The organism is Bacillus sp. 7705b (assembly GCF_002289525.1).
Lineage (GTDB): Bacteria > Bacillota > Bacilli > Bacillales > Bacillaceae > Bacillus > Bacillus halotolerans.
On sequence record NZ_NSDH01000002.1, the window covers coordinates 1 to 56,934 of the forward strand.

The 56,934-nt window shown below is 42.1% G+C and carries 60 protein-coding genes and 5 pseudogenes; 37 read left to right on the forward strand and 28 right to left on the reverse strand.

Annotated elements, in window-relative coordinates; translation table 11 throughout:
* On the forward strand, positions 1-829 hold an 829-nt coding region (gene noc / locus CJU60_RS00075; protein WP_141243749.1), incomplete at its 5' end, for a nucleoid occlusion protein.
* A gap of 44 nt (positions 830-873) precedes the next feature.
* Here the strand turns inward: noc and CJU60_RS00080 are convergent.
* The gene (locus tag CJU60_RS00080) at positions 874-1,314 is read right to left on the reverse strand and encodes a PH domain-containing protein (protein WP_095712545.1); all 441 of its coding nucleotides are present in this window, start codon (positions 1,312-1,314) and stop codon (positions 874-876) included.
* A 249-nt stretch (positions 1,315-1,563) separates the two neighbouring features.
* Between CJU60_RS00080 and soj the strand changes: the two genes are divergently transcribed.
* Positions 1,564-2,325: a sporulation initiation inhibitor protein Soj gene (gene soj / locus CJU60_RS00085; protein WP_010332665.1), complete on the forward strand. Its 762-nt coding sequence runs from the start codon at positions 1,564-1,566 to the stop codon at positions 2,323-2,325.
* A complete protein-coding gene (gene spo0J, locus CJU60_RS00090) occupies positions 2,318-3,166 on the forward strand; it encodes a stage 0 sporulation protein Spo0J (protein WP_024123572.1) in 849 nt (282 codons plus the stop codon). Before soj ends, spo0J begins: the two co-directional genes overlap by 8 nt.
* Positions 3,167-3,204: 38 nt before the next feature.
* Here the strand turns inward: spo0J and yyaC are convergent, their stop codons facing one another.
* Positions 3,205-3,822, reverse strand: coding sequence for a spore protease YyaC (gene yyaC / locus CJU60_RS00095; RefSeq protein WP_024123571.1), 618 nt, complete (start codon positions 3,820-3,822; stop codon positions 3,205-3,207).
* A 13-nt stretch (positions 3,823-3,835) separates the two neighbouring features.
* Between yyaC and CJU60_RS21645 the strand changes: the two genes are divergently transcribed.
* From CJU60_RS21645 to CJU60_RS00155, 12 genes are all read left to right on the forward strand, one after another.
* Positions 3,836-4,099 carry a hypothetical protein gene (locus CJU60_RS21645; protein ID WP_024123570.1) on the forward strand — a complete coding sequence of 88 codons (264 nt, stop codon included), beginning with the start codon at positions 3,836-3,838 and terminating at the stop codon, positions 4,097-4,099.
* Between the two features lie 234 nt (positions 4,100-4,333).
* On the forward strand, positions 4,334-5,350 hold the full coding sequence (locus CJU60_RS00105; protein WP_049809975.1) for a YkvI family membrane protein: 1,017 nt from the start codon (positions 4,334-4,336) through the stop codon (positions 5,348-5,350).
* Between the two features lie 93 nt (positions 5,351-5,443).
* A complete protein-coding gene (locus tag CJU60_RS00110; protein WP_095712546.1) occupies positions 5,444-5,650 on the forward strand; it encodes a DUF951 domain-containing protein in 207 nt (68 codons plus the stop codon).
* Positions 5,651-5,700: 50 nt separating this feature from the next.
* Entirely contained in the window at positions 5,701-7,704 is a 2,004-nt protein-coding gene (locus tag CJU60_RS00115) for a molybdopterin-dependent oxidoreductase (protein WP_095712547.1), read from the forward strand.
* Between the two features lie 126 nt (positions 7,705-7,830).
* Entirely contained in the window at positions 7,831-8,931 is a 1,101-nt protein-coding gene (gene ychF, locus CJU60_RS00120; RefSeq protein ID WP_024123566.1) for a redox-regulated ATPase YchF, read from the forward strand.
* Between the two features lie 110 nt (positions 8,932-9,041).
* Positions 9,042-9,329: a 30S ribosomal protein S6 gene (rpsF, locus tag CJU60_RS00125; protein ID WP_010332658.1), complete on the forward strand. Its 288-nt coding sequence runs from the start codon at positions 9,042-9,044 to the stop codon at positions 9,327-9,329.
* A 40-nt stretch (positions 9,330-9,369) separates the two neighbouring features.
* A complete protein-coding gene (ssbA, locus tag CJU60_RS00130) occupies positions 9,370-9,888 on the forward strand; it encodes a single-stranded DNA-binding protein SsbA (protein WP_010332657.1) in 519 nt (172 codons plus the stop codon).
* A gap of 42 nt (positions 9,889-9,930) precedes the next feature.
* Positions 9,931-10,170, forward strand: a complete 240-nt coding sequence (gene rpsR / locus CJU60_RS00135) for a 30S ribosomal protein S18 (RefSeq protein WP_010332656.1) — start codon at positions 9,931-9,933, stop codon at positions 10,168-10,170.
* Between the two features lie 61 nt (positions 10,171-10,231).
* Positions 10,232-10,990: an exodeoxyribonuclease III gene (xth, locus tag CJU60_RS00140; protein WP_095712548.1), complete on the forward strand. Its 759-nt coding sequence runs from the start codon at positions 10,232-10,234 to the stop codon at positions 10,988-10,990.
* A 59-nt stretch (positions 10,991-11,049) separates the two neighbouring features.
* On the forward strand, positions 11,050-11,985 hold the full coding sequence (locus CJU60_RS00145) for a transcriptional regulator CcpB (RefSeq protein WP_095712549.1): 936 nt from the start codon (positions 11,050-11,052) through the stop codon (positions 11,983-11,985).
* 56 nt (positions 11,986-12,041) lie between these two features.
* A complete protein-coding gene (locus CJU60_RS00150) occupies positions 12,042-12,422 on the forward strand; it encodes a VOC family protein (protein WP_059335345.1) in 381 nt (126 codons plus the stop codon).
* A gap of 18 nt (positions 12,423-12,440) precedes the next feature.
* Complete coding sequence (locus CJU60_RS00155) at positions 12,441-12,995, forward strand: maltose acetyltransferase domain-containing protein (protein ID WP_095712550.1); 555 nt, start codon at positions 12,441-12,443, stop codon at positions 12,993-12,995.
* 30 nt (positions 12,996-13,025) lie between these two features.
* Here CJU60_RS00155 and CJU60_RS00160 read toward each other — a convergent pair whose 3' ends face one another.
* Complete coding sequence (locus CJU60_RS00160) at positions 13,026-14,378, reverse strand: MFS transporter (RefSeq protein WP_095712551.1); 1,353 nt, start codon at positions 14,376-14,378, stop codon at positions 13,026-13,028.
* A 228-nt stretch (positions 14,379-14,606) separates the two neighbouring features.
* Here CJU60_RS00160 and CJU60_RS00165 point away from each other — a divergent pair, with 228 nt between their 5' ends.
* On the forward strand, positions 14,607-15,506 hold the full coding sequence (locus CJU60_RS00165) for a CPBP family intramembrane glutamic endopeptidase (protein WP_024123561.1): 900 nt from the start codon (positions 14,607-14,609) through the stop codon (positions 15,504-15,506).
* Here CJU60_RS00165 and CJU60_RS00170 read toward each other — a convergent pair.
* Entirely contained in the window at positions 15,503-17,572 is a 2,070-nt protein-coding gene (locus CJU60_RS00170; RefSeq protein ID WP_095712552.1) for a thioredoxin domain-containing protein, read from the reverse strand. The genes CJU60_RS00165 and CJU60_RS00170 overlap by 4 nt on opposite strands.
* Before the next feature lie 171 nt (positions 17,573-17,743).
* Positions 17,744-18,976, reverse strand: a complete 1,233-nt coding sequence (gene fabF, locus CJU60_RS00175; protein WP_095712553.1) for a beta-ketoacyl-ACP synthase II — start codon at positions 18,974-18,976, stop codon at positions 17,744-17,746.
* 103 nt (positions 18,977-19,079) lie between these two features.
* On the opposite strand from fabF, the gene CJU60_RS00180 reads away from it, so the two are divergent.
* Entirely contained in the window at positions 19,080-19,916 is an 837-nt protein-coding gene (locus CJU60_RS00180) for a helix-turn-helix transcriptional regulator (RefSeq protein ID WP_095712554.1), read from the forward strand.
* Positions 19,917-19,979: 63 nt separating this feature from the next.
* Here CJU60_RS00180 and CJU60_RS22025 read toward each other — a convergent pair.
* Positions 19,980-20,127 (reverse strand): annotated as a pseudogene (locus CJU60_RS22025) (DUF255 domain-containing protein); the annotation flags it as partial.
* Between the two features lie 4 nt (positions 20,128-20,131).
* Here CJU60_RS22025 and CJU60_RS21285 point away from each other — a divergent pair.
* Positions 20,132-20,212 (forward strand): annotated as a pseudogene (locus CJU60_RS21285) (hypothetical protein); the annotation flags it as partial.
* Between the two features lie 298 nt (positions 20,213-20,510).
* Here CJU60_RS21285 and CJU60_RS00190 read toward each other — a convergent pair.
* From CJU60_RS00190 to CJU60_RS00210, 5 genes and pseudogenes are all read right to left on the reverse strand, one after another.
* Positions 20,511-21,386: an AraC family transcriptional regulator gene (locus CJU60_RS00190; protein WP_095712555.1), complete on the reverse strand. Its 876-nt coding sequence runs from the start codon at positions 21,384-21,386 to the stop codon at positions 20,511-20,513.
* A gap of 95 nt (positions 21,387-21,481) precedes the next feature.
* A complete protein-coding gene (locus CJU60_RS00195) occupies positions 21,482-22,171 on the reverse strand; it encodes a DUF554 domain-containing protein (protein ID WP_095712556.1) in 690 nt (229 codons plus the stop codon).
* A 90-nt stretch (positions 22,172-22,261) separates the two neighbouring features.
* Positions 22,262-23,074, reverse strand: coding sequence for a MerR family transcriptional regulator (locus tag CJU60_RS00200; RefSeq protein ID WP_095712557.1), 813 nt, complete (start codon positions 23,072-23,074; stop codon positions 22,262-22,264).
* A 187-nt stretch (positions 23,075-23,261) separates the two neighbouring features.
* Positions 23,262-23,354 (reverse strand): annotated as a pseudogene (locus CJU60_RS22100) (DUF255 domain-containing protein); the annotation flags it as partial.
* 232 nt (positions 23,355-23,586) lie between these two features.
* Complete coding sequence (locus CJU60_RS00210; protein WP_095712558.1) at positions 23,587-23,757, reverse strand: hypothetical protein; 171 nt, start codon at positions 23,755-23,757, stop codon at positions 23,587-23,589.
* Positions 23,758-24,199: 442 nt separating this feature from the next.
* Between CJU60_RS00210 and ydfH the strand changes: the two genes are divergently transcribed.
* The 3 genes from ydfH (at position 24,200) to CJU60_RS00225 (ending at position 28,346) form a co-directional block, all read left to right on the forward strand.
* The gene (ydfH, locus tag CJU60_RS00215) at positions 24,200-25,420 is read left to right on the forward strand and encodes a two-component system sensor histidine kinase YdfH (RefSeq protein WP_095712559.1); all 1,221 of its coding nucleotides are present in this window, start codon (positions 24,200-24,202) and stop codon (positions 25,418-25,420) included.
* Positions 25,413-26,054, forward strand: a complete 642-nt coding sequence (gene ydfI, locus CJU60_RS00220) for a two-component system response regulator YdfI (RefSeq protein ID WP_095712560.1) — start codon at positions 25,413-25,415, stop codon at positions 26,052-26,054. The genes ydfH and ydfI overlap by 8 nt, the downstream gene beginning before the upstream one ends.
* Positions 26,055-26,171: 117 nt before the next feature.
* A complete protein-coding gene (locus tag CJU60_RS00225) occupies positions 26,172-28,346 on the forward strand; it encodes an MMPL family transporter (protein WP_095712561.1) in 2,175 nt (724 codons plus the stop codon).
* A gap of 583 nt (positions 28,347-28,929) precedes the next feature.
* Here CJU60_RS00225 and CJU60_RS00235 read toward each other — a convergent pair.
* Both CJU60_RS00235 and CJU60_RS00240 read right to left on the reverse strand, forming a co-directional pair.
* The gene (locus tag CJU60_RS00235) at positions 28,930-29,340 is read right to left on the reverse strand and encodes a hypothetical protein (RefSeq protein ID WP_095712563.1); all 411 of its coding nucleotides are present in this window, start codon (positions 29,338-29,340) and stop codon (positions 28,930-28,932) included.
* Positions 29,341-29,428: 88 nt separating this feature from the next.
* Positions 29,429-30,052, reverse strand: a complete 624-nt coding sequence (locus tag CJU60_RS00240; protein WP_095712564.1) for a flavin reductase family protein — start codon at positions 30,050-30,052, stop codon at positions 29,429-29,431.
* Positions 30,053-30,141: 89 nt separating this feature from the next.
* Here CJU60_RS00240 and CJU60_RS00245 point away from each other — a divergent pair, with 89 nt between their 5' ends.
* Positions 30,142-30,822, forward strand: coding sequence for an ArsR/SmtB family transcription factor (locus CJU60_RS00245; RefSeq protein ID WP_095712565.1), 681 nt, complete (start codon positions 30,142-30,144; stop codon positions 30,820-30,822).
* Positions 30,823-30,926: 104 nt separating this feature from the next.
* Here CJU60_RS00245 and CJU60_RS00250 read toward each other — a convergent pair.
* Positions 30,927-31,118: pseudogene (locus tag CJU60_RS00250) on the reverse strand (winged helix-turn-helix transcriptional regulator).
* 30 nt (positions 31,119-31,148) lie between these two features.
* On the opposite strand from CJU60_RS00250, the pseudogene CJU60_RS00255 reads away from it, so the two are divergent.
* Positions 31,149-31,810, forward strand: a pseudogene (locus CJU60_RS00255) (MBL fold metallo-hydrolase).
* A 121-nt stretch (positions 31,811-31,931) separates the two neighbouring features.
* Here the strand turns inward: CJU60_RS00255 and CJU60_RS00260 are convergent.
* Both CJU60_RS00260 and CJU60_RS00265 read right to left on the reverse strand, forming a co-directional pair.
* Positions 31,932-32,309 (reverse strand): VOC family protein, encoded by a 378-nt coding sequence (locus tag CJU60_RS00260; protein WP_024123541.1) that lies wholly within the window; start codon positions 32,307-32,309, stop codon positions 31,932-31,934.
* Between the two features lie 82 nt (positions 32,310-32,391).
* Positions 32,392-32,970 carry a LysE family translocator gene (locus tag CJU60_RS00265; RefSeq protein ID WP_024123540.1) on the reverse strand — a complete coding sequence of 193 codons (579 nt, stop codon included), beginning with the start codon at positions 32,968-32,970 and terminating at the stop codon, positions 32,392-32,394.
* A 121-nt stretch (positions 32,971-33,091) separates the two neighbouring features.
* On the opposite strand from CJU60_RS00265, the gene CJU60_RS00270 reads away from it, so the two are divergent.
* Positions 33,092-34,006: a LysR family transcriptional regulator gene (locus CJU60_RS00270; RefSeq protein WP_095712566.1), complete on the forward strand. Its 915-nt coding sequence runs from the start codon at positions 33,092-33,094 to the stop codon at positions 34,004-34,006.
* A 58-nt stretch (positions 34,007-34,064) separates the two neighbouring features.
* On the opposite strand, the gene CJU60_RS00275 is transcribed toward CJU60_RS00270, so the two are convergent.
* From CJU60_RS00275 to CJU60_RS00285, 3 genes are all read right to left on the reverse strand, one after another.
* The gene (locus CJU60_RS00275) at positions 34,065-34,580 is read right to left on the reverse strand and encodes a DUF2798 domain-containing protein (protein ID WP_095712567.1); all 516 of its coding nucleotides are present in this window, start codon (positions 34,578-34,580) and stop codon (positions 34,065-34,067) included.
* 82 nt (positions 34,581-34,662) lie between these two features.
* Positions 34,663-35,106 carry a GNAT family N-acetyltransferase gene (locus CJU60_RS00280; protein WP_095712568.1) on the reverse strand — a complete coding sequence of 148 codons (444 nt, stop codon included), beginning with the start codon at positions 35,104-35,106 and terminating at the stop codon, positions 34,663-34,665.
* A complete protein-coding gene (locus CJU60_RS00285; protein ID WP_095712569.1) occupies positions 35,103-35,999 on the reverse strand; it encodes a LysR family transcriptional regulator in 897 nt (298 codons plus the stop codon). The genes CJU60_RS00280 and CJU60_RS00285 overlap by 4 nt, the downstream gene beginning before the upstream one ends.
* A 189-nt stretch (positions 36,000-36,188) precedes the next feature.
* On the opposite strand from CJU60_RS00285, the gene CJU60_RS00290 reads away from it, so the two are divergent.
* Positions 36,189-37,388 (forward strand): MFS transporter, encoded by a 1,200-nt coding sequence (locus tag CJU60_RS00290; RefSeq protein ID WP_024123536.1) that lies wholly within the window; start codon positions 36,189-36,191, stop codon positions 37,386-37,388.
* Positions 37,389-37,497: 109 nt separating this feature from the next.
* Here CJU60_RS00290 and CJU60_RS00295 read toward each other — a convergent pair whose 3' ends face one another.
* Complete coding sequence (locus CJU60_RS00295; protein ID WP_095712570.1) at positions 37,498-38,340, reverse strand: pentapeptide repeat-containing protein; 843 nt, start codon at positions 38,338-38,340, stop codon at positions 37,498-37,500.
* A gap of 164 nt (positions 38,341-38,504) precedes the next feature.
* On the opposite strand from CJU60_RS00295, the gene CJU60_RS00300 reads away from it, so the two are divergent.
* Together CJU60_RS00300 and CJU60_RS00305 are read left to right on the forward strand one after the other, a co-directional pair.
* Positions 38,505-38,888, forward strand: a complete 384-nt coding sequence (locus tag CJU60_RS00300; protein ID WP_095712571.1) for a YybH family protein — start codon at positions 38,505-38,507, stop codon at positions 38,886-38,888.
* A gap of 107 nt (positions 38,889-38,995) precedes the next feature.
* Complete coding sequence (locus CJU60_RS00305; protein WP_024123533.1) at positions 38,996-39,790, forward strand: hypothetical protein; 795 nt, start codon at positions 38,996-38,998, stop codon at positions 39,788-39,790.
* A 33-nt stretch (positions 39,791-39,823) separates the two neighbouring features.
* Here CJU60_RS00305 and CJU60_RS00310 read toward each other — a convergent pair whose 3' ends face one another.
* Positions 39,824-40,558, reverse strand: coding sequence for a MerR family transcriptional regulator (locus CJU60_RS00310; protein WP_095712572.1), 735 nt, complete (start codon positions 40,556-40,558; stop codon positions 39,824-39,826).
* 155 nt (positions 40,559-40,713) lie between these two features.
* Complete coding sequence (locus CJU60_RS00315) at positions 40,714-42,024, reverse strand: MFS transporter (RefSeq protein WP_095712573.1); 1,311 nt, start codon at positions 42,022-42,024, stop codon at positions 40,714-40,716.
* Positions 42,025-42,460: 436 nt separating this feature from the next.
* On the opposite strand from CJU60_RS00315, the gene CJU60_RS00325 reads away from it, so the two are divergent.
* A complete protein-coding gene (locus CJU60_RS00325; RefSeq protein ID WP_095712575.1) occupies positions 42,461-42,910 on the forward strand; it encodes a DUF6376 family protein in 450 nt (149 codons plus the stop codon).
* Positions 42,911-42,943: 33 nt separating this feature from the next.
* On the opposite strand, the gene CJU60_RS00330 is transcribed toward CJU60_RS00325, so the two are convergent.
* Positions 42,944-43,873, reverse strand: a complete 930-nt coding sequence (locus CJU60_RS00330) for a manganese-dependent inorganic pyrophosphatase (protein ID WP_010332614.1) — start codon at positions 43,871-43,873, stop codon at positions 42,944-42,946.
* Positions 43,874-44,082: 209 nt separating this feature from the next.
* Here CJU60_RS00330 and CJU60_RS00335 point away from each other — a divergent pair, with 209 nt between their 5' ends.
* Complete coding sequence (locus CJU60_RS00335; RefSeq protein ID WP_024123528.1) at positions 44,083-44,460, forward strand: winged helix-turn-helix transcriptional regulator; 378 nt, start codon at positions 44,083-44,085, stop codon at positions 44,458-44,460.
* A 29-nt stretch (positions 44,461-44,489) separates the two neighbouring features.
* On the opposite strand, the gene CJU60_RS00340 is transcribed toward CJU60_RS00335, so the two are convergent.
* Positions 44,490-44,975, reverse strand: coding sequence for a spore coat protein (locus tag CJU60_RS00340; RefSeq protein ID WP_024123527.1), 486 nt, complete (start codon positions 44,973-44,975; stop codon positions 44,490-44,492).
* 145 nt (positions 44,976-45,120) lie between these two features.
* On the opposite strand from CJU60_RS00340, the gene CJU60_RS00345 reads away from it, so the two are divergent.
* The 4 genes from CJU60_RS00345 to rplI all read left to right on the forward strand — a co-directional run bounded on the left by CJU60_RS00345 (position 45,121) and on the right by rplI (position 48,886).
* Positions 45,121-45,270 (forward strand): hypothetical protein, encoded by a 150-nt coding sequence (locus CJU60_RS00345; protein ID WP_010332611.1) that lies wholly within the window; start codon positions 45,121-45,123, stop codon positions 45,268-45,270.
* Positions 45,271-45,494: 224 nt separating this feature from the next.
* Positions 45,495-46,424, forward strand: coding sequence for a YybS family protein (locus tag CJU60_RS00350; protein ID WP_024123526.1), 930 nt, complete (start codon positions 45,495-45,497; stop codon positions 46,422-46,424).
* 36 nt (positions 46,425-46,460) lie between these two features.
* Positions 46,461-48,440 (forward strand): cyclic-di-AMP phosphodiesterase GdpP, encoded by a 1,980-nt coding sequence (gdpP, locus tag CJU60_RS00355; protein WP_024123525.1) that lies wholly within the window; start codon positions 46,461-46,463, stop codon positions 48,438-48,440.
* Entirely contained in the window at positions 48,437-48,886 is a 450-nt protein-coding gene (rplI, locus tag CJU60_RS00360) for a 50S ribosomal protein L9 (protein WP_010332608.1), read from the forward strand. Before gdpP ends, rplI begins: the two co-directional genes overlap by 4 nt.
* A 36-nt stretch (positions 48,887-48,922) precedes the next feature.
* Here the strand turns inward: rplI and CJU60_RS00365 are convergent, their stop codons facing one another.
* The 3 genes from CJU60_RS00365 to CJU60_RS00375 all read right to left on the reverse strand — a co-directional run bounded on the left by CJU60_RS00365 (position 48,923) and on the right by CJU60_RS00375 (position 52,564).
* Positions 48,923-51,007 (reverse strand): ArnT family glycosyltransferase, encoded by a 2,085-nt coding sequence (locus CJU60_RS00365; protein WP_095712576.1) that lies wholly within the window; start codon positions 51,005-51,007, stop codon positions 48,923-48,925.
* Between the two features lie 135 nt (positions 51,008-51,142).
* Positions 51,143-52,351, reverse strand: coding sequence for a CynX/NimT family MFS transporter (locus CJU60_RS00370; protein ID WP_095712577.1), 1,209 nt, complete (start codon positions 52,349-52,351; stop codon positions 51,143-51,145).
* A 72-nt stretch (positions 52,352-52,423) separates the two neighbouring features.
* Positions 52,424-52,564, reverse strand: a complete 141-nt coding sequence (locus CJU60_RS00375) for a YycC family protein (RefSeq protein WP_003242786.1) — start codon at positions 52,562-52,564, stop codon at positions 52,424-52,426.
* Between the two features lie 120 nt (positions 52,565-52,684).
* Between CJU60_RS00375 and CJU60_RS00380 the strand changes: the two genes are divergently transcribed.
* The gene (locus tag CJU60_RS00380; protein WP_024123522.1) at positions 52,685-52,888 is read left to right on the forward strand and encodes a hypothetical protein; all 204 of its coding nucleotides are present in this window, start codon (positions 52,685-52,687) and stop codon (positions 52,886-52,888) included.
* 51 nt (positions 52,889-52,939) lie between these two features.
* On the opposite strand, the gene CJU60_RS00385 is transcribed toward CJU60_RS00380, so the two are convergent.
* Complete coding sequence (locus tag CJU60_RS00385; RefSeq protein ID WP_095712578.1) at positions 52,940-53,140, reverse strand: DUF2188 domain-containing protein; 201 nt, start codon at positions 53,138-53,140, stop codon at positions 52,940-52,942.
* Between the two features lie 170 nt (positions 53,141-53,310).
* On the opposite strand from CJU60_RS00385, the gene dnaB reads away from it, so the two are divergent.
* From dnaB to purA, 3 genes are all read left to right on the forward strand, one after another.
* Complete coding sequence (gene dnaB / locus CJU60_RS00390) at positions 53,311-54,675, forward strand: replicative DNA helicase (RefSeq protein WP_010332602.1); 1,365 nt, start codon at positions 53,311-53,313, stop codon at positions 54,673-54,675.
* 118 nt (positions 54,676-54,793) lie between these two features.
* Positions 54,794-55,213, forward strand: a complete 420-nt coding sequence (locus CJU60_RS00395; protein ID WP_095712579.1) for a VOC family protein — start codon at positions 54,794-54,796, stop codon at positions 55,211-55,213.
* Between the two features lie 206 nt (positions 55,214-55,419).
* Positions 55,420-56,712 carry an adenylosuccinate synthase gene (purA, locus tag CJU60_RS00400; protein ID WP_095712580.1) on the forward strand — a complete coding sequence of 431 codons (1,293 nt, stop codon included), beginning with the start codon at positions 55,420-55,422 and terminating at the stop codon, positions 56,710-56,712.
* Positions 56,713-56,934 lie beyond the last annotated feature (222 nt).

The following is a 56,934-nucleotide window of genomic DNA, read 5'->3' on the forward strand; positions in this document are numbered from 1 at the left end:
CTTCGGGCTTGGTGAGAAGGAACAGGAACCGGAGATTGCTGAACATGAGACAAACAAAGAAGAGATTCTGGAAATACCGGTAAATGCTATCGTTCCCAACCGTTTTCAGCCACGCACCATTTTCTCAGATGAAAAAATCAAAGAGTTAGCAATGACCATTCATACACACGGCATTATTCAGCCGATTGTTGTCAGGCATACAGAAGAAGAAGGCCAATACGAACTCATTGCAGGTGAAAGACGCTGGAGAGCGGTGCAATCGCTCGAGTGGGAAAAGATTCCGGCCATTATTAAGGATTTTTCCGACACGGAAACCGCTTCAGTGGCGTTAATTGAAAATTTGCAACGTGAGGAATTGTCTTCGATTGAGGAAGCGCATGCCTACGCAAGGCTCCTTGAGCTTCATGATTTAACACAGGAAGCACTGGCGCAGCGTTTAGGAAAAGGGCAGTCAACGATTGCGAACAAACTGCGGCTATTAAAGCTGCCTCAGCCGGTTCAAGACGCAATCATGGAGAAGAAAATCACAGAGCGTCATGCCAGAGCGCTGATTCCCCTGAAACAGCCTGAGCTCCAAGTCACACTGCTCACAGAGATAATTGAGAAAAGCTTAAATGTAAAGCAGACAGAAGACCGCGTGGTTAAAATGCTGGAGCAAGGCCAGAGAAAACCAAAGCCTAGACGCAAAGCGTTCAGCAGGGATACTAGAATTGCAATGAACACGATTCGCCAGTCACTGTCAATGGTTGAAGACAGCGGCGTAAAATTGAATACGGAAGAAGAGGAATTTGAAGAATATATTCAATTGACGATTCGCATACCAAAATAAAAGCTCTCCTGCTGTCCAGGAGAGTTTTTTTCGCTAAAAGGAAATTAATTACTTTTAGTTATGATTGTCATATTATAATTCTTTTCTTTGAGCTTGTGGATAAATTCTTCCGTGTCTTGTGGAGAAATGACTGCATGTCCCCAGCCTCCCCGATAATAAATCGTAATCGCACGCCGTGAGCCAATAAGCCGAAAACCTGACCACAGCTTCTTTTGCTGAATCACTTTGTCGATTTTTTCGTAAGGAATTTGATGTTTGATCAATCCGGCTTTAATGATCAAACGGTGCTCCTTCAATACATATTTCAGATCAATGAAACTCCAAATGATGAGCACGTTGAAAAGAGTCAGCAGAACAAAAATGATCCAGCCGGATATCCTCATATGTCCCAGCACAAAAGGAACTATGGCATCTGCTTGTATCAGTAATATGAGAAACACAATCATAAGAGTAACGGGTGCATCTCTTTTTGTTTTGTAAACCATATGATCACCGTCCTGTTTGTACTTTCTGCATTGTAACTTCTTCTTTTTTTCTATTAGAAATCCCTTTTTTAAGTCAAAAAAACATATCAGTTTTAGAATTTATAAGAGAAAGCAATAAAGCGCTGATTAAATTTTTCAAATATTCCCTTCTGATAAAAAACAAAATGATGAAAAAAGTGAAACGCTTTAATCTTTTTTTGATAAAATAGAAACATGACAGTACATGTTCATGTGAAAGTAGGTGACATCGTGGGAAAAATCATAGCAATTACGAACCAAAAAGGCGGAGTCGGAAAAACAACGACGTCTGTCAACCTTGGAGCATGCTTAGCTTACATAGGGAAAAGGGTTCTGCTGGTAGATATTGATCCGCAGGGGAATGCAACGAGCGGATTGGGGATAGAAAAAGCCGATGTAGATCAGTGTGTGTACGATATTTTAGTAGATGATGCAGATGTAATAGATATTATTAAAGCAACTTCAGTAGAGAATTTGGATGTGATTCCTGCGACGATACAGCTTGCAGGAGCTGAGATCGAGCTGGTTCCGACAATTTCAAGAGAAGTGAGACTTAAGAGAGCGCTTGAAGCTGTGAAGCAGAATTATGATTATATTATTATTGATTGTCCTCCATCATTGGGATTGCTGACAATTAACGCGTTGACTGCTTCAGATTCAGTTGTCATTCCTGTACAGTGCGAATATTATGCCTTGGAGGGACTGAGCCAATTATTAAATACAGTACGTCTTGTGCAAAAGCATTTGAATACTGATTTAATGATTGAAGGCGTATTGCTGACGATGCTTGATGCCCGGACAAATCTTGGCATTCAAGTGATTGAAGAGGTAAAAAAATACTTTAGAGATAAAGTATATCAGACTGTTATTCCGCGTAATGTCCGTCTGAGTGAGGCACCGAGTCACGGTAAACCCATCATTTTATACGATCCGCGGTCAAGAGGTGCGGAAGTATATTTAGATTTAGCAAAGGAAGTGGCTGCGAATGGCTAAAGGCCTTGGAAAAGGGATTAATGCGTTGTTTAATCAGGTTGATTTGTCTGAAGAGACAATCGAGGAAATCAAAGTTACCGATTTACGCCCTAATCCTTATCAGCCAAGAAAACACTTTGACGATGAAGCTCTAGCGGAGCTCAAAGAATCTGTGCTGCAGCATGGCATTCTCCAGCCGCTTATCGTCAGAAAATCTTTAAAAGGCTATGATATCGTTGCGGGTGAACGGCGCTTTCGGGCGGCAAAGCTTGCAGGTTTAGAAACAGTTCCAGCGATTGTCCGTGAATTATCAGAGGCGTTAATGAGAGAAATTGCTTTACTGGAAAACCTTCAGCGGGAGGATTTATCACCGCTGGAAGAGGCTCAGGCTTATGACTCTTTGCTCAAACACTTAGATGTCACGCAAGAGCAGCTTGCAAAACGTCTCGGAAAAAGCAGGCCGCATATTGCCAACCATTTAAGATTGCTGACACTGCCTGAGAACATTCAGCAGCTGATTGCGGAAGGCACGCTCTCTATGGGGCATGGCCGCACACTTCTTGGTTTGAAAAATAAAAACAAGCTTGAACCGCTTGTGCAAAAAGTGATTGCAGAACAGCTTAACGTTCGCCAGCTTGAGCAGCTGATTCAGCAATTGAATCAGAATGTTCCACGTGAAACAAAGAAAAAAGAGCCTGTAAAAGATGCGATTATCAAAGAACGAGAATCGTATCTCCAAAATTATTTTGGTACAACAGTAAATATTAAGAGACAAAAGAAAAAAGGCAAAATCGAAATTGAGTTTTTCTCCAACGAGGATCTTGAACGGATCTTAGAGCTCTTATCAGAACGAGAATCGTAATGAAAGAAAACCATCTCTATTGAAGATGGTTTTTTGTTTTATAATCGTCCTGTGAGTCTTTGCAGCGGATTAAGCCGTTCCTGCCTCCACTCTGTTCGATCTGTTAAACTCAGTCCTTCAGCAAGAACATTTGCCATATTCATGACCAAGTGAAGCCTTGTATTTTGTAAAACAAAGTACTCCATGAAACCGCTGACATTTACAATTCCATTCACATGGAGGTCTCCTACCTCAGGAAGATCCTTCTGTACACCGGCACCAGGCTTTAGTGGGCCATCTCCGATCTGGAATGAACCTACGCTTTTCACACGCCCTAAGCAAGCATCAACTGCTACAATAAATGGGTTTTTATGTAATTTGTGAATTTCCATCAATTTGTCCTTCATGTTTACAGCGTGCACAGGATCAGACAGGGTGCCGTAGACGTGGAATCTGGTGAGCTGCATCTGTTTGAGTTTCATTCCTACGAGCGGGCCTAATGAGTCACCAGTTGAACGGTCTGTTCCGATACAAACCACAACAATCGGTCTGCCGGCAGCTTTACGTAAGGATGAAGAAAGAATCGTTTGTATTTGTTTTGCTGCAGCTGTATCTGTATGTGAAACATATTGCTTTACTCGTTCCTGAGAAGAAAAAAGCCCGCCTTTTCGATTCATAGGTTTCACTTCCTTGTTAGATATCGGAATTGCTAGGGATGTGTTTTTTTGGTATGTAAGGTTGTTTACATTATATCCAGCAGTTAGGTTTTTTATGCTTTCTGTCTGTTTACGGATTTTTGGATACAAAGAGGAAAAGATAGAGGTTATTTACAAGTATTGTGCCGCAGCGCTTCAGGTGAAGCAAGATATGGTCTGCTGTTTTGGTAATGGAGGAATCATTAATATGCTTGGAACACCTAATGGAGTTTACGATAAGATCGGAATAACTGAATGATTGAACATGATATCTTGGTGAAGAGCGTATAAAGGAATGGTAGGAAAGTGAAGGATGGGATTTTGTATTTTGACTGCCTGTTTAGGTGGTCTTTTTTTTACGAGTATTTTGTATGATATTTTCACATTCAACCATTATTTTTTGTTTTCCTATGAAAATAGGCATTTTTATTATTAGCGCTCTATATAGTAACAATAACGGAAACAAGCTGAACTCTGTACTTATGAGGTGATAATGTTGTGGAGAGCCGGAATGAGGTGGATGCTGCTTATATTAGGCAGCCTGATCGGCGCCGGATATGCAAGCGGTCAGGAGATATGGCAGTTTTTTGGCGCAGAAAGCGGACTGGCTATTGTGCTGTTTACAGTGATGTTCATTTTCTCGTCTTATATTGTGATGAAAATCAGTTTTAAGGTTCAATCCACTCACTTTCTTCCGGTTCTTGAACATTTAATGGGACCGTGGCTGGCGAAAATTTATGATATTCTCATTGTCTTTTATTTATTTTCTACAACCATGGTGATGATTGCCGGAGGCGGAGTGACGCTGCAAATGTACAAGCTCCCTTTTTGGTGGGGAATTGCGCTGCTTTGCATCGTGACGGTGTGTTTGTTTTTCTGGGATGTGAAAGGGATTTTATCTGTGAATGGCATTTTAATTCCTATTTTAGTTGCCGGGCTGATGTATGCGTTATTTTCATTTCAGAGCACTCATCACCATACGTGGACGATAGATTTGAGCCGGCAGTATAACTGGCCTGCCAGCATTACGTTTACTTCTTTAAATATTCTTTCGGTTGTCGCGATTTTATCGTCTGTCGGGAAAGAAATGAAAGGGCTGGGGGAAGCTAAAATCGCCAGTGTGGCCAGCGGTCTTATTTTTGGCGTGATCTCTTTTGTATATAATGAAACGTTGGTAGAACTGGCTGGTTCCCTTTCTCAATTTGAAATTCCGCTGTTTGCCATTCTGGAGGGTGCCCCTTACCTTCTTTTTTTATGTATGACTGCGGTGCTGTGCCTTGCGATATATACGACGACGGTGGCTGGTTTATTTGGATTGTCCAGCCGGCTGATGGCTTTTCTTCACATGCCTAGATGGATGATCGTATTGATTCTGTTAGTGTTGATGGTGCCTTTTACTTCTTTCGGTTTTTCCGATTTAATCGCTTTTTTATATCCTATTTATGGAATGCTAAATCTTTATCTATTAGTTTGTTTGCTGTTATACCCTATTTTAAGTAAATGGAAATAAGAGGATTCCTTTCTTTTTGGGTATGATGATTGCTCTAATGATCAGTTTTTTTGTACAATAGATTCAGCAGTTTATGAAGAGAGGTGAAGGGTCTTGGCGGATAAAGACTTTGGCCTGAATGATGTTGTAGAAATGAAGAAACCGCACCCATGCGGAGCAAACAGATGGAAAATTATACGTATGGGAATGGATATTCGGATTAAATGTGAGGGTTGCTCTCACAGCGTGATGATTCCGAGAAAAGAATTTGAAAGAAAAGTAAAAAAAGTACTGGTCAAGCATGAGGAGCCTACTTCATAAAAAGGCTGACACTCATGCTTTTTCATATAGAAGGTAAGGAGAAGACGGCGATGAGCAAAGTGCATCAGTCAGCATGCCCTCTGAATTGCTGGGACAGCTGCGGTTTTGTGGTGACTGTTGATGACGGAAAGGTAACAAAAGTGGACGGAGATCCAAACCATCCGATTACGGAAGGCAAAATCTGCGGCCGCGGCAGAATGCTAGAGACGAAAACAAATTCGCCTGATCGACTTCGTTATCCGATGAAAAAACAAAATGGCGAGTTTGTGCGGATTTCCTGGGAGCAGGCTCTTGATGAAATTGCTGATAAACTTCGGGACATTCAGGAGACGTCAGAAACAACAGCAGTTTTGCACAGCCATGATTATGCCAATAACGGTTTGTTAAAAGCGCTAGATCAGCGTTTTTTTAATGCGTATGGCGGTGTGACTGAGATTGTCGGAAGCATTTGCTGGGGCTCGGGTATAGAGGCGCAAAGCTGGGATTTCGGCCGGTCGTATGGGCACGGGCCGCTTGATATTTACAACAGCAAACACGTCGTTGTGTGGGGCAGAAATGTATCAAGGACAAATATGCACCTTTATCACCATTTGCAGCAGGTAAAGAAAAAGGGCGCAACGCTGACGGTGATTGATCCGATTTTTAATCCGACTGCAAAACTGGCTGACCGTTATATTTCTGTAAAGCCGGGAATGGATGGCTGGCTTGCCGCGGCTGTTTTGAAGGTTCTGATCGAGACGGGAAGAACGGATGAGGATTTTATTTCTCAGCATTCTGTCGGGTTTGATGATGTAAAAGAGCTTTTGAGTACTGTTTCTTTAGAAGAATTTACTGAGAAAACAGAAACTACGATGGAAGAGCTGGAGTTTCTTGCTGGTCTGTATGCCGATGGCCCGGTGTCTACTTTTATGGGGCTTGGTATGCAGCGGTACAAAAATGGCGGCGGGACGATTCGCTGGATTGATGCGCTTGTTGCGGCAAGCGGAAACGTTGGGATTAAAGGCGGCGGCGCAAATTTTGGCAATGTCCAGGTTGGTGAAAGCTTTGCAAAAACCAAACTGACACTGCCGGAATTAAAAACGACATCACGTTCTTTTTCAATGATGACACAGGCTGAAGAGGTTTTAACCGCTGATGATCCTGCGATCGAGATGATTATCGTGACATGCGGGAACCCGCTGACTCAGGTGCCAAACACAAATAAAGTAAGACAGGCGTTTGAAAAGGTTCCGGTGACAGTAGCGATTGATTCCATCATGACCGATACGGCAAAGCTGTGCGACTATGTTTTGCCGACTGCCACTGTTTTTGAAGAAGAGGATATTTATTATTCCAGTATGTACCATCATTATGTTCAGTATGGGAAGAAGCTGGTGGAACCGCAGGGCGAAGCGAAGTCAGACAGATGGATATGGTCAGAGCTTGCAAAGCGCCTTGGATTTGGAGAGCTTTTTGAACACAGTACTGAAGAACTTTTGGAGATGGGGCTTTCTTCATTGGAGGCAGACGGTGTAACGCTTGAGCACTTGAAAGAAAAAGGCCATCTGCCGCTTCCGGTTAAACAGGTGCCGTGGGAAGACTTTACGTTTCTGACGCCAAGCGGAAAATTTGAGTTTACCTCTTCTTTAGCTGAAGAAAAAGGATTTAGCGGTGCACTTCAATTGGAAGTGCCTGAGGAGTCTGTTTACCATAACGAAGAACTTGCCGAAAAATACCCTTACACGCTTTTGTCCATTCATCCGCAGCGCTCTAATCATTCACAGCATATTCCGTTCATCGAGAAGCTTCAGCACATACAGGTCGATATTTCTTCAGATATAGCGGCTGAGCGGGATCTTCAGGATGGAGACGAGGTTGTCATTTTCAATGATCGGGGCCGTTTGAATGGTAAAGTTAAAGTGATGAAACAGGCTCATCCGAAGACGATAAATGTAGATGAAGGCATGTGGGCGGCTTTTGGCGGCTCCGTCAATACGCTGACAAATGATACAAATTCTGATAATGGAATGGGAAGTACGCTTTTTGACTGTTTAGTGGGCTTGAAAAAAGCATAATGAGAGGGTTCAGCAGGCTGAAAATGCTTTTTTGTCAGCTTGTCTTTTCCAGTGAACCTCCTTATAATTGCTCTAGGTTCAAAATACGTTAATGCAATGACGGTTTTATATAGAGGAGATGAAAGAATGGCTTTAACAGCTGGAATTGTCGGTTTGCCGAACGTCGGGAAATCAACATTATTTAACGCAATTACACAGGCCGGTGCCGAATCAGCCAACTACCCGTTCTGTACAATTGATCCGAACGTGGGAATTGTAGAAGTACCGGACGATCGTCTGCGAAAGCTGACTGAGCTGGTCAAACCGAAGAAGACTGTGCCGACTGCTTTTGAATTCACTGATATTGCAGGAATCGTAAAAGGCGCGTCAAAAGGAGAAGGTCTCGGTAACAAATTCCTTTCTCATATTCGCCAAGTTGACGCGATCTGCCACGTTGTCCGCGCTTTTTCTGATGATAATATTACACACGTTTCCGGTAAAGTTGATCCGATTGATGATATCGAAACGATCAATCTTGAGCTGATTCTCGCTGATATGGAAACAGTTGAAAAGCGGATTACACGTGTCAGCAAGCTTGCAAAGCAAAAAGATAAAGAGGCTGTGTTTGAGTTTGACATTTTGTCTAAACTGAAAGAAGCGTTTGAAAATGAAAAGCCTGCTCGTTCTGTTGAGTTTACTGAAGAGCAGCAAAAGCTTGTAAAGCAGCTTCATTTGCTGACTTCAAAGCCTATTTTGTATGTTGCGAATGTAAGTGAAGAGGAAGTGGCTGATCCGTCTGGCAATGAATATGTAGCGAAGATTCGCGAATACGCTGCCGGCGAAAACGCAGAAGTCATCGTCGTTTGTGCGAAGATTGAATCTGAAATCGCTGAGCTTGAAGGCGATGAAAAGCAAATGTTCCTTGAAGAGCTGGGAATTGAAGAGTCAGGTCTTGATCAGCTGATTAAAGCATCTTACTCTCTGCTTGGGCTGGCAACATATTTCACAGCCGGTGAGCAGGAAGTCAGAGCTTGGACATTCAAAAAAGGCATGAAGGCCCCAGAATGCGCTGGAATTATTCATAGTGACTTTGAGCGCGGCTTCATTCGCGCTGAAACGGTTGCTTATGATGATCTTCTTGCTGGCGGCGGCATGGCAGGAGCGAAGGAAGCCGGAAAAGTCCGTCTTGAAGGAAAAGACTACGTGGTAAAAGACGGAGATGTTATTCATTTCCGATTTAATGTATAGGATGCAGTTGTAAAGGGACAAGAGCTTTGGTATAATATAAAATTGTGAGTAATAGAATTATTGCTCCTTGCCCATTACGGGCCGCTTAGTCCAAAAGGAGGTGCAAACAGATGAGAAAGTACGAAGTTATGTACATTATCCGCCCAAACATTGACGATGAGTCTAAAAAAGCAGTTATCGAGCGTTTCAGCAACGTTCTGACTTCTAACGGTGCGGAGATCACTGGAACAAAGGATTGGGGTAAACGTCGTCTAGCTTACGAAATCAACGATTTCCGCGACGGTTTCTACCAAATCGTAAATGTTCAAGCTGATGCTGCGGCAGTTCAAGAATTTGACCGTCTAGCTAAGATCAGTGATGATATCATTCGCCACATTGTTGTTAAAGAAGAAGAATAAGCAATTTTGAAATATATAATGGTAAAAGGTGGTCTTTCTTATGCTTAACCGAGTTGTATTAGTCGGAAGACTGACAAAAGACCCAGAGCTTCGTTATACGCCAAACGGTGCGGCTGTTGCCACGTTTACTCTTGCTGTGAATCGTACATTTACGAACCAGTCTGGAGAACGTGAGGCCGATTTCATTAATTGTGTCACTTGGAGAAGACAAGCCGAAAACGTTGCAAACTTCCTGAAAAAAGGAAGCCTTGCAGGCGTAGATGGCCGTTTACAAACAAGAAACTATGAAAACCAGCAAGGGCAGCGTGTCTTCGTGACCGAGGTCCAAGCTGAAAGTGTTCAATTTCTTGAGCCGAAAAGCGGCGGCGGTTCTGGTTCAGGTGGATACAACGAAGGAAACAGCGGCGGAGGCCAGTACTTTGGCGGAGGCCAAAATGATAATCCATTCGGGGGAAATCAAAACAACCAGAGACGCAATCAGGGGAACAGCTTTAATGATGACCCATTTGCCAACGACGGCAAGCCGATTGACATCTCGGATGATGATCTTCCATTCTAATGAGAATATCGCTAAATTGACAAAGAAAGGAGGGAAATGACTATGGCAGGAGGACGCAGAGGCGGTCGTGCGAAGCGCCGTAAAGTGTGTTATTTCACTTCTAACGGTATCACGCACATCGACTACAAAGATGTAGATCTTCTTAGAAAGTTTGTTTCTGAGCGCGGTAAAATTTTACCACGTCGTGTAACTGGAACAAACGCTAAATACCAACGTAAATTGACTGCAGCGATCAAACGCGCTCGTCAAATGGCTTTACTTCCATACGTAACTGGTGAGTAAGCTGATACGTAAAGAGCAAGGACCTTTGGGTTCTTGCTCTTTTTTATAGGGGGATAAAAAAATGAAGCTCATTTCTTGGAATGTGAATGGCCTGCGGGCTGTCATGAGAAAAATGGATTTCCTCTCTTACTTGAAAGAAGAGGATGCCGATGTTGTATGTCTGCAGGAAACAAAGATTCAGGACGGACAAGTGGATCTTGAACCAGAAGGCTATCATGTGTATTGGAACTATGCTGTGAAAAAAGGATATTCCGGCACGGCTGTTTTTTCAAAACAAGAGCCGCTGCGTGTCATGTACGGAATCGGAATAGAAGAGCATGATCAAGAGGGCAGAGTGATTACGCTGGAATTTGAAAACGTGTATGTGATGACCGTTTACACGCCTAATGCAAAAAGAGGGCTGGAACGCATTGATTACCGTTTGCAATGGGAAGAGGCTTTATTAGCGTTTATTCTCGAATTGGACAAGAAAAAACCGGTTATCCTGTGCGGTGATTTAAATGTGGCTCATCAGGAAATTGATTTGAAGAATCCAAAAGCAAACCGGAATAACGCGGGTTTTTCTGATCAAGAAAGAGGAGCATTCACTCGTTTCTTGGAAGCCGGCTTTATCGACTCATTCCGTTATTTATACCCTGTTCTGGAAGGCGCTTATTCCTGGTGGTCGTATCGTGCGGGTGCCCGGGACAGAAATATCGGCTGGCGTCTGGATTACTTTATTGTTTCTGAGAGTCTTAAGGGGCAGATTGATGATGCCAAGATATCAGCACACGTCTTGGGCTCCGACCATTGCCCTGTTGAACTTACGATCAATATATGATGAGATAGCAGTAAGGATTGATACTTACTGCTTTTTTTATGATGAAAAAGGAGAAAGAGATGGCAAACATAAAAGAGATTGCGAGATTGGCGAATGTATCTGTTTCGACTGTGTCACGTGTACTGAATCATCATCCGTATGTGTCTGAAGAAAAAAGGAAGCTGGTGCGTCAAGTCATGGAGGAATTAGACTACACACCGAATCGAACTGCGATCGATCTTATTCGCGGCAAGACTCAAACGATCGGTGTAATCCTGCCTTACAGCGATCACCCTTGCTTTGATAAAATCGTAAACGGCATCACAAAGGCGGCATTTAGACATGAATATGCAACAACCCTCCTCCCTACCAACTATAACCCCGACATTGAAATTAAATATGTAGAGCTGTTAAGAATGAAAAAAATAGATGGCCTTATTATTACATCACGAGCCAATCACTGGGACAGTATGATAGCCTATCAAGAATATGGACCGATTATCGCTTGTGAGGATACTGGAGACATGGATATTCCTTGTGCTTACAATGACAGAAAAGCAGCCTACATAGAAAGCTTTCGATATCTAAAGAACCGCGGACATGAACATATCGCTTTTACAAGCGTGAGAAGCGCCGACAAGAGCCCGAGTACAGCGGATAAAGCAGCGGCTTATCAGGCCGTCTATGGAAGCCTGGAGGATCGCCATATGCTGACTGGCTGTAATCATATGGACGACGGAGAGCAGGCGGGTGCGTATTTCTATACAAGCGGCCAGGCTCCAACAGCTATTTATGCAAACAGTGATGAAGTGGCAGCCGGAATATATGTATTTGCCAAAAAGAAAGACTGGGATGTTGAGATCATTGGAGAAGGAAATTCTTCTATCAGCCGCGCCCTCTGTTTCCCATCGCTTGATCTGAATCTTGAGCAGCTGGGCACCGCAGCATTTTCGTTATTTTTGCAGGAGCGTCCCAAAGATATAAAAATTCTGCACCAATTTATGAAAAAAGCTTGAACTGAAATGCATTTCATACCTTATAACTTCATTGAAAGACAAAGGAGGAGGAAGAAATGCGTATTGAGCACACGGCCATCTGGGTCAGTGATTTAGAGCGAATGAAGGCTTTTTATGAAACGTACTTTCATGGCAAAGCCAATTCTCTTTATCATAATGAGAAGAAAGATTTTAAGTCGTATTTTATGACGTTTGATTCCGGAGCTAGGCTGGAAATCATGAAAAAAGGAGATGTGACTGATCAGCCATCACAAACGATGACAGGCTGGGCGCATATCGCTTTTTCCACTGGAAGCAAAGAGAATGTTGATGAACTGACAGAAAGGTTAAAGCAGGACGGATTCGCTGTAGTTAGCGGCCCAAGGACGACGGGGGACGGCTACTATGAAAGCGTAATTGAAGATGAGGAAGGAAATCTAATAGAGATTACAATTTAACATCTTGGAGTGACTTGAATGCTGACAGAAAAAGAAAAAATGGCAGCCGGAGAATTATACAATTCGGAAGACCGAGAATTATCACTAGAGCGTAAACATACGAGAAATCTGATTAAACAATATAACGAATCAACAGAAGATGAGTCAGTGCGAACGGAACTTTTGAAAAATCTGCTGGGTTCGATCGGTGATCAAGTCACCATTTTGCCGACATTCCGCTGTGATTACGGCTATCACATTCATATGGGGGATCGTACATTTGTTAATTTTGACTGTGTCATTCTTGATGTTTGTGAAGTTCGTATAGGGCGTGATTGTTTGATTGCTCCAGGGGTGCATATCTACACGGCAGGTCACCCTCTCGACCCGCTTGAAAGGAAGTCGGGGAAGGAGTTCGGTAAGCCTGTTACAATTGGAGATAATGTTTGGATTGGCGGGCGGGCAGTGATAAACCCGGGAGTGACGATCGGCGATAATGCGGTGATTGCTTCGGGTTCCGTAGTGACAAAGGATGTGCCTGCGAATACGGTTGTAGGGGGAAACCCTGCGAGAAAGCTGAAGGATTTGAATTGAAATCAGTGCGGTTAACGCCGCACTGACTTTTTATATCTGCTTGGCATTCGTATTGGGGCCGAAGCAGATTAACAAAATGGAGCATGCGAGCCAGCAGCCGCCTATAAAGAAAAAGACGCTGACATAGCCGAGCTGAACTGCGATAAAACCGACGAGCAATGATCCGAAGATGTTCGAAAAGCGCCCGAGCCCATAAGCTAAACCGCTGCCTGACGAGCGATATTCTGTTGGGAAAGGCTCAGATGTATACGCATATAAGTTGGATGTGAAAACCCGTTCCGTAATATTGACGATGAAACCAAACACGATAATCATGATTGGAATGAAGGTCATGCCATATAAAAGACCTGCGATGGCAGTCAGAAACGCACTGGCGGCCAATATCCATTTTCTCTGAAATTTTTCAGAAATCATTGAACCCAGCAATGCGCCGAGCGGAGCGCCGACCGAGTGCAATACGTTATACCATAATGTATTTTCCATCGTGACCCCGTTGCTTTTCAGCAGGCTGGGAACCCAGGAGGCAAAGCCGTAGAATCCAAAGGTTTCAAAAATCCATACCGCGGATAACACAATGGTTATTTTAAGGTTTTTCCCCTTTAATAATCCCGCGTAACCCGCATGTTGAACTTGTCCGCTTGAGGTTTGCGGCGCCGGAGCAGGAAGCGGGCCTTTTTCTTTTTCAACGCTTGCTTCAATCCTTTTCAGGATGGCATCGGCTTTTTCATATTCACCGCGATTTTCATGCCAGCGGGGTGATTCCTCCAGCCGCCGAATAAAGAAAAAATATATAAGACCAACAGCGCCCCACACAAAGACAAGTCTCCATCCCCATGAGCCGAGCGGAATGACAAAGGCTGATACGATATTGGTGATCGGAACGCCGATCAATCCGATCATGGCACAGAAAGAAATATATTTTCCGCGAACACTGGACGGGAAAAATTCTGCTAAATAGCTATTGGTGATGATCATGGCAGCTGCGACGCCAAACCCAGTGAGGAAACGAAACGCCATTAAGGATGGGATGTCCCATGCCGCGGCATTACATAACGATGCGATTGAAAAAACGAAGACAAATAGGTTCAAGGCTTTTTTTCGGCCGATTCGATCTGAAAGCCGTCCCCCAAGTGATGCTCCCAAAAACATGCCTAAAAACGAAGCAGCCGTTACATTGGCAATGGTTGAAAGCTGGATGCCCCAATGCTCGATCAGTGCCGGCGCTACATTGCTGAGGGTAAATAAATCCGCAAGATCAAAGAAGTAAACAATGCCGAGAGCGGTTAATACTTGGAAATGGACACGTGAAATCGGGAGGCGGTCTAAACGGTTTGCCGCGTTTGAAAAAGGATGTGTATGTTTCTGTTTGACGCCCGTATTCATAAAAAACCCCCTTTTTTAATAGCGGGAGAAAGACTGAACATTCCCCTCTTGGCATTATTATAAGTATCTTGATTCATTGGGGACAGAGTTCAAATCACTAGATGGAAGAACTAAATTCACACTTTTCGCCTTAATTTTGCTTAAAAGATTTCCAAAACAGTAGATTAGTAGACCAAATTATGCAAATATATAGTAATATTCTTGTTGAAAGGAAGAGTCATAGAAGGAATGAATTCATTTATCCGTCCTCTAGAAGGAAACAATACATTGTGGAGATATTTTTTCTCCTTTTTGGTGATGGTTGGCTTATTCTTTTTTGGAAGCATTGTTTATGTATTTATGATGTTATTGACTGCACTTTTAAGTCCACATATCGCGTTTGATGTGGATACAGGTATGTTAACCGATTCTTTGGCTGATCTGTTTTTAACTCATATCGTTTATGTATTTGCGATTCCTGGGGTTTGGCTGGCTGTTCGATTTATCCTGAAACGCCCGTTTCGGTCAGTCATTACACCGCATGCAAAAATCAGCTGGCGCAGCATTTTCTTTGGCTTTATCGCTTATTTTTTGCTGATGGCTGTGGTCCAGGGGATTGATTATGCGATTCATCCGGCGAAATACACTTTTCAGGATTTTGACGCCTCACGTTTTCTGTGGCTGCTTGTGGCATCTCTGTTATTGGTGCCGCTCCAGACTTCTGCGGAAGAACTGTTTTTCAGGGGATTTTTATTGCAGGCTTTTGGAAAAGTAATAAAGAACCCTTTTGTATTGACGCTGATTGTCGGCGGTCTATTTGGGGCTGTACACTTTGGCAATCCTGAAATGAGTAATGGCGCTTTTTGGGCAGGCATTGAGTATGTAACAATTGGGATTCTTTTAACGTATTATACGGTCAAAACAGGCAGCCTTGAAATTTCACTTGGTGTGCATGCCGCGAATAATATGTTTTTATGTCTATTTATGACTGAAAAAAACAGTGTATATGGAGATATTCCTTCATTATTTGCCATCACACGGGGAAATCCGATGTGGGAGACTTTCTTTACGGTTGTCGTTAATCTTTTCTTTGCGTTTATCGTTGTACAATACCATAAGAGATCAAAAAGAAAGCAGCAAGGCGTTTAATCCCTGCTGCTTTTTAATGTTTGTAAGGCTTCTTCGATGTCTGTTGTCGGCTGCTGGCAGGCGAAATTTTCACAAATATACACGGTTGTTTGATCGTCTATGATGCGATAGTCAGCCGCGAATGGCGCAATGTCTTTGCACTGGTCGGGATGCTCTGCCACCAGGATGGAATCGTTTGGAATAAAGGCCTGTTGAAGCGCGCTTGTGATTTGTTTTCTGTTTGGATCGTCCGGGTGCCCAAAAATCACAATTTCCTTTTTAGGCGTCATATGTTTTAACACACTTTGCATAAAGAAAGAGTGGCCGCTCGGGTATGCCTCAATTTCAGGCTTGAACACGGAAAACATCGTTTCGGCTTTTTCAATCAGCGACAAATCACCTGTGACTTGCCCGAGGCGCAGAAGCTGAACGGCTGCCACGCTGTTTCCTGATGGCACGGCGCCATCGTACACTTCTTTTTCTCTGACAATTAACGCTTCTGCGTCGTGTCCGGTAAAGTAGAACCCCCCATACTCCTCGTCCCAAAACAAATCGATCATATCGTCTGACAGCTTCTTCGCTTTTTCTAAATATGATAGATCAAACGAGGCTTCATAGAGGTCGAGATAAGCCCATAAGAGGAAGGCATAATCGTCGGTAAATCCTTTGTTTTTCACTTCGCCGTCACGATACCGAACCATCACCCGGCCGTCGATGATTACATTGTTTTCAATAAAGGTGATAGCGTCTTCAGCCAAGGTGAGGTATTGTGGTTCCTGGAATACCTTTGCCGCTTTAGCGAGACCCGCAATCATTAGTGCGTTCCATGACGTCAGCACCTTATCATCGACATGCGGATATGTTCTTTCTTCACGCGTCTTTAACAGCTTCAGTCTTGCATCTTCAAGCTTGCGGCTGAGCTCTTCTTCGGTTAAGCCGCTATCCGCTTTGATTTGTTCCCGCTTGGTGTGAATGAGGTTGGGAATGTTTTTGCCCTCAAAGTTGCCTTTTTCTGTGATGTCATACACATTGCAATACAGCGTGCCGAGATCCTCTCCGAGCGTCTTCAAGATCTCTTCTTTTGACCACACGTAGTACTTTCCTTCTTCGCCTTCTGTATCCGCGTCTAAAGCGGAGAAAAAGCTCCCGTCTTCATGGGTCATTTCCCGTTGAATGAACGTAATGATCTGCTCACAAATCTCTTTGTAACGGCTGTTTTGTGTAACTTGATAAGCTTCAGTATAGGCTGTCAGCAGGAGCGCATTGTCATACAGCATTTTTTCAAAGTGAGGGACGAGCCACTCATCATCGGTCGAATAGCGGGCAAACCCATAGCCGATATGGTCATAGATGCCTCCATTTGCCATGCTGTCCAGTGTTTTCGTGACGTTGTACAAAGCGTTTTCCTGCCCCGTCGTGTGATAATAACGAAGAAAATACATGAGCATATGAGGCATAGGAAATTTCGGCGCCTGTCCGAAGCCGCCGTAGATTGTATCGAAACCATTGGCAAGCTGCTGGAATGTCCGGTGGATCGCTGATTCGCTCAACCCCTCACTTGTTTTAGCCGCTGTTTTTGTCTGTAAATGTTTAGCGGCGTTTTCTGCAATATCCTCGACATGCTCACGATCGTTCGCAAACGTTTCTGAAAGATGCTCAAGTACGTCAACAAAGCCCGGACGATTATATTTACTCGTCTTCGGAAAATATGTACCCGCGTAAAACGGCTTCTGATCAGGCGTGATAAACACATTCAGCGGCCAGCCGCCCTGTCCGGTCATCAGCTGGCAGATTCTCATATAAACAGAATCAACATCAGGGCGCTCTTCCCGATCCACTTTAATCGCAACAAAACGTTCGTTAAGAAGGCGGGCGATTTCCTCGTCCTCAAAGCTTTCATGAGCCATGACGTGGCACCAATGGCATGTTGAATAGCCGATGCTGACCAGAACCGGCTTGTTTTCGCGTTTTGCTTTTTCGAAGGCTTCTTCTCCCCAAGGGTACCATTCTACGGGGTTGTGAGCATGTTGAAGTAAATAAGGAGACTTCTCAGCGATTAATCTATTGGGTTTACTTTTATTTGGCATGGGATCACCTTCTTTCTAAATGTTTTTTAAAGTATTCTCTTTCCTCTATTTAATATACCAGATAGTTAAGACCCGTCATCATTTGTCTGTGAGGTATTCCATAATGAAAATCAAGGGCTATAAACCCTTGATAGATTTATTATTTCACCTTTGACCTATAAAGATGGGTCTTCAATCGTAATGCTTTAACACGATTGCTGAATTATGTCCGCCGAAACCAAAAGAATTTGATAGCCCATATTTCAATGGAAGATGTCTCGCTTCTGATACAACATCTAAGTTGCAATCTGGATCTTGCTTCTCTACATTAATAGTTGGCGGAATAATTCCTTGTCTCAAACTTTCCACTAAAGCAATTGCTTCTACTCCGCCAGCAGCACCAAGCATGTGCCCAGTCATTGACTTGTTAGCAGTTGTTGGAATTTCACGTGAATGTTCACCAAATAATTTCTTAATAGCTAGAACTTCAGAACGATCACCTACTTGTGTACTTGTTGCATGAGCACTAATAACATCAATTTCACCTGTTGATATATTTGCACTTCTCAATGCTTTTTTCATGGCTAAGTAGGCACCCTTACCTTCTGGGTGTGATGCTACCATATGATGAGCATCTGAACTAGCTCCGTACCCCACTACTTCACATAATATCGGCGCATCTCTAAGAATAGCGTTTTCTAATGATTCTAATACTAAGATACCTGCGCCTTCACTCATAACAAAGCCATCTCTATCTGTATCGAACGGACGGCTGGCTCGATTTGGATCTTGGTTTCTTGTAGATAGTGCATGGGCGTTTCCAAAACTAGCCAAAGATATCTGTGTGATTGCAGCTTCTGCTCCACCGGCAAATATAATATCTGCTTCATCATTTCGGATAGCATTGAAAGCTTCACCAATAGAGGTATTCCCGATTGAACAGGCTGTGACTGGTGATAATGATGGTCCTTGTGCTCCTAATCTTATGCTTATCTGGGCCGCAGCTGCATTTGAAATCATCATTGGTACAAGGCTAGGGCTTACTCTCGCGGGACCTCGTTTATTTAATACATTCACATTATCAACAAGTGATTGTATGCCTCCGATTCCTGAACCAACATATACCCCTAAACGTTCAAGATCAACATTATCTAACTGTAATTGTGAATGTTCTAATGCTTGTTCGGCTGCTGCTAAGGCAAACTGACTAAAACGATCTAATCGTTTTGCTTCTTTTCTCCCCAATATTTCATCTGCATCGAAATCACGAACGATTCCGGCTATCTTTGTTTTATAATCAGCAGTATCAAAAGAATCAATGAGAGATATTCCCGAGTGTCCTTTAACTAGTTGATTCCAAAAGCTGTTTACATCATTTCCTAGTGGAGAAATAACTCCCATTCCAGTAATGACAACTCTTTTCATGATCATTCCCTCCTCGTTTTTATTAACTTTAGCTATTGTGTTATCCTATTACAAGTTGTTATTTATCCTAGTATAATTAATACTATTTTAAAGGGAGATCTTAATGAAACCTGAAACAAGACTTCAAGCTTTATCAGAATTTCTAAAGAACCAACGTTCGAAAATTACTCCCCAAATGGTTGGTTTACCTGTAGGAACCCGCAGAAGAACACCAGGACTAAGAAGAGAAGAAGTGGCTCAACTAGCCGGTGTAAGTCTTACTTGGTATACATGGTTAGAACAAGGCAGAGATATAAAAGTATCTACTTCGGTATTAGATGCTATTTCTCGAGCATTACAATTAAATAACGATGAAAGGAGATATTTGTATGCTCTAGCGTTAGAGGAAGGAGTGAAACAACCCTTTATAAATGAGAAGGAGAAGGAAATCAGTCCGGCTTTAGTAAAAATGTTGCAGGAACTTCGTTATTGCCCAACGATTATATCAGATAGAAGAAGTCAGATTGTTGGGTGGAATCAAGCAGCAGCTAATGTATTTTTGGATTTTGAACAAATCATCCCGGCAGAAAGGAATATAATACGCTTACTATTCGCAAGAAAGGAATTTAAAAGTTTAGCAGTGAATTGGGAGCATTTTGTTAGAGGATATATCGCAATATTTAGAACGTATTATGGACAGTATGTGGCTGATGACTGGTATGAGCAATTTATACAAGAAATGGAACAGGCATATCCCGAGTTTCGTAAAATTTGGAATGAAAATGAGATAAGCTCTGCTCCTGAAGTATTAATTGAGTTTCGTCATGCTAAGGTAGGTAAAATGTTGTTTAATCTTACTTCATTACAGGTGCATGGGGATACTGATTTAAGATGCAGCGTCTATACTCCAGTTGAGGATACTGAAACTGAGCTTAAGTTAAAACGTTTAATTGAAGGCTAGCTATGAGAAATTCACTTCCTAATGTGCATTAAATGACAATGTTCTTTAGAATAGCCAAGGTTAGCTATACCCAATAGATACGAGAACCGGCTGTGTTCGCGTTTTGCTTTTTCGAAGGCTTCGGGTACCAGTCTATGGGGTTGTGGACGTGCTGAAGTAAGTATGGTGATTTCTCATTGATTAATCTATTGGGTTTATTGTTATTTGGCATGGGATCACCTTCTCTCTACAGAGTCAGGAAAAATGTAGAACGTGATTGGGAATATGTGAAGAAGGGAAACAAAAGGGATTACTAAAGTACAATTTTTCACCTTTAAAAATTTAAAGTGCATTATATGGTATAATCCCTTCAATAAAAATATGCAGTGGCCAAATACAAGTCCTGAATGACATAAAGATAATGTTCTCTTAATTTGCAGAATGAAAAGCAGACGCTGCATTATAAAAAAACATACCAAATAAAGAATATTGGTATGTTTTTATTTTCTGTATATATCATTTGAAAAAACCTTATAGTTACTCATCATGTGTGCGATGACTTTAATTGTTTGCTTCCATAAAGAACCTTCAATTCCTCTTTAATTATCGTAAAACTTATTCTTTTTTTAAGATCGGTATCCAAATTTCACTTTTAAAAGAAGGGGATGTTATATCTTTATGCTCGTTCCACAGTATTTCTGGACCTTCTATTTGTTCATAATTTGACGATGGAAACCATTCAGAATAAATGCGTCCCCATACTTCTTGCAGTGTATCCGGAAATGGCCCGATTGCTTCGAATACAGCCCATGTTGAGGCAGGAACTTCAAGCTGTGAGAGGTTATTTGGACACTGTTTCGTTGTGGCTGCGCCAATATAGTGATCAAGCTCTCCTTTCTCCTCGGTCCGGCCTTCAGAAAAGTTCGTGGAAGCACTAATGAGTCCCAAAGGCGCTACATTAGAAAGCTTTTTAAGTGTATTTATTGCTTCTTCATCTAAACTTTCCCACATGGATGCAATTTCCGGATTAACCCCTTTGAAAATAAGAGGAACTCTTTTTTTAATGCCAACGATGCGAAATGCTCCTTTTTCTTCAATGCGATAGTTCATTTCACTTCCTCCTTTGATTGATAACTGGAAGGTCATACGTGGATAAGCTTTAAGTGAATGGCCATTAAGTCTGGCTTTTGATGGTTTTATGCCATGCAAATTTTGGAATGCCCGTGCAAAAGAATCTGGTGAGTTATATCTGTACTTTATTGCAATGTCAATCACTTTTACATTGCTTTCTTTAAGTTCAAAAGCTGCAAGAGTAAGACGTCTGCGACGAATATATTCGGATAATGAAATACCAGAAAGGAAGGAAAACATCCTTTTAAAATGATATTCAGAGCAGAATGCAAGCTTTGCTACTTCTTTAAAATCAATATCATTAGTGAGGTTTTCTTCAATATACTTTAATGCTTTATTCATACTTTTAAGCAAATCCATTTATTTGACCTCCTTTAACAAAAGAATAACAGGGGTGAAATGTTTCTACCCGACATTCCGTGCACAGTTTTGCAGGTTAATTGTAGATTAAGGATTTAAAATGGTAATCCAAATACATGAATAATTAAAATTACAATAGGCGGAATCAACAGTGATGGCAGGAGGTTCAACGTTTTAAATTTTTTAATTCCCAGAATACTTAACCCCGAACTAAGAATTAATACACCGCCGACAATTGTGATTTCATTAATAAGGTCTGTATTTAATGCACTTTCCATTAATTTTGCAAATAAATATATTGAGCCTTGCCAGGTAAATAATACAACCGCAGATGCTGCTATTCCAAAACCAAATGTGGAAGCGAGAACAATGGAAGTGATCCCATCTAATATACCGTTTGTTAGGAGATAAGTATAATCTTCGTGCAGAGCAGCGTTAACAGGGCCTAATATTGACAACGAGCCTATACAATATAATAAGATTGCAGTTGATAAACCTTCGGCTAAATTGCTTTTGGAGAACTTGTTGACTAAATTGTTAAATCTTAATTCTAAATTTATGCTCTGACCAACCAATCCCCCAATAGCTAAACTGACAATAAAAAGAATTGGGTATTTACTAGAAGGCAAATGCTGTGTAAAGGCGTTAATCCCTAGTCCAACTGCGGCGAATCCCATTGCCTGCATAAGTATCTCTTGGTACTCATCTTTCATTCCTTTTTTGAATATACCTCCAATTAAGCTTCCTGCAATGATCATAACTGTGTTAAAAATTGTTCCAAACATAGGCTATCTCCTCCAATAATAGTTCCTTTCAAAAAAATAAACCCTCAAGTTACTTGAGGGTCAAGTGTATGTAACAGCCATTAATTAAATTTATTTGATTGGCAAAAGTATTTCAGTGACATAATTGTCTGGATTATTAGTTACCCCATAATCAATCAGTGTTATTTCGATTGAGTCGCCAGCCAATTCATAATGATGCTTTTTCATATATGTAAGTAACATTTCGTAGTATTGTGCTGCTTCTGAATGTGATCCTTTAAATCTAATTTGCAGATATTCTCTTGAGGGGAAAGTGATTTCAGGTGAAGTTATTTCATCTTCATCTTCCAGAACCATAAATATACTGGAATATCGGTCAAACTGATTTGATTTTATATTTGTTGCTGAAATGGATAATCCTACTTTCCCTAAAAATAGATCTTTGTGGACTTTAAACTTAGTTCTCAATTCTGTTACCGGATACTCAATATCTTGACCAAGAATATATTCATGTTGTAAATACGCCACACGCAGTTCAGGAAGTTTAATTTTTGAAATTTCTTCTAGCGGCATATTAACTGCGTCTTCCATTTGTTTAATGCGGCGAGAGATCTTTCTCTCAATGCGTGCCAATTCCCTCTTTTTTCGGTCGATTTCAGTTTGCTGGTCTTTCAGCAAGTGAATCAGAGTATCTACCTCAAGAGAATCATAAAAATCAAGTAGTTTATTTATTGGCAAACCTAATGTCCTCAGGTACTTGATTGTACTCAATCTTTCAAATTGTTGTGTAGAATAATATCTGTAGTTATTATGTTCGTCTGTAAATTCTGGTTTTAAGAGACCAATTTCATCATAATACCTAAGAGTAGGTACGTTTACATTGAATAACTTAGATACTTCTCCAATAGAGAAAAATTCCTTCATCCTAACAACCTCTCTGTTATTAAAGCTGTCTGTTTATGTACATCCACATTATATATGATGCAGTAACCCTAAAGGTAAAGTTTTCCCTATATAGACGGCCATAATCAAGATTGAGTTGATAAATATTATATCTATTCTTTATTTGATTTGGAGTGAATACAGATGTTACATTGCGAACGTGGCACTAATGACAAGTCGAATAGCCGATGCTGACGAGAACCGGCTTGTTTTCACGTTTCGCTTTTTCAAATGCTTTCTATCTCCGAGGGAACCAATCAATGAAAATAGTTCATAAAGTGCGGACTGCAAATTACTGGTTTTGGTTATTCTAACGAACATGGCACCAGTACATGTCAGGACTTAGCTATTTATATAGTTTCAGGGGCAATGGTTCGCAACATGATATGTTCTGTCTGTGTCTTGAAGGTAAATATTGTGTTTGAGTTGAATGTTATCTATCATTATTTTCAAACCTTCTAATCATTTTCAATAACTCCGTAATCAATATATATCTATCTTTTGGAAAGAAGCTGCTTCGAACAAAAGTAAGGATAGCCAAAGATAATGAGTGGAGCTGCTAATGCAAGTAGTAACCAAGAACCTGATTGAGTGTCTTTGATGACTCCTATGAATATATAAGTACCGATGAAAAGGTACAATAAAACACCAAAAAACCAATACATACCTTGTTCCTCTTTTCTCTATAGGTTTCTTTATCTTTAATGGGGTATTTTGTAGATCCCTTCTGCTTTACTTCTTTGAGGATTTTAATGTATGAGGGGTCCGATTTTTAAATGTTTTTTTAGCCCTGATTCCTTTTCTTTGCAAGTTTATAATGATGAGATCAATTGGTTTCAATAAATTTCAATCCTCCCATATGAAAGTAACTCTCCATATATTTTAATTTTAAAATTGAATATAGAAAACGTACATAAGGGCATATCCTTATGTACGTTGGGGCATTTTTAAACTTTTGTTCATCTTGCGTTTTCTTCTTGCCTTGCTGGCCGATAAATGAAATGCCTGCCGGCTCTTATGATAAGATGACAAATATGACTGGATTGTTCCTATTTTTATTGTGGATCCTTTGTGATTATACTGTCAAAGGAAAGGAAGTGAAGCAATATGTTTCGAAGAAAGCCTTTTGATAAAAACTACTTTTCACGAGATAGGCGGGCATTAAATATGCTTGCTCTCAGAGTGCCAGGCTTAGCTTTTATTCTCATGATATATATAGCCTCTATCGTGCTGCAATTTTTTATTGGGAGCTGGCCCATTTTATTGCTTCATGTGTTTACAGTATTGATCGCCATTTTTGCAATGCTGCATTGGCATTCATATCGCTGGGTTAAGAAAAGGGTCATTCTATATTTTGTGCTGCAAGGTTTGATCACTTTTACACTGGCTAATATCATGACTGGCTTCTTAGTGCTGATTATTATTGGCCTTTATGCATTTTTGATTGGACAGATTGCAGGAATAGCAGACAGAAGAAGGACTTTCCTCATACTGTATTTACTGCTTCTGCTGTCAATCAATGCAACAAATCAGATTCACAAAGGTGAATATTTGCATTTTCTTGTCATTGCCGTACCTATTATGATCGTGATTATTACTTATGCCGCTACATTATTTGCCCAAGTCGATGAAAAGATAAAAGCGCAGCTGACTCTTGAAAGGCTGGGGCTGGCTCATCAGCAGGTCGAACAGCTGACGCTGCAAAACGAAAGGCAGCGTATGGCCCGGGACTTACACGATACGCTTGCTCAAGGGCTGGTCAGTTTAAATATGCAGCTGGATGCTATTAATGTTCATATATCGAAAGGTAACACAGATAGAGCAAAAGAAATCATTCAACAATCTATGAATAGAGTGAAAAGCACATTAGCTGATGCACGTTCAGCTATTGACAATCTTCGCAGCAAATCAGAAGAAATCGATTCTTTAAAAGAAAGAATTACCTTACAAATGGATCATTTTAAAGATGCAACAGGTCTGTCTTGTTTTTTAGACTACAGATTAACTCAATTGCCTGATGTTCGTACTGCTGAAAATTGTTATTACATCATAGGAGAATGTCTTACAAATGCAGCAAAACATGCTGAAGCAGAATCCATATGGGTATCAGTTTGGGATGAGAAAGAAAACATCCATTTAACCGTCAGAGACAATGGAAAAGGATTTGATGTTGAAAGAGGCAGGAAAAAGAGAGGTCATTATGGACTTCTTGGTATACAAGAACGCGTCAGAGCAATGAAAGGCCAATTCGATATAAAGAGTACAAAAACAATAGGCACACAAATCGAGATAATCTTGTCAAATCAGGGAGAGATTGAAGATGAGTAAGGTTTTAATCGTTGATGATCATCTAGTTGTGAGAGAAGGTCTCAAGCTGTTAATTGAGACGAATGATAACTACACAATAATCGGAGAGGCGGAAAATGGAAAAAAGGCGGTCCATCTTACAGATGAATTAAAGCCAGATATCATTCTTATGGATTTATACATGCCAAAAATGAGTGGGTTAGAAGCGATTAAACAAATAAAAGAAAAACACAACATACCCATTATTATTTTGACTACTTATAATGAAGATCACTTGATGATTGAGGGAATTGAATTAGGGGCGAAAGGATATCTGTTGAAGGATACGAGCTCAGAAACCCTATTTCATACAATGGATGCAGCATTAAGAGGAGAAGTGCTGCTGCAGCCTGATATTCTTAAACGTTTTCAAGAAATTCAATTTGAAAGAATGAAGAAACCAAGCAGCGATACTCAGTTAACGGAAAAGGAAATAGTTGTTCTAAAGGCGATTGCAAAAGGATTCAAAAGCAAAGCGATAGCCTTTGATTTAGGAATCTCAGAGAGAACCGTGAAGTCAAGACTAACGTCCATTTATAATAAATTGGGAGCGGATTCTAGAACAGAAGCAGTCGCGATTGCCATGCAGAGAGGTATTTTAACTTTAGATATATAACACAAAGTTATTTAAAAGTTGCCCAAACGTACATGCCCGAATGTACGTTTTTTTCATTTCCTTATGAATTACAATTAGGAAGAATATTATCAAGCAATGTGTTGAAAGGAGATTATGATGTCAAGAATGTTATATAAATTAGGCGGCTGGGTCGCTCGCCATCGTATTAAAGTAATATGTGCGTGGATCGTTGTGTTGATTGCAACGATAGGGGCAGCCGGCATATTAAAACCCAGTTTTTCTGAGAATATGTCAATACCTGACACGCCTTCGGAAAAAGCAATGAAGGTGATCAATAAAGAATTTCCTCATGGTCCTGATAAAGGGAGCATACGGGTCATATTCGGTGCTAAGGATGGGGAGAAACTTACTGCCAAATCAGCAAAAGAAGCAATAGAGAATACATTAAAGGAAATGAATAAAGACGATTCCATTGATTCGATTGCAAGTCCTTTTCATGCAGGAACGATCGCAAAAGATGGGACAGTGGCTTATGCTGATATCAAATACAAATCATCAGCAGATGATATAAAAGATTACTCTATAAAACATGTGAAAGATAGTTTGTCCATTGCTGATGATGAAGGATTACAAACGGAGTTAAGCGGAGATATACCAGGAGCCGAGATGGAGATAGGCGGTGTATCAGAGATAGTCGGTATTGTCTTGGCTTTTGTTGTTCTAGCTATTACATTTGGCTCATTATTAATAGCAGGCTTACCGATTTTAACAGCACTTATAGGTTTAGGTGTAAGCATTGGGCTGACTTTGATTGGAACACAAGTGTTTGATATTGCCTCCGTCAGTCTTTCATTAGCCGGAATGATTGGCCTTGCAGTTGGTATTGATTATGCTTTGTTTATTTTTTCGAAACACCGCCAGTTTTTAGGTGAAGGTATACAAAAAAATGAATCAATTGCGAGAGCTACGGGAACAGCTGGGAGTGCTGTCGTTTTTGCCGGACTCACAGTTATTGTTGCACTTTGCGGATTGACTGTCGTTAATATTCCTTTTATGTCCGCAATGGGGCTAACAGCAGGGCTCAGTGTGCTCATGGCTGTATTAGCTTCAATTACATTAGTGCCTGCCGTTTTATCAATAGCAGGGAAACGTATGATTCCGAAAGCAAACAAGAAAAAAGAAATACAAAGCGCTGAAACAAATTTCTGGGGACGCTTTGTCACAAAGAACCCTATTCTTCTAAGTGTATTTAGTATTCTCATCTTGCTAGTCATTAGTATTCCATCTATGCATTTGGAGCTAGGTTTACCTGATGCAGGAATGAAGGCTAAGGATAATCCCGAGCGCCGGGCTTATGACTTGCTTGCCGAAGGTTTTGGAGAAGGGTTTAATGGCCAATTAACGATAGTGGCGGATGCCACAAGTGTTCCAGAAAATAAAACTGAAGCATTCGCAGATGCAGTAAAAGAAATTAAGGATTTAGACCATGTAGCAAGTGTTACTCTTGCAATGCCTAATGCAAAAGGCGATTTTGCTATTATTACGGTTGTTCCTACAACAGGTCCAAACGATAAAGCTACTAAGGATTTGGTACAAGATGTACGCAGCTTAGCAGATCAAAAAGGAGTAGATTTGCTCGTAACTGGATCGACGGCAGTGAATATAGATATTTCAGATCGTCTTAATGATGCAATACCAGTATTTGCTGTACTCATTGTTGGTTTTGCGTTTATATTGCTGACAATCGTATTCCGTTCGCTGCTAGTACCTCTTGTTGCTGTAGCAGGTTTCATATTAACAATGACAGCAACTCTTGGGGTTTGTGTATTTGTGTTACAGGATGGAAATCTAATTGATTTGTTCAATATACTTGAAAAAGGGCCGATTCTCGCGTTTTTGCCTATTTTAACGATTGGTATTCTTTTTGGCTTAGCAATGGATTATCAGGTATTCCTTGTAAGCAGAATGCGTGAAGAATATGTGAAAACAAAGAATCCAGTACAAGCGATTCAAGCTGGATTAAAACACAGTGGACCTGTTGTCACCGCAGCCGGGCTAATCATGATATTTGTTTTTGCAGGGTTTATCTTTGCTGGTGAAGCTTCTATCAAAGCAAATGGATTAGCTCTTTCCTTTGGTGTATTGTTTGACGCATTTATTGTAAGAATGACACTCATTCCAAGTATCATGAAGTTGATGGGGAATGCAGCTTGGTATTTACCAAAATGGTTAGACAAAATCATTCCGAATGTAGATATAGAGGGTCATCATCTAACAAAGGAGATACAGCCCGAGATAGACAATGAACAAAAACACCGAATCAGTATGTAGCAATATAGGCTCGTTCTAATAACATGTAAGGATGTAACTCCTCTTTTTATAAAGGGAATACAACTAATGGCAAAGTATTAGAGGTTAAAGTTTATGGGCAATAAACAACAAAAGAAGAATATATAGAACGAGAGAAATAAAATTTATTTAAGAGTGGACTGAAAGGTCTACTCTTTTTTCATTCCGTCATCTGAATGAAGAAATGGTTATTCTAATAGACATGGCACCAATGCAGAGTAGAATAGCATATAGACTTACCAGAAGTACACAACTTAAAAAAGAGCTCAATGAGAGCTCTTTTTTTCCAAAATGAAATTCACTTATTCTTTTTTGGGGGGAATATAAAAGTAATAACCAAAAAAACAACTATACAAATTAAAAACTGAATAAGTCTTTTTAGAAACCAATAGTTAGCAGGACCAATTTCATTTGTAACTTGGATGGTAGCATAAACTGCAAATAAAGTTAGTATGAATTTTAATGTTTCTCTGTGCAAATCAAACAACACTTTCTTTAAATAAATACATATACAACACTTTGTACAATATATCCAAAACTACTGGTTATACATGCTAATCCTTTACTATTCTTGAGATAAATAATTGAAATCCGTTTCTTCAAATTCAGGAAGTTTTTTGTCAATTTTTCCAGCGGACAATAACTCTTGAACATATTCACGAATAGCTAGCATATCAAATGGGAAATCGAAATCAAATTCCTCTGTAACAGTTAAAGTGTCCATTACATATGAACAATTATGTTTCATACCCAATAGATCATCATTAAAACGTAGCACAGCTTGATATGATGAATCAGGTAGCTCAAAGTGAGAAATCAAATAAACATTAATATTGTTACCTTCTTCAGAATCTGGCAGTCTTTCATCAACGTATAATAAAAAAGCACATCTCTCATCATCGTTTAATTCTACTTGAAAGAATTCAAAATCTCTTAATCTGAATAAACGTTTAAATCTCGTATTTAAAATTCTCATTTTCAATATCTCCGTTTTTATTTTAAGCTGTTACTAACGATTTCCATTGAAACATAGAAGGGGTATAATACGCAATTTCCCATTAAAGTCATGTTTCCGAACGAAAGGTCTTTCCTATTTCTTTTCCTAAACCAAAATAGTGTCTGAAATTATAAATAAGCGGACTCCATTTTGAAGGGTTAATGTGGTTGTCGTTCAATATGATCTTTTCCTCGGCATGAAAATGTAAAGCTTGTGTTTCCACAATCGCAAATGATGGTTCGTAATCTGGTATCCGAATATGTTTCACTTCTGCTTCTATTTGGATAGGGCACTCTTTAATTCTTGTTGGTGCTACTGTCATTGATGGTAAAGGTGTTAACCCTGCCGCTTCGTATTTCTCTTTTTTGTAAGTAAACCCGAGCTGTTTCTTCAAAGGCGGGATATTCTTTTTTCCGCTAAAAGACGAAATTTTTTCAACGTTTTTCCATAAATCGGGGCTGGGCAAGTTAATGACACATTCTTTGTGTCTCTTTATATTTTCAATAGCTTTTCCTCCTAGTCCTACTCCCAGAACAATATAGTTTCCAAGCGCCCAAGAGGAAGACATCGGACTAATATTGGTGGTTCCATCTTCATTCAAAGTGGAAAGAAGGAATGTTGACGTGCCATAGTACATAATGTTTGGTTTGATTTCTTTAAAATGAAGGGTGTCTTGTTTTTCACTGTTCAACGCTTAATGCCTCCTAATCATTATTTATTCATATTGTAAAGGTTTAACATTTCAACTATCATCGAAATATGAATGTAAGGAGGAGAATGATGAATCCTAATATTGCAAAGGTTGCTTCGTTACTATCTGACCCCACGCGTTCTTCTATTCTTTTGAGCCTTATGGATGGAAGAATACACCCTGCTGGAGAGCTTGCATATTTCGCTAAAATCAAGCCTCAAACTGCGAGCTTTCACCTGCAAAAATTACTTGAAGCACAGCTCATCAGTGTAGAGAAGCATGGAAGACATCGGTATTATAAATTGGCTAGCGCCGATGCTGCAAAAGTGATAGAACAATTGCTCAGTATTTCGCCTGATTCAAAAGTGAAGTCTTTCAATGATTCAAAAGAAAAAAGTGATTTACACTTTGCCCGTACCTGTTATGATCATCTGGCTGGTTATATCGGCGTGCAAGTGACACATTCATTAGTCGAGCAGGGCTTCTTACGAAAAACGGATTTACACTTTGAGGTCACTTCAGAAGGCTCTTTGTTTTTAAAGGATTTTGGAGTCGACGAAGAAAAACAAAGAAATAAGAGGAGAGCTTTTGCGCTTTGCTGTTTAGATTGGAGCGAGCGGCAGCATCATTTAGCAGGCGCTTTGGGACATGCATTATTAGACAGGATGCTAGAACTGCAATGGATTGTGCGTATGCCTAAAACTAGAGCTATTAAGGTAACACAAAGCGGAAAAGCTGCATTTGAGAAATACTTTAAATTGAGTATCTAAGATTTGAATGGAAAACATACTTCCTCCATCAAAAGTGGAGAAAGCAGATGGGTACCATATTCATATGAGAAGCGGAACGCAAAATGATAAAGTGGCTTATCTCCTTATGTTTCGAGACGTAAAGCCTGTGATGTCTTCACCACACCATCTGTTTTCCGTTCCCTTAGCTGTAACGTCAGCATCCTTTGTGTGGTACCCGGTATTGATCTTTTCAGTTCATTAAACCTGACCGGTTGATGAGACAGGGTATCGATGATGATTCCTTGCCATTTTCAGCCAACAATGTGTAAAGCCATTTACAAAAATATTCAAAGGAAGTGGTTTGCTTGAACTTAATACAAATATCAGAACATGTCTATCAGTGTGAATTTGAACTCGATATACCGATTCATATCCCAGTTCATATTTGGTTTATTAAAGATGGCGATGATGTTTATATCATTGATACAGGAATAGAACGTTTCGCAGATGCTCAAATAAAGGCAGCGTTAGCAATTGGTCATCCCAAAGCCATTCTGCTTACCCATGGCCATAGTGATCATATTCAAGGTGCAGCAAAATGGTTAGAGAAGTTTGACATTCCTATTTATGCCCATCAAAAAGAACTGATTTATATAAATGGAGAAGCGCCTTATCCGAACAAAAATGACGTCGAAAACACAAGGGTAGCACATACTGTCCGGCCGCTGACGGAGCATACACTTACTCACTTGCCGATACAATACTATGTAACACCCGGACATTCTCCGGGGCATGTTATCTACCACCATGAAATTGATAACATTTTATTATCAGGAGACCTTTTATTACAAGTAAGGAGGAGCTGCACCCGCCTATCAGAAAATTCAGCGTCGATATGAATGAGAATATAGATAGCGGCGCAATCATAGATGAAATCAAACCAACTCTTATCTGCTCTTCGCATGGACAAAGCATTCTTTATAACGAAGAACTGTATAAAAGGTATGTTTTAAAATATAGAGATTAAAGAAAGTTTGTAACAGTAAATATGAATTGGTTGGGGAGAAGAGTGAGACTATTTTGAGTATCGTTTTTAGAAGGAATAAGTCCCTCAAAACATACCAAACACTCGGTATGTTTTGGGAGATTTAAAGATACTCTGATATTTCGACGAGGTTCTGATCGGGATCTCGAATATAAACAGAGATAATCGGGCCAAGGGCGCCGGTTCTTTTTACAGGCCCTTGCTCTATATTGACATTCATTTTCGTGAGATGTTCTACTACTTTATTGATAGGTTCATCAGTGATAAAACACAAATCCGCAGATCCAGGTAATGGGTGCTGTGCCTTAGGTTCGAATTCATGACCGGCCTCATGCAAGTTTATTTTTTGATTGCCAAAACGCAATGCTTTTCTGCCCGAACCAAACGTTTCTTCCTGCATTCCCAAAACAGAGGTGTAGAAGCGGATTGTCTCCTGAAGGCTTTTTACCGTTAACACCAAATGATCAAGTCGTTTTATCATTCACGATCCCTCCTGCAAAGTATACATTTCACTAAATCTATTATTAATCCTGCATAGCTGCTTTCGTATCAGATGAGATTAACTAAAGAAAGATACTTACCGCAGAATAAATGAGCAGCAAGCACATGATGACTCGAAATGCCTTATCGTGTTTTTCAAAAAGCTTTTTAAAAACAGAGCCGAACCCTGACCATAGCAGCAGGGCGAACCAGCCCAGAAAAATGGCCAATGAGAGATAAAAAATAATTGATGTCATTGAATGCTGAAACGGCAGTATAAAAGCACTCATCAATGTTAAGAAGAACAAAACGCTTTTGATATTGATGATCTGGAAGATGAAACCGGATAAAAAAGAAGAGTGCGTATCTCCGGAATCCTTCTTTGAGCCTTTGGCGAAACCGATCTGCCAGGCCAAATAGAGCAAATAGACTGCACCAGCTATTTTGAAGTAGGGCTCAACAAGAGGAATCCAATTGTATACACCTATTGTGAATATACCGCTGAGAATCCCCAGTGCTGCAAAGCCCGATAAGATGCCGCTATTAAAACGCCACGAACCGATAAAGCCAAACCTTCGCGCTTCATTCATCATTAAGATGTTACTTGGGCCGGGCGTAATGGATGTCAAAATCACATACGAAAGAAAAGCTATAATACTCATTGAATCACCTTCATTTACTAATGTCATATTGGGCAGTTTTTATTGTATGATAGTCATATCTATAAATAAAATTGAAATATAAAAAAGCATTATCATTTTTTTCGATAGAAGGGGAAAACGTATGGAGATCAGACATCTTGTCACGTTCCAAGCAATTGTAGAAATGGGAAGTTACACGGGAGCTGCTGCTAAGCTGGGTTATACGCAATCCACGATCACCACTCATATCCAAGCGCTTGAGCAGGAGATCGGCGGCGCTTTATTTTCGTATGAAAAAAGAAATCTAAAGCTGACTCATTTAGGCAGAGAATTAATCCCTTTGGCAGAAGATTTACTTTCTGCCCACGACCAGATCAAGAATATGAAGAGTGTTCATGAAATCAAGGGAGTATTAAAGGTAGCCGCACCTGAGTCTTTAACGATTTCTAGACTAGGGCCAATCATAAGGGAATTTTCACTGAAATATCCTCATGTGAAGATTATATTAAGCAATGGGACATGCGGGGAAATCCAGGTAGATTTATTGAGCGGACGGGTGGATATTGCTTTTATGGTCTATCCAGCAATTAGCCCGGACAAATGCATTCATTATACTTTAACTGAGGAGAGGATTGTCCTTGTGGGCAGTCATGACGGACCGGATCATTTTGATGATTATAAACAAGATATCAGCGGCCATTTTTTTATCACAAATGAAGAAGGCTGCAGCTATCGATCAATGTTTGAAAGGTATCTTGTTAAGCATGACATCTGCAACGTTCAAACAATGGAGCTATGGAGTATCGAAGCGATCAAACAAACGGTCATGAGCGGGCTTGGCTTTTCTGTTTTACCTTATGTGACAGTGAAAGAAGAGGTGGAAAGCGGTAAGCTGAAAATCCTTGGTCATTCTGAAGCATTCGATCCGCTGTATTCCCATATGCTGATCAAAAAGAAAAAATGGCCATTGCCGGCAGCAAAGGCTTTTGCTGAACTTGTTTTACATTCGTTTCGTGAATCTGAACAGGAGTCTCTTGTTGGTATGTCCGGTGAATAGACAGGATGTTGGAAAAGGAGGAGTTGGTACGCTCACTCCTTTTCATATTAGTCATCCATCAAACTGCGGCTGAAACCTTGGGTTTTACAAACTTTACGAAAATGCCCCGGACTAAAGGGCCCATTATTAATAATTGCAATGGGTAGGCTAAAATAAAGTTTTTCAGAACGATCATAAGGTAAGCGCTGAATAGGCTGTTCTCGTTAAGTCCATTCGACAAAACTGCCGTGATTAATCCGAAAACAGACATGCAAAGTACCATACCAAGTACCATACCAACCACCATACAAGTCGACATGGCAAGGACCATACAAGTCGACATGGCAAGGACCATATATAATTTCTTAGACTTGTCGAACGGCATTTTGAATGTCATTTTTCTTGCGAGCGGACCGACTAAAAGTAAATCTAACAGTAACGCTACAATAAATCCAATGATCATCTCAAAAGCTGTAACCCATGAAAAATCACGAATGGCTCCGTTGATCACTGCATTGTAAATCGACATGACGCAGACCATTCCAAAGCACATCATCACGCCAAAGATAAGGCCTTCTTTTTTATTTGCTGGCATACAATCAATCCTTCTCTCAATAATCGGTGATTAGTATACCAATGAATCACACATGCTCATAAGTGACAAATTTGTGAACAATTTATTGGCCGGAATCGTCTTCTTTTGTCATCAGCACATGCGGAATGCCATCCAATATAAATTCCTCTGATGCTGTCTGATAGCCGAGCTTTTCATAAAAACCTGCTGCCTGTGTCTGACCGTGCAGTTTACATGTATAAATGCTTTTTTCTTTCACAATACGTTCTAACTCAGCGACAATCACTTTCCCCAACCCGAATTTGCGATAGGGCTTCAGAATGCAGATTCTTTCCAGTTTGCCCGCGTGATCAACGATACGCACACGCGCTGTGCCGACCGGCTGTTGTTCATGGTAAACCAGAATGTGCTGGCAATCCCCATGGAGTGTATCGAACTCATCGAACTCGTCGGAAACTGGACAGCCTTGTTCCTCAACAAATACTGTCTTTCTGATGTCAAACGCTGTATGTAAATCATGTTCTGTCGTTATTCTCTTCACATTCATGATTGATCCTCCTCTTTATCAGAAAAATGGCTGATGACATACTGTTTAAAGGTCTCTGCCACCGGGGATAAAAATCTGCCTTCTATCCAGGCGATTCCTATGCCGCGCTGACATTCCGGCCAGCTGACACGAATTTTTGTGATTTTGCTTTGGTCTAACCCTTTAAGATCGGGCAGAATGGATATGCCAAGACCGGCTGCCACAAAACCTGCCGTGGTGGCTGCTTCTTCACCCTCAAACATAATGTTCGGTTGAATGTCCGCTTTCTCAAACAATTCATCAACCGTCATGCGAAGCGCATATCCTTTTTTCAATAAAATGAAACGCTCATCCGCGACTTCGGTCAGTGCAATGCTTTCTCGATGAGATAACGGATGGTTGTTTGGCACAAATACAAACAGTTCTTCGCTCCATAATTGTATCCAGCGGATCAGTTTTTCAGGCTTGATGGAGGCAAGGAGACAGAGATCCAGATCTCCGGATTTTAATCGTTCAAGCAGCCAATATGAATGGTTTTGCTTCAGCTGGAAGGTAATGTCGGGATATTTCTGCTGAAAGCTGCCGATTAAATCGGGAACCAGCGTTGTTCCTAATGTATGTAAAAAACCGAGAGACACTTCGCCTTGGTCAGGCTGTAAAAAAGCTTGGATTTCTTCTTTCCCTTCGGTATATTCCTTCATCATGGCATGAACGCGTCTTAAAAATATTTCTCCGTATTTGTTTAGTTTAATCGAACGTCCTTGCCTGTCGAATAGCGGGACGCCTAAATGGTGTTCGAGTCTGGCGATTGAGCGTGAAAGCGCAGGCTGTGTGATCGACAGACTTTGTGCCGCCTTCGTGACGTGCTCCATGCGGGCCAGTGTTTGAAAATATTCAAATTGTTCCCATTCCAAATCGTCAACACCTCCTACATTACATTTAAGCATGAATTGGATATTTATTATGCATTATACAACATATATCAACGGTGCTAAGATAAATGTATAAACAGACTCGAGGATGTTTGAAATCGCAAGAAATAAAGGATGGGTGTTTATGGAGTGCAGTCTTCAACAAAATGGTGAGGGGCAGATAAAGTCCCGATGACATACATTCAAAAAGGCACACCGGTTTTTCGTAAAATTACGTTTGCTTTCTTTGCCGCAGGTTTTAATACATTTGCCATTCTGTATTGTGTACAGCCGCTTATGGAGGAATTTACGCGGGAGTTTCATGTGACCCCTACAACAGCGAGTCTTTCTTTATCTGCTACAACAATGCTCTTAGCTGTCAGCATGCTTGTTTTCGGTTCGTTGTCAGAGGTATGGGGACGTAAGCCGATTATGGCTGTATCCATGCTGGCCGCATCCGTTCTCTGTCTGGCGTCGGCCTTCAGCCCGAATTTTCATACGCTGCTCGTATTGAGAACCATTCAAGGGATTGCGCTCGCTGGTCTCCCTTCGATTGCGATGGCTTATCTTGGAGAAGAAATTGAACCCGGAAGCCTTGGGTCGGCGATGGGGCTGTATATCAGCGGAAACGCGATCGGCGCCGTTTTTGGAAGGATTGTTTCAGGGCTCTTGAGTGAGTACTTTACTTGGCATATAGCGATGGGGTCAATTGGTGTGATCAGTTTGATAGCGAGTATGATATTTTTTATGAATTTGCCTCAATCGACCCATTTTACGCCGAGAAAACTTGAGATCGGTCAGTTGGGAATGTCTTTAATCAGCCACTTGAAGGACCGGAAACTGTTAAGCTTGTTCTTCATTGGTTTTTTGCTTCTCGGAAGCAATGTTGCATTGTTCAACTACATTGCGTATGTGCTGTTAGCGCCGCCGTATTCCTTTAACAAAGCGATTGTCAGCTGGATATTTATTGTGATGATTGTCGGGATTTTCAGCTCGTCTTTTATTGGAAGAATGGTCGATCAATACGGTTATCATAAAATACTGATGATGAATATTTTTATCGTGCTCGCAGGTGCATTATTAACGTTAAACGGCGTATTAGCAGTAAAAATTCTGGGGATTGCTCTTTTTACCTTTGGTTTCTTTGGAGGGCATTCAGTCGCCAGCAGCTGGGTTGGACGGAGAGCCCTGCATAACAAGGCGCAGGCCTCATCGCTGTATTTGTTCTTTTATTACGCAGGTTCAAGTATTTGCGGAACAGTCGGCGGCGTGTTTTGGTCTGCTTTTCATTGGCTGGGTGTCGTCAGTATGATCACGTTCATGCTGCTGTTTGCCTTCGTGCTGTCGGTATTTCTGGCAAGGAGTGAAAACGTGTCGGGCAGCGCGCTATGACTGATTTAACATGTCCTGAGGTGCAGGGCAGTAAATTGAAATGATGGTGACAAAAAAAGGACCTCTGGCGGGTCCTTTTCTTATTGGCTGTTGTTCCAAGGTCCTTTTCTTATTGGCTGTTGTTCCAATGGGCCGGGATCTTTAAAGTAGGCGGAAGCTTTGTGCGAGAATTGCCTTTTGCAGCGTTCACTTGTGCCTGCGTTAGAAAAATGCTTCCTGTCAGGTCAGCTCCGCTTAAATCAGCATCTCTGAGATCAGCGCCGATGAAATCTGTCATTCTCAGATCAGAATGTCTCAGGTCGGCTGCTATGAGCAGTGCTCCTCTGAAGTTTGCTCCTCTTAGATCAAGCCCTTTCAGTTTCGCGCCGATCAGGGCGCTTCCCCGGCTGATTTTTTTCGGGAGTTTTTGATTGCGGGCTTGGGCACGCACCAGCTCACTCGTTTTTAACAGCCATTCATTAACCTCAGCTCTATGCTCGGACACATGTAGGTTCAGCAGGTTTTCCGCGCTGAGCCTGGTAAGTTTGTCCGTCTTTTCGAAACAAGCCCGCAACTCACGGTGAATGGGCTTGGCTGCCTCTATAGAAAGAGCTTCATGTAAATACCAAAGCATCTCATGCAGCTGCTGCATAATTGGAAAAATGTCAAACATCTCTTTCGCGGATTCCGGGTTGTTTCGCCAATCCTTTCCCTCATAAGTAATTTGGGATACCTTTTGACCGGCGCCAAAGCATTCATAAGCTGAGCAGCCTCGAAATCCTTTTTCTCTAAGAGCTTCATGTATGGCACATTGATAGTTTGATTCTAAGTTGCGGCAAGGCGTTCCGCCATCTTTATCAAAAGCAAAATCGGCCGATTTCGCATAAGGCAAGGCAACACAGCACAGGCCAAAACAATGTTGGCAATCCGCGCTTATCTCATGCTGTCTATTGTCATGTAATGAATTCCACAGGCAATATCGTTCACCCCTTCACTCGGGAACTTTGTAAAATATAGGTTTTGTTCGTGCTGTTTGCATTATATAGGAAATAGGTATACTTTTCATTTTATTTTTTCATGATCAACCCCTCAAACAATGTATAATATATCCAACCGTGATGATGGGGAGGGAACTTTTTGGAACAGCAAATAAAAGAGATCATTGCTGCTTGTGATGCGGCAATCCGGAACGAAGATTTTGATACACTGATGAATTACTATACAGAGGATGCCATTTTAGTTGTGAAGCCTGGCATGATCGCACGCGGTAAAGAAGAAATCAAAAAAGCGTTTATTGCGATCGCAAATTATTTCAATCATCAGCTTGTCCCGACGCAAGGGGAAATGGTCATTTTGGAAGCAGGCGACACTGCTCTGGTCCTTTCTCAAACGCTGCTTGAATCGGATAAAAAGGATTCCGAGTATGCGATGGAAAGAAGGGCGACCTATGTGTTTAAGAAGAATATGCAAGGTGAGTGGCTTTGTGCAATTGATAATTCATATGGTACGGATTTAATTTAGTTTATAGTGCTTAGACATTCTGAAACAAGACGGGCTGCATGTGATCTGCTGTGTACTTTTCCTGCATATAATGATTCATGAAGGTGAATAGGAAAGGGTGAATTCAATTGAATCCATACAACAGCAGAATGGCACCTTATTGGGTTTATCATGGCGGAGAATCAACGCTTTACCAGTATCCATATGTCTATAGGCAGCCCGGTTTCTCGCGCGCCATTATTACTGCAGCGCGGGGTGATGTGACAGGAGATGGAGTCGCTGATGAAGTCTTCCTTACTGGCAATCAAACGTCAGGCAGTCCGCTATGGAGAAATATCACTTTGGTGATACGTGACGGCAAAACACATCAGGAACGGCAAATCCAGCTTCATAACAATATCGGATACAATCCGTCACTTTTTCTGGCTGATGTGACAGGCAATAAAACGGAAGATGTGGCTGTTGTAATCGATACCGGGGGAAGCGGAGGCTCTATCTATGCGTATGTGTTTGCCTATATGAATCGGCAGTTCAGGCAGATTTTCAATTCGGATTCTTTTAATGATGAATTCAAGTACAGTGTGAGCTATCTAAATCAATATAAAGCGAGCGTGGTCAGTCAACGCCAGCATGAACAATATATACTGGATCTTACTTACAAAGGCAGAGACTATTTGAATGAAATTTATACGAATCAGGGTGTTTTAAAAGCGCCGATAGAAGGCTGGGTTAATCCTTTATCCGGCTTGTATCCGGTTGATTTCAACAGAGACGGCGTATACGAATTGCTGGCGTATCAGCGAATCGCCGGAAGGTATAACGCCGACTCATTGGGATATGTTCAAACCGTATTGAAATGGAACGGGCGGAATTTTGGCGTTGACCGGCAGAATGTATCGATTGTTGGCGGAGCCGCAACTTGAGCAGAGGGAATGCGTTAGTGGCAAAGACTCACGCTACAGGTGTTCTGCAACGACGGTCAGATAATAAGATAAACCGGTTTGCTGCTCTTCTAACATTCCTCGATGAAAATCATCCTGCATAAAGAACCGCGTTTGTTTTACGTAATCTTCTTTGCTTGTCGGATGTCCGTTTTGAGTCAGGAACGTAATATGATTCATGACATGCTCTTGCACGGCAGGGTCATGATACGTCACGCCGCTTCTTAAAAAATCAGCCATTCCATCAAGAAAATGTTTTGCCTCTATCGCCATCTTGTTCATTTCATCTACATTGATAGCGTGGGCATCTACTTCAAAATCGTAATGCTCTTTTAAATGGTCATTTTGTTCCGCTAAAGATTGTTTCCATTCGTCAGCGGTTTCAAATCCTTTAAACATTACCTTATGATCCATGTTCTCACCTTTTCTTGTGTATTCTAAAGACGTATTGACCGTTTGAACGAAGCGCTGGTACTTTTTAATTTTCTTTTCAAACAGCTTTTTTTGCTTTTCTAATGTGCCAGTTCTGTCAGCATCCTCAACTAATAACCTTTTTATTTCTGACAAAGGAATATCTAATTCTTTGTAAAAAAGGATTTCCTGCAGTCTTTTTAGCTCGTCGGCACCATAGTACCGATATCCGGCTTCGCTGATTTCTTTTGGGACCAGCAAGCCGATTTTGTGGTAGTGATAAAGCGTTTTGATTGTCACGTTCGCAATGTGCGACAGTTCTTTTACTATTACCTTCACAGCTCAATTCCTCCTTCCTCTATCACTATGAGGCCTTACCTTTGGTTGGAGTCAAGAATAAAAATGATGTTATTTTTACCCGGATGGGATATAGCCCCCGAGAAAGCCGTCTTTTTTTATGATCAAAGAAAAGAGTGCTTGCACACAAGCACTCTTTACTCCAACTTAATTCTTTTCACATCTCCTAGCACAAATACGTAAAAAATCAGCCCAAGCAGCAATACAAAACCGGCAACAAGAAAGCTGAGCGTAAAGGAACCTGTCACATCAAACAAATATCCCGTGAGTGAAGCGGCGATTATGCCTCCGAATAGGTTATTTGCCAGATTTACCATGGAACTCAGCATGGAAACGGAGCCAATCGGGGCCAGTTCTGCGGAGATGGACCAGCCGACCGGAGCCGTTGCAGAAACGCCGGCGAGGCCGATTGAAATGCAGATAATTGCAACGGTAATATTATTCGTCAAAATGGAGCCCAAAAAGAAAAAGCCGAAGCTCATCCCTACAATGATCACGGTTCGGTACACCTTGGTGTTGGAATAGCCTTTTTTGATAAGGTAATCGACGAGCCAGCCGCCGACCACAATGCCGGAAATGGTTGAGATCAGCCACGGCACGGCGGTGAATAAACCGGATGACATGAGATCCATTCCGTATGTATGCTTAAAGAAAGTCGGAAGCCATGTAAGCAGCAGGTTGAATGTATAGCCGTACCCCGTAAATCCGATCATTAAGCCCCATACTTTACGGTTGGAAAACAGGGCTTTTAAAAGCGGCACTGTTTTATAGGGGATTTGTTCTGTTGTGATTGTATTGTGTTTCTGAATATAGTTTAATTCGCTTTTGGAAATGCGTTTGTGCCGTTCGGGCTGCTCGTAGTACTGCCAGAAAAAGATGGTAAACAGCACATTGATGCATCCGATCGTTAAAAAGGCGATCCGCCAGTCAAATGTTGTGACGAGAAAAGCGACCAGAGGCGCTCCGATTACATTTGAAAATTTGGCGGCTGAATCAAACAGTGAGTTCGCCAGACCCCGTTCGCTTGGCGGAAACCATAGAGCGGTTGCTTTGGAAGCGGCGGGGAACGCCGATGCGCTTGTCAGCCCAATGAGAAATCGGAACACATATAAGAGCAGTTTTCCTTGTAAAAAAGCGAGAATGATCGTTAAAATGCTCCAAACCGTCATTCCGATTCTTGTGACCCAGGCCACGCCAAACCTGTCCAATAAACTTCCGACGGGCAGCTGCATCAGTGTGTACGAATATGTGTAAATCGAAAACACAATGCCGAGTTCAGTTGCTGTGAGGTGAAACGAATCTTGTATCGCCGGGGCAGCTACAGAAATGGCCACTCGATCAAAATAATTAAGAATGATAATGCCGCTCAGTAACGAAGATATATACCATCTGGTATGCCCGGGCCGTTTCACGCGCTCTTGACTCATGATGAAAACCTCCTCTGTCATAGCATGATCTCCGGATGTAAATACCATTCAAATTTTAATTACCACAGCTCTCTTTTATGTAAACGGACAGCAGGAATTTGACTGGAAAAGCCCATTGCTTTAGAATGAAAGTAATAAAAATGAACACTCCAAAGGGGAGTAGCTTTCACAGTAAAGTCGTCATTACGGGACAAGGTGTCCTCGGCTTTGCTGGCAATTTGATTGTTAGCGAGACCTTTGCCAAATCTGATTTGGTGAAGGTCTTTTTGTTTCTGAACTTCACCAAATCGGTGGAGTTTTTTCATTTTTATCAAAAAAGGGAGAGGAGATTCACTATGTCTAAGCTGAAGAAATGGCTGAAACGTGAATTGGTGAAGAAGGGGCTGCCATTAGCGAAAGAGAAATTGATTCCGATCTTAAAAGAAAAAATGAAGAAGAAACGATAAGGGGGCAAACAATGAAGAAAATGGTTCTGACGGTTTTGGCCGGCGCGGGTCTTTTGGGGGCAGGCGGATGCGGAATACTGGATCAGGTGAATGACGGGCTGGATTATACAAATGAAGCGTCAGCTTATGTGGAAAAGGTGAAGACGTTTGCAGAGGAAGCGCCTGCATTGGCTGAGGAAGCTGTAAATGACACTGAGGCGAAAGAAAAACTAGAGACACAGCTTGAGTCTATTCAAAAGGCAGCGGCTGATTTTAATGAATTAACACCGCCTGATGCCGCAGCGGAGCTTCACAACACCCTGCAGGAGCATAACGACACATTGCAGAAAAATGCGGAAGACGTCTTGCAGCAAGTGGAAGAAGGAAAGGTATCGCTTGAGGAATTGGAGCAATCCGAATTGGTCCAAAACGCTAAGCAAATTACTGATGTGATGGGGCAAATTGAAAAGCTTGGCGAATAAGAAAAAGCATCCCGGGAGCGGGATGCTTTTTTATTATTCTGCAATCGCGTCTGTTAACACAGGAACGACTTGTTTTTTACGAGAAACAACGCCTTTAAGAAGGGCTGTATTGTTTTCTAATGTGACGTTGAATGCTTTTTCCACTTTGTCCGCTTCGTTACCGATTGCAAGTGCAAGTGAATCGTTTTCTAAGATGTCTGTGATCACAAGAAGGAACAGATCAAGGTTCTTCTCAGCCACAACTTTAGAAATCACTGCTTCTAACTCAGCTTGGCGCTTTCTCACATCTTCAATATCCACTGTGTTGACTTGTGCGATTTCGACTTTTTTGCTGCCGAGTGTGAATTCTTTTGCATCAAGAGAAATCAGCTCTTCAACTGTTTTTTTGCTTAAGTCAGCGCCGGCTTTCAGCATGTTTAAGCCGTATTCTTCAGCATCTACGCCAGCGATTTCAGCAAGTTCTTTTGCTGCCGCTACGTCTTGATCAGTGCAAGTTGGAGATTTGAATAACAGAGAGTCAGAAATGATAGCAGACAGCATAAGGCCGGCAATTTCTTTCTCGATTGTTACGTTATTTTCTTTGTACATTTTGTTTAAGATTGTAGCAGTACAGCCGACAGGCTCAGCACGATAGTAAAGCGGCTCAGCTGTTTCGAAGTTTGCGATTCTGTGGTGGTCGATGACTTCAAGAACCTGAACGTCTTCAATATCCTTGATGCTTTGCTGGCGTTCGTTGTGGTCAACAAGGATAACGCCGTTCACTTCGTTTGCAGCTGTTTCTACAAGACGAGGGCTTTCTTGTTTGAAGTAATCTAGCGCGTATTGTGTTTCGCCGTTGACTTGTCCAAGTCTGACAGGCTCAGCGTTGAAACCGAGTTTGTTTTTTAAATCAGCGTAAGCAATAGCAGAGCAAATCGTATCTGTGTCTGGATTTTGGTGTCCGAAAATAAGTATTTTTTCCATGATAACTCCTTATCCTTTTTTAAGTAGTGTAAACATTCTTTTTATAGTTTAACACGTCTTGCTGCGGGTGTAATCATGCAACCCCTTAAAAATTGATGTGAATAAAAAGCATTTTTTTTGAGTGGAAGAGGAAAGGTGTGTAAAATACTGGGTAGGTCAGTTGCAAAATGATCTGTAGTATCAAAAAAGGTACTATTGGAGGGTCGAACATGAGCCGAAAAAACAATATTTATCCGAACAAAGAAGGCTGTCCAGTTGAATTTACACTAGATGTCATTGGCGGAAAGTGGAAAGGGATCCTTTTTTATCACATGATAGATGGCAAGAAACGGTTCAATGAGTTTCGCAAAATCTGCCCGAGTATTACCCAACGAATGCTGACCCTGCAGCTTCGGGAGCTTGAAGCGGATGGCATTGTTCATCGCGAAGTTTATCACCAGGTGCCGCCCAAGGTCGAGTATTCTTTGACAGAATTCGGGCGAACGCTTGAGCCGATTGTATTGCAAATGAAAGAATGGGGTGACGCCAACCGAGAAGTACTGGAGGCGCGTCGTTCGAACAGTTTATTAAAAGAACAGCAGAAGTAGCAGCAAAGGGAGAGCCTTTGCTGCTTCTTTTATTTCATCGAAATGGCTTTATTGGCGTTTCTGACGTCATTTTTTAACAGATCAGAAAGGTTGTAAGATGGGTAGTATCCATGCTGATACATGTATTGATAAACCTGCGCATGCAACTTAATGGCAGCGTTTAGCTGTTTGACAAGTACGGTTCTTAATTGAGGTGTTGCTGTTTCTGTAATTGCAATGGCATAGCTGCGGACAGATGTTTTGGCAAAGCCGAGCAGGTCACCGCTGTAAAATGGATTATCCGCGCGCTCTTCTTCTTCATCATCGCGAGGCATCGGCGCCTGAGGGAAGAACGGGAGAAGCTCTTTTAAGTTTTGCTCAACGGCCTGAATGGACACGCTATAAAGCTGTCTGAGCTGAGGATCTCTAACTTCTCTAATCATTTTCTTCAGTTTAATGAGCCCGTTTGCCTGAAAAGCAACCAGCTCATGCATCTCTAATGTTTCATGCCAAGCCAACGTTCTGCGTTCATCCATGTAACAAATCTCCTTTATCAATCAGATTCTGTATCAGCATATGCCCAACGTTCAATGTTGTTCATGATGTTTTGAAGTTTTTAAAAAGGGAAATTCACCTTATATAGGCTACGGGTTGAGAACATCCAAAAAGAGGTGAAACACGATGTGGGACATGATAAAGAACTTTTTCTTGTTTAGCAGCGGCGTTCTGCAAGCAACAACCCTTTTACTTGTGATTTTAATATTTGTGTATGTCAGAAAAACGAAGAAGAAAAACAAAGAATCTTCTGGTTTTATGGATGATAAAGAATAAGAAGTGATGGGCATTCTTTTAAAGAATGTCTTTTCGTTTGCAATGTTTCACATGAAACATTGGCGTCATTTTACTTGCGATTTGGACTTATGTTAAAATATAAAAGTAATTTTAGAGATGATATGAAAACATTGGTGCAAAACATGTTGCGGCGATGAAAAAAAGAGCAGTCGTTTATGCTGCTCTTTTCTATTCGTATGTTCAGTATGATACGAGGTGACTAAGTGAAACAAACAAGAGCATTAATGGAAGGTGCTATTTTAATCAGTTTGTTTGCGATCATCACACTGTTGGTCGTTTATGTTCCATTGATTGGAACAATTCTGTTATTTGCACTGCCGCTGCCTATGATCCTTTATACGATCAGACACGGATTGAAATTAGGATTATGGATGGGCGCTGTCAGTCTTCCTGTTGTCTTTATTGTCGGGTCCTTTAACGGACTTATTGTAGCTTTTATGTCAGCTTGTGCGGGCATTGTCATGGGGCATTTTTTCAAAAAAAGAGAACCCGGTCATGCTATTATTTCGGGTGCCCTTATTTATATGCTTTGTATCGTGTTCTATTTTGTGATAAGCATTCAGTTTTTGGGTATCAATATCATTGATGAAGCAATGACACAATACCGGCAATCACTCGATATCGTTGAATCCGTTTTGAAACAATCGGGTAATGCTGAAGAGCTTGAGAAACAAATGAAACTGATGGAAGAACAATTGAGTACGGTTCAATATCTTTTTCCAACAGCTATCGTGATGGTAGGAGCCATTTTTTCTTTCCTCAGTTACCTTATCGCTAAGCCGCTCTTAAGGCGATTCTCCCCCGATATTCCTAGTCTAAAGCCTTTTAGAGAGTTGAAGTTTCCGCAAAGTGTTGTAGTGCTGTATTTGTTGATTGTCATTCTTTCATTTCTGCCTTTAGAAAAAGGCCAAATGCTGTACTCTATCGCTTTAAATGGGGAGTTTATACTCGGGTTTCTTATTTTTATCCAGGGTTTATCATTTATCTTTTTCTATTGCCATAAGAAAAAATATCCGAAGGCAGTCGCCGTCATTGCAGTCATTCTTGGTTTTCTGCATCCGATTTTTATGGCAGCCATTCGCATTTTAGGCGTTATGGACATGGGCTTTAACATAAGGAATAAGGTGAAGTGAATATGAGTTGTACTCACATGGTGGGGAGTGATAGAAATGCCAAGCTTTTATGAAAAACCGTTGTTTCGGTATCCCATCTATGCATTGATTGCTTTGTCAATCATTACAATCCTCATCAGCTTTTATTTTAACTGGATCATAGGAACCGTCGAAGTGTTGCTGCTTGCAGTTATACTGTTTTTTATAAAACGCGCGGATTCTCTTATTCGAAAAGAGATTGACGCTTATATTTCTACGTTATCCTACAGGTTGAAAAAAGTCGGTGAAGAGGCATTGATGGAAATGCCGATCGGCATCATGCTTTTTAATGATCAATACTATATAGAATGGGCAAATCCGTTTCTCTCTTCTTGCTTTAATGAAAGTACTTTAGTGGGGAGATCACTTTATGATACGTGTGAATCAGTTGTGCCGCTCATCAAACAAGAGGTAGAATCGGAAACGGTTACATTGAATGACCGAAAATTTAAAGTGGTCATCAAACGGGATGAGCGTCTGCTTTATTTCTTCGATGTGACGGAACAGATACAGATTGAAAAGCAATATGAAAATGAAAGAACTGTGCTGGCCTATATTTTCCTTGATAACTATGATGATGTGACGCAAGGATTAGACGACCAGACGAGAAGCACGATGAACAGCCAAGTGACATCTTTGCTCAACGCTTGGGCGCAGGAGTATGGAATATTCCTGAAAAGGACTTCATCAGAACGTTTCATCGCTGTGCTTAATGAACACATTTTAACCGAACTTGAAAATTCGAAGTTTTCGATTCTGGATGAGGTACGGGAAAAAACTTCATTTGACGGCGTTGCGCTGACCTTAAGCGTTGGTGTCGGAGCTTCGGTCTCATCGCTGAAAGAGCTTGGCGATTTGGCGCAATCCAGTCTGGACTTAGCACTGGGCCGCGGTGGAGACCAGGTAGCCATTAAGCTGCCAAACGGAAAAGTGAAGTTTTACGGCGGTAAAACGAACCCGATGGAGAAGCGAACAAGGGTGCGCGCCCGCGTGATTTCTCATGCTTTAAAGGAAATCGTTTCTGAAAGCAGCAATGTGATTATCATGGGTCACAAATTCCCCGACATGGATTCTATCGGCGCGGCAATCGGGATATTAAAGGTGTCACAGGCAAATAACAAAGATGGATTTATTGTGATTGATCCGAATCAAATCGGCTCAAGTGTGCAGCGCTTGATTGAGGAAATTAAAAAATATGAAGATCTGTGGTCAAGGTTCATTACGCCTGAAGAAGCGATGGAAATTGCCAATGACGACACGCTGCTTGTCATCGTGGATACACATAAGCCGTCGCTTGTCATGGAAGAACGGCTGGTAAACAAAATTGAACATATTGTGGTCATCGACCATCACCGCAGAGGCGAAGAATTTATCAGAGACCCGCTGCTCGTCTATATGGAGCCGTACGCTTCATCAACAGCGGAATTGGTGACAGAGCTGCTTGAGTATCAGCCGAAGCGCTTAAAAATCAATATGATTGAAGCAACCGCCCTATTAGCTGGTATAATAGTGGATACAAAGAGCTTTTCACTCCGCACTGGCTCGCGGACCTTTGATGCAGCTTCATATTTAAGAGCGAAAGGCGCCGATACGGTGCTTGTGCAGAAGTTCCTCAAAGAAACCGTTGATTCCTATATTAAACGGGCGAAGCTGATCCAGCATACGGCCCTCTATAAAGAGAACATCGCGATTGCGTCTCTGCCTGAGAATGAGGATGAATATTTCGATCAAGTGCTGATTGCGCAGGCTGCGGATTCACTGCTGTCGATGAGCGAGGTTGAGGCTTCATTTGCGGTAGCAAGACGTGATGAACAAACTGTTTGTATCAGTGCGCGGTCTCTTGGCGATGTGAATGTTCAGATCATCATGGAGGCGCTGGAAGGCGGAGGACATTTAACAAATGCGGCGACTCAGTTATCCGGCATTTCAGTAACAGAAGCGCTGGAGCGGCTGAAGGGCGCCATAGATGAGTATTTTGAGGGAGGCGTACAAAGATGAAGGTTATTTTCTTACAAGATGTAAAAGGAAAAGGAAAAAAAGGCGAAGTGAAAAACGTAGCAGACGGTTATGCGCATAACTTTCTGATTAAAAAAGGCCTCGCGGTAGAAGCGAACGCGTCAAACATCAGTGTACTAAACGGTCAAAAGCAGAAAGAGAAGAAAGAAGCCATCGCAGAGCTTGAGCAGGCAAAGAGCTTAAAAGAAACATTAGAAAAACTGACTGTTGAGCTCAGCGCGAAATCAGGTGAAGGCGGCCGTTTGTTCGGCTCTGTCACAAGCAAGCAAATTACTGAACAGCTTCAAAAAGACCATAACATTAAAGTGGATAAGCGGAAGCTGGAACTGCCGGACGGCATTCGCGCGTTAGGTTATACAAACGTTCCTGTGAAATTGCATCCTGAGGTGCAGGCTGTGTTAAAGGTACATGTGAAAGAAGAAGCTTAATAGAAAAGAGGCTTGGATTGATCCAAGCCTCTTTTTTTATTCTGCGAGATAAAGGGTTTGCTGGCTTTCTCCGCCAGGTCCACCTTTCATGCCTTGCTGGCTGCTTGTGCTGCTCGAGGAACTGCTGTACTCGTCAGAAGATATTTCTTGACCGTGTTTCTTGATCCAAGAAACGAGTTCAGTATTGCCTGAGTTAGTTTCTGACAGCAGGAAGTATTTCACTTTGCCTTCTTTGACTAGTTTTTTCAGATCAGAGACAGTCAGAATCGGATCTGTGCCGTTGAAGCCGCCGAGTGCCATGACAGATTCATCTGTATCGATGATATATGGCGCAGCCGTTACGGTTGTTAACGTAGCGAATAAATACTCTTCGCCGGTATTATGCTCTCTCAGATAAGACAGGAGACCAGTGTCCATTTCTGAGGAGAACATGTTTCCTCCGTTTGCCGAGCTTTTAAGCTGCGGGCCGGATTCAGGAAGAACGCTGTTGCCCCCGTATAAAAGCGGCGTTGCTGACCAGTAGATTGGTGCGAGGAGCAGCACACATAAGCTGACAATGATTAGCTGTTTGCTGCTTTTGAGCATGAGCAGAGCAATGGTGGTGCCGAGTCCTGCGAGTCCGAGTACATACATCCAACCACTGCCGATTTGGCTTGTATAAGCACTTAAAATATACACTTGGAATGCGGCTGTGATGAAGACGGCCGCTGGCAGCAGGCAGCTTGCCCAATCTTTATTGTTTTTGTATAAGCGATACATTGTATACCATCCGATACCGGAAAGGGCGGCAATCGGCGGTGCCAGCATAATCAAGTAATACTGGTGGAAGAATCCCGCGATGCTGAAGAAACCTGCCACAGGTATGAGCCATGCTGTCCAGAATAGCGTTTCTTTCATTTCATTAGTCTGACCGCGACGATTACGGCACCAGCTGACAATTACACCAAGTAATCCGATCAATGCGAATGGAAGCATCCAGCTGATCTGGCCGGAAAGAGCAGATTGGAAGAGACGAAGCGGTCCTGCATCACCTGTGCCGAACATGTTCATGCTTTTTCCGCCGCCACCGCCGGGTCCTCCATTTCCGCCGTTTGGTCCGCCTGTTGGAGGTGTGCCTCCTCCATTGGAAGCGCCGCTTTGTCCAGAAGGCGGCTGAGGAGCCTGTGCATTGCCCCCGAAGGAACCGGTGCTGTTTTGATTTCCATCTGCCTTGCTGTTTCCGTTCTCAGATGAAGAGGTTCCATCAGATGATTCATTGTGATTTGGCGCTTGCCTTGTGCCATTATTCTGCATGTTATCGCCGCCTGCGGCATTCATATCACCGCGTGCAAGGCCGGTGGTTTGCCCAAGCAGCCGCTCTGTGCCGTTATATCCGAAGGCGAGTTCTAACACAGAGTTTGTTTGGCTGCTTCCGATATACGGCCGGCTGGAGGAGGATGTTGAATCCACAATAACCGCCCATGAGAGCGATATACCGGTTAGGAGGATAAGAGACAGAATCAGCGATCCTGTTTTTTTCTTTAGTGAAATCCGAGAAGCAATCAGGTAGAATAACACAAATGCAGGCAATACCATAAAGGCTTGCATCATTTTCATATTAAATGCAAGGCCGATCAGGCCAAAAGCTGTCAGGAGCCAAACGAGCTTGCCTTGTTTGGCCGCCCGAAGCAGGCATGATGAACCAAGCAATAAGGTAAAGACAAGCATGCTGTCAATGTTGTTTGTACGGCTGACGGCGACTGCGATCGGTGTCAGCGCCATGACAAGCGCGGCGGCGCGGGCCGCTCCAATCCCAAATGTCGGTTTGATCATTCTGTACAGAAGGAATACCGATCCAACCCCGGCGAGAGCCTGAGGAATGATGACACTCCACGTATGAACACCAAAGATCAGCGCGAAGATCGTTTGAATCCATAAAACAACAGGCGGCTTATCAACTGTTACAAATCCGGAAGGGTCAAATGACGCATAGAAGAAATTGTGGAAGCTTTGCGTCATGCTTTTTACCGCTGCCAGATAGTATTGGTTCGCAGCGTCATCCTGCCAAATGTGATAGGTGTTGAGAAAAGCCGCTGCAAGCAAAATAACAATAAGGACTGTGTCGAAACGTTTGGTTTTCATCGTTTTTCACCTCTTTATGATGTCTTATTGTAAAAAACAAATATGAAAAACTTATGAATAAACCATAAAGATTCAAAGAATGTCTGACCGTTTTTCCATAAAAAAAGAGGCGGAGACATCTTCCCCGCCCTTTTTCTACGCTGAATTTCTCTTTCTCTCTGTCTGAAGGACGTATCGATCGCGTCCAGCCCCAAGTCCTGCTGTTCCCATGACGATTAAAGCAGCAATAAGAAGCACAATCGGCATTGTCCATGAATGTGTCTGGTCAAAGAGATACCCGACAAAGATCGGTCCGACGGCTGCAAGAAGGTAGCCGAATGACTGTGACATGCCTGACAGCGCTGCAGCCTGATACGCATTTTCACTGCGGAGCCCAATGAGAGTGAGTGCCAGACTAATGCTGGAGCCTTGTCCGATACCGATAATCACCATCCAGATGGCAAGCATGGCATGGCTGCCGCCCGTTAATAATCCGCATAGACCGATCAGATAGACTGCGGTCAGCGCTGCAACGATCCCGCGCTGATGTTTCACGCGGTCAGCTAAAACCGGTGTCAGAAAAGTGGAAGGCAGACTCGCAAATTGCATGAGTGATACAAGCCATCCGGCGGTTGACGTATCAATCCCGTGTGAACGGAGAATCTCAGGAAACCAGGCGATACTGCTGTAAAATAAAAATGATTGCAGGCCCATGAAGATGGTGACGAACCATGCCACTTTGGAAGCCCAAATCGGACTGGTTTTAAGCTGCGGCGTCTGGTTGGACGCATCCCGATGGCGAAGCTGAGGTATCCAAATCAGCAAGGCTAGAAATGCTAAGCCTCCCCATAAAAGAAATCCCTGTTTCCATCCGCCATCCAACTGGGACGCTAAAGGAACGCTGATACCTGATGCTAAAGCAGCGAATATATTCATAGATGTCGTATACAGGCTGATCATGATCCCTGGCTTTTCAGGGTATTTATGTTTGATTAAGCTTGGCAAAAGTACGTTTCCGATGGCAATTCCGATTCCGATGAGTGCCGTTCCGAAAAACAAAGCGGGGGTATAGCCGGCAGATCGAATCAAAACACCGATAAACAGTATCAGGAGACCAAGCCATAAGGTTCGCTCATTTCCGAGGCGCCGTCCGAGCTTAGGCGCGAGCGGAGAAAGAACGGCAAACGAAAGCAGCGGCAGTGCGGTCAAAAAACCCGCTGCCCCATTGGACATGTGCAGCTCGTTCCTGATGGAGCTGATGACCGGCCCGACTGAAGTGATTGCGGGTCTTAAGTTAAACGCGATAAAGATAATACCGGCAATCAGCCAAAACGATTGGATTTTTTTATTTTGTGGATGTGGCAAAGCAGTTACTCCTCTTTTCTAACATATACTTAATATCATTCCGATACATGTAAGCAAGTATGCGAGTGCAGGTTATGATTTGTCCTCTTTCTGCAATTCAGCCATTTTGGCAAGCAGAATATGTTGAGGCATATGCATGATCTGTTCAAGCGGCAGATTCAAAGACTCTGCAAGCTTTTGTGCAGTTTCAGCAGAAATTTGCAAAGGTCTCACAAAGATCCCTCCTCTCTTTTGTCCATTGTACAAGAATCAGATGTGAAACGTAAGAAGATATCACAAAGGGATGGTGCATTCGGAAAATGCCCCTTATAAAAGAGATAAGGAGGGTTCATCATGAACAAACCGTTATCATTATTAAAACAAATGCTGTATGAGCATCAGATAGACACAGAGAAAACTGTCACATTGGAAGAATATATTGCATTGCGGCATAAGCTTCAGGAGCTGATGGGGAAATTTGCTTCCTTTGAAGAGTGGGAGCTGTATCAAAAGGCGGCGGATCTTATGATGCGTATTGGATTCAAATGGATGGAATAGCGTGTCGTACCCGCTAAAAAAAGCCCCGCGGCAGCGAAGGCTTTCAGTTTGTTAGAAAGAGAGTTCGTCTTCCACATTTTTATGCTGGTCATAAATCACAAGCTTTGCCGGGCTGTTCTCTTTGGCTACCTGCTTCGCTTTTTCAATAGCGGTGTCTTTTGAGGTGTATAAAGCTGTAGGCGCCACATTCTCCACTTTGATAAACCAGCCGTCCGCATCGACGTTGGGTGTTACGGCGTATTTTTTCAGCATCATTCATTCCTCCCTCAAGTTTTATCAGTTTTTTTCCCAGCCTGGCACTGTCCGAAACTATCCAATCTGCTGACTGAAAAAAATGGGAAACAAAGAATTTTTCTATTTTTTTTCTGGATAAATGGTAAAATGGAGTTTGGAGATTTTTTAATGAGAGGACGGTGCTTAGCATGACAGACCTTCTGAATGATCGGCTGCCGCCGCAAAATATAGAAGCCGAACAAGCCGTGTTAGGCGCTATTTTTTTACAGCCGTCTGCTTTAACACTGGCTTCAGAGGTATTGATTCCAGATGATTTCTATAGAATGTCCCACCAAAAAATTTATAATGCGATGCTGGTGCTCGGAGACCGCGGTGAACCGGTTGATTTAGTTACGGTGACGTCAGAGCTTGCCAACACGGACCTGCTGGAAGAAGTGGGAGGCATATCGTATCTGACTGATATCGCAAACTCGGTGCCGACAGCGGCTAACATAGAATATTACGCAAAGATCGTTGAGGAAAAATCAATTCTTCGCCGGTTAATCAGAACAGCGACAACAATCGCTCAGGACGGATATACCCGCGAGGACGAGGTCGAAGATTTACTCAGTGAAGCGGAAAAAACGATTATGGAAGTGGCGCAGCGCAAAAATACAAGCGCCTTCCAAAATATCAAGGATGTCCTTGTTCAGACGTATGATAACATCGAGCAGCTTCACAATCGAAAAGGCGATATTACCGGGATTCCGACAGGGTTTTCTGAGCTTGATCGGATGACTGCCGGATTCCAGCGCAATGACTTAATTATTGTGGCTGCCCGTCCGTCAGTAGGGAAAACGGCCTTTGCCTTGAATATCGCGCAAAACGTAGCGACGAAGACCGACGAGAGTGTAGCCATTTTCAGTCTTGAGATGGGTGCCGAGCAGCTCGTTATGCGTATGCTTTGTGCCGAGGGAAATATCAATGCCCAAAACCTTCGTACAGGAAATCTGACAGAAGAAGATTGGGGCAAGCTGACGATGGCGATGGGAAGCCTGTCCAACAGCGGAATTTATATCGATGACACACCGGGTATCCGTGTCAGTGAAATTCGCGCCAAATGCCGCCGTTTGAAGCAGGAAAGCGGTCTTGGCATGATTTTGATCGATTACCTGCAATTGATCCAGGGAAGCGGACGTTCAAAGGATAACCGTCAGCAGGAAGTATCAGAAATTTCCCGTGAACTGAAATCGATCGCCAGAGAGCTTCAAGTCCCTGTTATCGCGCTTTCTCAGCTTTCGCGTGGCGTTGAGCAGCGTCAGGATAAACGTCCGATGATGTCTGATATCCGTGAATCAGGAAGTATTGAGCAGGATGCAGATATTGTCGCGTTCCTTTATCGTGATGACTACTATGACAAAGAAACTGAGAACAAAAACATTATCGAAATCATTATTGCCAAACAGCGTAACGGCCCGGTAGGAACCGTGTCTCTTGCGTTCGTAAAAGAATACAATAAATTCGTCAACCTGGAACGGCGTTTTGACGACGCAGGTGTTCCGCCTGGCGCGTAAACCCCAAGAGCTTCTTCTTGGGGTTTTTTCATCCAAAAGACTGAAGAGGAACCACCCACTTAGCGGATGTAAAAGTGAAAGCGTTTTAATAAAATGAGACAAAAAGGAGAGGGTAACAATGAGAAAGCGTTTTTCACAATTTCATGCCGCACAAATTAGGATAGCAAGACCTACGGGCCGGCTTGATCAGATCATTCGCTTTTATGAAGAAGGGCTGGGCTTAAAACGAATTGGTGAATTTCATCAGCATAATGGGTTTGACGGAGCCATGTTTGGCCTCCCGCATACCGATTACCACTTGGAATTCACCGAGCATGACGAGGAAAGAACAGCCCCCGTTCCCCACCCAGACAGCCTGCTCGTCTTTTATGTGCCGAGCGAAGAAGAAATCAAAGCCATCACTGCAAAATTAAAAAACATGGGCTATCAGGAGGCTGAACCTGAGAACCCGTACTGGAGTCATGGAGGGGTGACGATAGAGGATCCAGACGGCTGGCGGATCGTGTTCATGAACACAAAAGGGATTTCAGGCAAGTAATCCTTTCTCCTGCTAAAGGATAAAAGTTTCATGAGCTTTTCAAGGCAAATCTTTAAGAAAACGCTTCTAAAGTCAATTAAAGCGAACGAATTTGGATTTACAAGAATTTAATGTTCGGATTTACAATTGACTTTCTGTTTCTTCACTGATAAACTTGATTTGTTTGAATAGAATCGTTTTTGAAAGGTTAACGGAGGTGCACGGACATGTCTTCAGTAGTTGTAGTAGGTACGCAATGGGGCGATGAAGGGAAAGGTAAAATCACAGATTTCCTGTCAGAAAATGCAGAAGTGATCGCCCGTTATCAAGGCGGAAATAACGCAGGGCACACCATCAAGTTTGACGGAGTCACATACAAGCTTCACTTAATCCCGTCTGGAATTTTCTATAAAGATAAGACGTGTGTGATCGGAAACGGAATGGTTGTAGATCCAAAAGCATTAGTCACAGAGCTTGCGTATCTTCATGAGCGCAACGTCAGTACAGATAACCTGAGAATCAGCAACAGAGCTCACGTCATTCTGCCGTATCATTTGAAGTTGGATGAAGTGGAAGAAGAGCGAAAAGGTGCAAACAAGATCGGCACAACGAAAAAAGGAATCGGCCCTGCTTATATGGATAAAGCAGCCCGTATCGGCATTCGTATCGCAGACTTGTTGGATCGTGACGCGTTTGCGGAGAAACTCGAACGCAATCTTGAAGAAAAAAACCGTCTGCTTGAGAAAATGTACGAGACAGAAGGATTTAAAATAGAAGATATCTTAGATGAGTATTATGAATACGGACAGCAGATTAAGAAATATGTCTGCGATACATCCGTTGTTTTAAATGATGCGCTTGATGAAGGCCGCCGCGTGTTATTTGAAGGCGCACAAGGGGTTATGCTTGATATCGATCAAGGAACATACCCATTTGTTACGTCATCTAACCCGGTTGCCGGCGGTGTCACCATCGGTTCAGGTGTCGGCCCGACAAAAATAAAGCACGTAGTCGGTGTCTCAAAAGCCTATACGACTCGTGTCGGCGATGGTCCTTTCCCGACTGAGCTGAAAGACGAAATCGGCGATCGAATCCGTGAAGTCGGACGTGAGTACGGAACAACAACAGGCCGCCCGCGCCGTGTCGGCTGGTTTGACAGTGTCGTTGTCCGCCACGCCCGCCGTGTCAGCGGAATCACAGATCTTTCATTGAACTCAATTGACGTGTTAACAGGTATTGAAACACTGAAAATTTGTGTGGCTTACCGTTACAAAGGAGAAGTCATCGAAGAGTTCCCTGCAAGCCTTAAAGCACTTGCAGAATGTGAACCGGTTTATGAAGAAATGCCAGGCTGGACTGAGGATATCACAGGTGCGAAGAGCCTCAGCGAGCTTCCGGAAAACGCGCGCCACTATCTTGAGCGTGTGTCTCAGCTGACAGGCATTCCGCTTTCTATTTTCTCTGTCGGTCCAGACCGTTCACAGACAAATGTCCTTCGCAGCGTGTACCGTGCGAACTAAGCAGAATACCCGCAAGCCCCTGTTTTCAGGGGCTTGTTTTTTGTTTGAAAACTGCAGATAAGTTGGTCTGAGAAAAAAATATGAAAAAAAACCAAAAAAGTTATTGCCACTTCTATTTGTTCGTGATATTATAAATCTCGTTGTTACGGAAACTGCTTCAATAGAGTACAAGATAAGAACTTGATCCAAGTCGTTTGCTCTATGAAAAATCCGGCATCTTAA

Excerpts from the sequence above, each read along its gene's own strand:
- CJU60_RS00160 (WP_095712551.1), bottom strand. The coding sequence starts at position 14,378 with ATGAATACGGGCGTCAAACAGAAACATACACATCCTTTTTCAAACGCG.
- CJU60_RS00365 (WP_095712576.1), bottom strand. The coding sequence starts at position 51,007 with ATGAAAACCAAACGTTTCGACACAGTCCTTATTGTTATTTTGCTTGCA.
- ydfH (WP_095712559.1), top strand. The coding sequence starts at position 24,200 with ATGTTTCGAAGAAAGCCTTTTGATAAAAACTACTTTTCACGAGATAGG.
- yyaC (WP_024123571.1), bottom strand. The coding sequence starts at position 3,822 with ATGAATCGAAAAGGCGGGCTTTTTTCTTCTCAGGAACGAGTAAAGCAA.
- ychF (WP_024123566.1), top strand. The coding sequence starts at position 7,831 with ATGGCTTTAACAGCTGGAATTGTCGGTTTGCCGAACGTCGGGAAATCA.
- CJU60_RS00150 (WP_059335345.1), top strand. The coding sequence starts at position 12,042 with ATGCGTATTGAGCACACGGCCATCTGGGTCAGTGATTTAGAGCGAATG.
- CJU60_RS00225 (WP_095712561.1), top strand. The coding sequence starts at position 26,172 with ATGTCAAGAATGTTATATAAATTAGGCGGCTGGGTCGCTCGCCATCGT.
- CJU60_RS00210 (WP_095712558.1), bottom strand. The coding sequence starts at position 23,757 with ATGTATTGGTTTTTTGGTGTTTTATTGTACCTTTTCATCGGTACTTAT.
- CJU60_RS00200 (WP_095712557.1), bottom strand. The coding sequence starts at position 23,074 with ATGAAGGAATTTTTCTCTATTGGAGAAGTATCTAAGTTATTCAATGTA.
- CJU60_RS00315 (WP_095712573.1), bottom strand. The coding sequence starts at position 42,024 with ATGACAGAGGAGGTTTTCATCATGAGTCAAGAGCGCGTGAAACGGCCC.
- CJU60_RS00165 (WP_024123561.1), top strand. The coding sequence starts at position 14,607 with ATGAATTCATTTATCCGTCCTCTAGAAGGAAACAATACATTGTGGAGA.
- CJU60_RS00190 (WP_095712555.1), bottom strand. The coding sequence starts at position 21,386 with ATGGATTTGCTTAAAAGTATGAATAAAGCATTAAAGTATATTGAAGAA.
- xth (WP_095712548.1), top strand. The coding sequence starts at position 10,232 with ATGAAGCTCATTTCTTGGAATGTGAATGGCCTGCGGGCTGTCATGAGA.
- CJU60_RS00265 (WP_024123540.1), bottom strand. The coding sequence starts at position 32,970 with ATGAGTATTATAGCTTTTCTTTCGTATGTGATTTTGACATCCATTACG.
- CJU60_RS00260 (WP_024123541.1), bottom strand. The coding sequence starts at position 32,309 with ATGATAAAACGACTTGATCATTTGGTGTTAACGGTAAAAAGCCTTCAG.
- CJU60_RS00325 (WP_095712575.1), top strand. The coding sequence starts at position 42,461 with ATGAAGAAAATGGTTCTGACGGTTTTGGCCGGCGCGGGTCTTTTGGGG.
- CJU60_RS00105 (WP_049809975.1), top strand. The coding sequence starts at position 4,334 with ATGTTGTGGAGAGCCGGAATGAGGTGGATGCTGCTTATATTAGGCAGC.
- CJU60_RS00330 (WP_010332614.1), bottom strand. The coding sequence starts at position 43,873 with ATGGAAAAAATACTTATTTTCGGACACCAAAATCCAGACACAGATACG.
- spo0J (WP_024123572.1), top strand. The coding sequence starts at position 2,318 with ATGGCTAAAGGCCTTGGAAAAGGGATTAATGCGTTGTTTAATCAGGTT.
- rpsR (WP_010332656.1), top strand. The coding sequence starts at position 9,931 with ATGGCAGGAGGACGCAGAGGCGGTCGTGCGAAGCGCCGTAAAGTGTGT.
- CJU60_RS00115 (WP_095712547.1), top strand. The coding sequence starts at position 5,701 with ATGAGCAAAGTGCATCAGTCAGCATGCCCTCTGAATTGCTGGGACAGC.
- CJU60_RS00080 (WP_095712545.1), bottom strand. The coding sequence starts at position 1,314 with ATGGTTTACAAAACAAAAAGAGATGCACCCGTTACTCTTATGATTGTG.
- CJU60_RS00280 (WP_095712568.1), bottom strand. The coding sequence starts at position 35,106 with ATGAATGTGAAGAGAATAACGACAGAACATGATTTACATACAGCGTTT.
- CJU60_RS00145 (WP_095712549.1), top strand. The coding sequence starts at position 11,050 with ATGGCAAACATAAAAGAGATTGCGAGATTGGCGAATGTATCTGTTTCG.
- CJU60_RS00170 (WP_095712552.1), bottom strand. The coding sequence starts at position 17,572 with ATGCCAAATAAAAGTAAACCCAATAGATTAATCGCTGAGAAGTCTCCT.
- CJU60_RS00380 (WP_024123522.1), top strand. The coding sequence starts at position 52,685 with ATGAACAAACCGTTATCATTATTAAAACAAATGCTGTATGAGCATCAG.
- CJU60_RS00290 (WP_024123536.1), top strand. The coding sequence starts at position 36,189 with ATGACATACATTCAAAAAGGCACACCGGTTTTTCGTAAAATTACGTTT.
- rpsF (WP_010332658.1), top strand. The coding sequence starts at position 9,042 with ATGAGAAAGTACGAAGTTATGTACATTATCCGCCCAAACATTGACGAT.
- CJU60_RS00270 (WP_095712566.1), top strand. The coding sequence starts at position 33,092 with ATGGAGATCAGACATCTTGTCACGTTCCAAGCAATTGTAGAAATGGGA.
- CJU60_RS00335 (WP_024123528.1), top strand. The coding sequence starts at position 44,083 with ATGAGCCGAAAAAACAATATTTATCCGAACAAAGAAGGCTGTCCAGTT.
- dnaB (WP_010332602.1), top strand. The coding sequence starts at position 53,311 with ATGACAGACCTTCTGAATGATCGGCTGCCGCCGCAAAATATAGAAGCC.
- CJU60_RS00385 (WP_095712578.1), bottom strand. The coding sequence starts at position 53,140 with ATGCTGAAAAAATACGCCGTAACACCCAACGTCGATGCGGACGGCTGG.
- CJU60_RS00180 (WP_095712554.1), top strand. The coding sequence starts at position 19,080 with ATGAAACCTGAAACAAGACTTCAAGCTTTATCAGAATTTCTAAAGAAC.
- CJU60_RS00345 (WP_010332611.1), top strand. The coding sequence starts at position 45,121 with ATGTGGGACATGATAAAGAACTTTTTCTTGTTTAGCAGCGGCGTTCTG.
- purA (WP_095712580.1), top strand. The coding sequence starts at position 55,420 with ATGTCTTCAGTAGTTGTAGTAGGTACGCAATGGGGCGATGAAGGGAAA.
- ydfI (WP_095712560.1), top strand. The coding sequence starts at position 25,413 with ATGAGTAAGGTTTTAATCGTTGATGATCATCTAGTTGTGAGAGAAGGT.
- fabF (WP_095712553.1), bottom strand. The coding sequence starts at position 18,976 with ATGAAAAGAGTTGTCATTACTGGAATGGGAGTTATTTCTCCACTAGGA.
- CJU60_RS00340 (WP_024123527.1), bottom strand. The coding sequence starts at position 44,975 with ATGGATGAACGCAGAACGTTGGCTTGGCATGAAACATTAGAGATGCAT.
- rplI (WP_010332608.1), top strand. The coding sequence starts at position 48,437 with ATGAAGGTTATTTTCTTACAAGATGTAAAAGGAAAAGGAAAAAAAGGC.
- CJU60_RS00395 (WP_095712579.1), top strand. The coding sequence starts at position 54,794 with ATGAGAAAGCGTTTTTCACAATTTCATGCCGCACAAATTAGGATAGCA.
- ssbA (WP_010332657.1), top strand. The coding sequence starts at position 9,370 with ATGCTTAACCGAGTTGTATTAGTCGGAAGACTGACAAAAGACCCAGAG.
- CJU60_RS00155 (WP_095712550.1), top strand. The coding sequence starts at position 12,441 with ATGCTGACAGAAAAAGAAAAAATGGCAGCCGGAGAATTATACAATTCG.
- CJU60_RS00235 (WP_095712563.1), bottom strand. The coding sequence starts at position 29,340 with ATGAGAATTTTAAATACGAGATTTAAACGTTTATTCAGATTAAGAGAT.
- gdpP (WP_024123525.1), top strand. The coding sequence starts at position 46,461 with ATGCCAAGCTTTTATGAAAAACCGTTGTTTCGGTATCCCATCTATGCA.
- CJU60_RS00275 (WP_095712567.1), bottom strand. The coding sequence starts at position 34,580 with ATGCCAGCAAATAAAAAAGAAGGCCTTATCTTTGGCGTGATGATGTGC.
- CJU60_RS00245 (WP_095712565.1), top strand. The coding sequence starts at position 30,142 with ATGAATCCTAATATTGCAAAGGTTGCTTCGTTACTATCTGACCCCACG.
- CJU60_RS00195 (WP_095712556.1), bottom strand. The coding sequence starts at position 22,171 with ATGTTTGGAACAATTTTTAACACAGTTATGATCATTGCAGGAAGCTTA.